Genomic DNA, 57,032 nt, shown 5'->3' on the forward strand with positions numbered 1-57,032 from the left:
ACGGCGCCGTTCGGGAGGTGTCCGTACCGCCGTTCGCGCCCCCGGTGAAACACGGCTCGCTCGCGGACCTGCCGTTCGACAACGCGGACGCCGCCCCCGCCGCGATCGTGCTCAGCCGCAGGCTCCCCGACGGCCGCTGGGCGGACATGACGGCCGCTCACTTCGCCGCGGAAGTCCTCGCGGTGGCCGAGGGGCTGATCGCCGAGGGGCTGGTGCCCGGCGACCGGATCGCCGTCATGGCCCGCACCCGGTACGAGTGGACGCTGCTCGACTTCGCCGCCTGGGCCGCAGGCCTGGTCACCGTGCCGATCTACCCGACCTCCTCCGTCTTCCAGACCCGGTGGATCCTGCACGACTCCGGCGCGGTCGCCCTGATCACCGAGACCGCCGCCCAGGCCGCCGCCCTCGGCCCCGAACTCCAGCACCTGCCCGATCTGCGCCATCTGTGGGTGATGGACAAGGAGCACGTGACCCGGCTCGCCGAGGCCGGCGTGCAGGTGCCGGACGGCGAAGTGGCCGTACGCCGGGGCATGCTGGGCCCCGACACCCTCGCCACCCTCATCTACACCTCCGGCACCACCGGCCGCCCCAAGGGCTGTGCCCTCTCGCACGGCAACTTCTTCGCCGAGGTCGACAACGCCATCGAGCTGCTCCACCCGGTCTTCAAGGACCAGGGCGAGGAGCCGTCGGTCCTCCTCTTCCTGCCGATGTCCCATGTCTTCGGCCGCATGGTGGCGATCGCCTGCGTCCGGGCCCGGGTCCGCCTCGGCCACGCGCCGAGCCTGGCCGCCGAGGACCTGCTGCCGGACCTCGCCGCCTTCAGGCCGACCTGCCTGCTGACCATTCCGTACATGCTGGAGAAGGTGTACAACTCGGCCCGCGCGAAGGCCGAGTCGGGCGGCCGGGTCGCCGCCTTCGACCGGGCCGCGGCGGTCGCCGTCCGCTACGGCGAGGCGCTGGAGTCCCGGCAGACCGGCACCGGTGGCGGCCCGAGCCGCTCCCTGAAGACGGCCCGCGCCTTCCATGACCCGCTGGTCTACCGCAAGCTCCGCGCCGCCATGGGCGGTCGCGTCCGGTACGCCATCTGCGGCGGCTCCCCGCTCGGCCGGCGCCTGGCCGCCTTCTACGCCGGAGCCGGCATCGAGATCTTCGAGGGCTACGGCCTGACGGAGACCACCGGCGCCACCACCGTCACCCCGCCCCTCAAGCCTCGCCTGGGCACGGTCGGCTGGCCGCTGCCCGGCACCCGCGTCCGGATCGCCGCCGACGGCGAGATCCTCGTCTCCGGCGACCATGTGCTGCGCGGCTACTGGGACCCACAGGCCGGCGGAGTCGTCCCCGCGACCAGGGACGGCTGGCTGGCGACCGGGGACATCGGCGAACTGGACGACGAGGGCTACCTCACCATCACGGGCCGCAAGAAGGAGCTGCTGATCACGGCGGGCGGCAAGTCCGTGGCCCCCGCCCCGCTGGAGAACTGGCTGCGCCAGCACCCGCTGATCTCCCAGGTGATGCTGGTCGGCGACGCCAGGCCGTACGTCGGGGCGCTGATCACCCTCGACCCCGACGGCATCGTCCACTGGCGCCAGATGATCGGCAAGCACCCCGTGCCGCCGGAACTGCTGGTGGGCGACCCGGAGTTGGAGGCGGTCCTGCAACGCGCGATCGACGAGGCCAACAAGCTGGTCTCCCGCCCCGAGTCCATCCGCCGCTTCACCGTGCTCCCCGTGGACTTCACCGAGGAGGCCGGCCATCTGACCCCGTCGATGAAGCTGCGCCGCGAGCAGATCACGACGGACTTCGCGAGCGAGGTGGAGGGCCTGTACGGCCCGGCCACCGGGCCCTGAGGAGCGCCCGTCACCCCATGATGGTCGGCACCCGCTCCTCGCGCGCGAAGCGGGTTGCCGCCTGGGTCGGCCGTTCCCCGGTACCGATCCTCGTACGACACCTGACTGCCAGTCAATCCTTGGGTTTGCTTCCCAAACCCAAGTGTTAGCTTGGGTGTTGTGACCTTGGACGACCTCCGCGTGTTCGTGGCCGTGTGCCGGGCCGGCAGCCTCAGTTCCGTCGCCCGGGACCTCGGTTGCACCCAGTCGGCCGTCAGCCAGCATGTGAAGCGGCTGGAGCGGGAGACGGGGGTCGCGCTGCTGGAACGGCAACCGCGGGGCGTGGTCCCCACGCAGGCCGGGCGCATTCTGGAGGCCGCCGCGGCCGAGGGGATCTCCGGGCTCGACATCGCCGTACGGCAACTGCGCGACCAGGTGGACGGCCGCGGCGGGTACGTCCGTGTCGCCACCGGTGCCACCACCGTCCGGCACTTCATGTCCGAGGCGGTGGTCGCCTTCCGCCGCCGCCATCCCGAGGTCAACCTGGAGTTCCGTACGGTCAGTTCGGGACGCGGCACCTTCGACGCGCTGGCCGACGGCACCCTGGACCTGGCCTGGATCACCGTCGGCTCTCCGGTGCGCGGCATCGAACAGCGGACGGTCGCGGAACTGCCGTGGCTGCTCGCGGTCCCCGCGGACGACCCCCTCGCCGGGCGGTCCCAGCTGGACGCGGCCGACCTGACGGGGGTCCGCCTCATCCGGCTGCCCCCGAACTCCACCTCCGCCGTCCACCTGGACGCGGCCTGCGCCGAGCTGGGCGTCCGCTTCACCTACGACACGAGCGTCGCCGACTGGGACACGGCACTGCTGCTGGCCGAGCTGGGCGTGGGCCGGGCGGTGGTCCCCGCCGTACCGGGCCTTCCGGTGCCGGGGGCGGGCGAGCTGCGACTCGTCCCGCTGCCGGGGTTGCGCCCCCTGCCCGTCGGCTGGGCCGTCCGCCGCTGGGACTCCCTCAGCCCTCCGGCCCGGGCCTTCGCGCACACGGTCGCGGAGTTCCGGGGCGGGGGCGCTGCCGCGGGCTGAGCGGGAGTTCGGCCCACACGGTCTTGCCGACGGTGCGCCGGGTCACGCCCCACCGGCTCGACAGCACGAGTACGACGACGAGTCCGCGGCCGTTCTCGTCCGCCGGCCCGCCGTCCAGGAACCGCAGATCCTTGTCTCCCCGGGCGTCACTCACCTCGATACGCAAGGTGTCCTTCCCGGGGAGGAGGCGCAGTCGCAGCTCGAAGTCCCGGCCGGGCACGCGACCGTGGGTGACGGCGTTCGCGGCCAGTTCGGCGACGAGGAGCTGCGCGGTGCAGTTCGGGTCGCTGTCGTGCGGGTATCCCCAGGTGGCGAGCTGGGTGGAGGTGAGCCGCCGGGCCAGCCGGGCGCCGAGGGGGGTGGCGCTGAGGCGTTGGACGAGTTCGCCGGCCTCAGGTGTGGGGGTGGAGATTTCCAGATTCACGTCACCGAGAGTGGTCGGTTCTCCCTACGCTGACCAGGGGAGGTCCGGCGACTGAGCGTAGTCGTACGGGTGCGGTTCGTTTGGTGTACGAGTCGTCGGAGGGTGGCGTGACAGGGGAGCAGCAGCGGAGGGCGGAAACGCCCGCTGAGGAGAACGGGGCGCTGGGCGTCTTCGTCGTCATCGGCAAGCAGTTGAAGCTGCTCAGGGAGCGGGCGGGGCTCAGTCAGCGGGAGTTCGGCGACCTGGTCGGGTACGGCCCCGACCAGATCTCGGCCATGGAGAGGGGGGTACGGACGCCGAGGCCGGAGTTCTTGCGGAAGGCGGACGAAATCCTGGGCGCTGGGGGGTTGTTGACGGCGGTCATCCCGGAGGTCGAGGAGGCGATGGCGAAGGCGCGGACGCGGCATCCGGAGTGGTACCGCAGTTACGCCGCGCTGGAGGCGGAGGCCGTCGAGCTGCACTTCTATGCAAACCAGGGCGTGCCTGGCCTGTTGCAGACCGAGGACTACGCACGAGCCGTGTTCTCCCGCCGCCGTCCCTTGCTGGACGAGGAGACCATCGAGAGGCGTGTGGCCGACCGGTTGGCTCGCCAGCAAGTCCTTGAGCAGTGGCCGCTGCCGATGTGCAGCTACGTCCTGGAAGAGGCAGTCCTGCTTCGGCCAATCGGCGGCCCGGAGGTGCACAAAGACCAGCTTCGGCAGCTGCTGCGCATCGGAAGCAGGCGTAACGTCGAGATCCAGGTAATGCCCTCCGCACCGACGGAACACCCCAACATGGACGGCCCGTTCAACCTGCTGACGCCCAAGAAGCGGGCCCAGGTCGCCTACGTAGAGGTGCAGGGGTACCCGCGACTGATCACCGAGCCGGAAGACGTCCGCAAGATCGTGGACCGCTATGGGATCATGCGCGCGATGGCACTCACCCCCACGGAATCCCTAGCCTTGATCGAGAAACTGCTGGGAGAGCGATGAACACCGAGGATCTCGCCTGGTTCAAGTCCAGCTACAGCGGCGGTGAAGGCGGGGAGTGCGTCGAACTCGCCTACGCTTGGCGCAAGTCCACCTACGGCGACGGCGAAGGCGGCGACTGCCTCGAGATGGCCGACCACCCCACCGCCATCCACATCCGCGACTCGAAACAACCCACCGCCCCCCACCTCACCGTCACCCCCGCCACCTGGACCGCTTTCCTCACGGTGGAGGGGAAGTCGGGACCCGGCCGGGACCGGAACGGTAACGCCCGCTCATAGCCTGCCTTTCCACCCTCGCCGACTCCGTCCACCCGAGCAGAGGCATGAAAGAAGACACAGACGTCCGCCGGATCTTCCTCCTGAACCCGGACCAGCGTCTCCTGAAGGAGGCCGCGCACGCCGGTGTCCAAGTGCGCTCCGCCCGGGCCGACATCCGTGACGAGCCCGCCGTACGCGCCCTCCTGGACGAGGCCGCGACGGCGGGGCTGTTCGTCAACCCCGCCCGCTCCCTCGCCCTGCTCGCGGACCAGGACGCCGTACGGCGGCTGGTCCGCGACAACCGGCTGTCGCCGGACCACGCCGAGCCCGCCGCAGGCGCCACGCGGCTGTCGGTGGAGACGCTCAGCGTGCACGGCATGCATCAGACCGTCGGGATCACGGCCCGGATGCCGTACGGGCTGCTGCACCCGGCGCCGCTGTCGGAGGACACCGCCGCCGAGGTGCGTGCGGTGGTGACCGCGCTGCTGGACCTGACCGGGTACCAGTACGGGCCCGCGCACACGAGTGTCGAGCTGACCCCGCGAGGACCGGTGATCACCGGCTGCCGGGCGGGGCTGGCCCGGGACCCGGTGCCGGAGCTGCTGAAGGTGGCCGGCGGGTTCGATCTGGCCGCAGGGGCGGTCGAGGTGCTGTCCGGGCGGCTGGTGGACGCGGTCCGGCCGGGCCGGTACGCGGCGGCGGTCGTGCTGAACCCGCCGTGGCGGCTGGAGACGGCGGAGGTGGGTGTGCTGCCGCATGTGCGGCATGTGTCGCCGCCGGACTCCCTCGCGCCGGGGCATCTCGTCGTGCACGCCGACTCGCCGGAGGTGGCGGCCCAGCGGGTGTCGTCGCTGACGGCCCTGGTCACCGGGAACGGATCGGGAACGAACCGGTAGAGCCTGTCCGCACTGTTGGTATGTCGCCGGAAGAAGGACGACGACGCCAGCGACGTCAACAGGAGGCGGAGTCAGGATGCTGAAGTTCTCGGTCCTCGGGGCACTGCAGATCCGTACCGTGTCCGGTCCTGCGGAGATCTCCGGCGACCTGCAGCGCACCCTGGTGCAGACGCTGCTGGTCAGCGAGGGACAACCGGTGTCGGGGGAGAGCCTGGTCGAGGAGATGTGGGGCGAGGCCGTACCCGACAACCAGGCGAACGCGCTGCAGGCGCACGTCAGCCGGCTGCGCCGCAGGCTGCGCGCGCTGGAGCCGGACCGGGCCGCCTCCCGGGTGACGATCCATCCCTCCGGTTACCGGCTGACCGTGGGGGAGGGGGAGCTGGACGCGGCCGAGTTCGTGCGGGCCGTACGGCAGGCCGAGGCGGCCGCTCCGGAGGATGCCGAGCGCACGGCCCGGCTGCTGGGCGAGGCGCTGGCGCTGTGGCGCGGGCCTGTGTTCGGGGGGTTCCCCGGCGGGACCCTGTGCCAGTTGGCGGGTGCCCGGTACGAGGAGTACCGGATGCGGGCGATGGAGCTGCGGTTCGACGCCGAGCTGCGGCTCGGGCGGCACGCGGCGGTGCTCGCCGAGCTGACCGAGGCGCACACCAACCACCCCTTGCGGGAGCGGTTCTGCGAGCAGTTGATGATCGCCCTGTACTGCTCGGGGCGGCAGGCGGACGCGCTCGACGTGTTCCGGCGGATGCGGCGGCATCTGGACGTGGAGCTGGGCATCCAGCCGTCTCCCGCGCTGCGCCGGGTGGAGCACGCGATCCTGCGCCACGACCCCGCCCTGGCAGGCGAGACGCGCACGACCCTCCTTCAGCTCGCGTGAAGGTGATTAGCTGTCCGCCTGGGCCGGCTGTGCGCCAGGACGGCGGAATCACCTCCTCCGCGCTGCTCGTTCGGGTACAACCTAGGGTGGTCCCGAACATCGCGGGCCGGGGGGTGCGACGGGGCGGAGGGGACAGGTTCGTGGAATCGGCGGCAACGGTTCGTCCTGTCGTACGGTTCAACATCCTCGGTTCGCTGGAAGGCTGGTGCGGCGAGCGCCGGCTGCGCCTCGGCAGTCCGACGCACGAGCGGGTGCTGGTCACCCTGCTGCTGGAGCCCGGGCGCATGGTGCCGGTGTCCCGGCTGATCGCCGCCGCCTGGGACGACGAGCCGCCGCAGACCGCCAGCCACCAGGTCCGCAAGGCCGTCGCCGCGCTGCGCACCCGCATCCCGGACGGCGCCTCGGTGATCGTCACCGACGGCGCCGGATACCGTGCGATGCTGGGCGAACACCAGCTGGACCTGCACGAGTTCGGGCAGTGGGCGCGGCAGGCCCGGCAGGCCGTGGCCGCCGGGCGGTCCGCCGAGGCGGTCGGGCATCTGCGGGCCTGCCTGGACCTGTGGCGCGGGCCGGTGCTGGCCGGTGCCGGCGGCGCGGTGATCAACGCGGCCTCGGCGGCGCTGGAAGAGCGGCACATGGCGATCGCCGAGCAGTACTTCGAGCTGCAGCTCGAACTCGGCCAGTCGGCGGAACTGATCGCGCCATTACGGGAGCTGGTGACCGCGCATCCGCTGCGGGAGACCCTGCGCGGGCGGCTGATGCTCGCCCTGTACCGGGCGGGTCGGCAGGCGGAGGCGCTGGAGGAGTTCGGCCGGATGCGCGCGCTGCTCGTGGACGAGCTGGGCATCGACCCGGGCGCCGAACTGACCCGGCTGTACGAGGCCATCCTGCGCGACAGCCCCGAGGTCGCCCCGCGGGTGCCGCAGTCCGTGGCCGAGCGGGCCGCCCATCTGGCGCCCGCCGCCTTTCTCCAGCCGTCCGAGCCCGCCCCCTGCACCCTGCCGTACGACCTGCCGGACTTCACCGGGCGGGAGCAGGAGCTGGCCCGGATCCTGGCCGTGGGCCGGGCCCCGGCGAGCGGGAGCACCCGGATCCTCGGCATCGACGGCATGGGCGGCAGTGGCAAGAGCGCGCTCGCCGTGCACGCCGCCCATCTGCTCACCGCCGACTATCCCGACGGGCAGCTCTTCGTCGATCTGCGCGGATTCAGCCCCGGTGAGAAGGCGCACGAGCCGGGGACCGTGCTGCACTCCCTGCTGCGCGCGGTCGGCGTGCCGGACGACCGGATACCGGACGACCTGGAGAGACGCACCACGCTCTGGCGAACCGTTTCCGCACAGCGGAAGATGCTGCTGCTCCTCGACAACGCCGCCGACGCCGCACAGATACGCCCGCTGCTGCCCGCCTCCGAGGACTGCCTGGCCCTGCTCACCGGCCGGGTCCGGATGCTCGACCTGGACGGCGCCGAATGGCTCTGCCTGGGCCTGCTCTCGGCCGAGGACAGCGCCACCCTGCTGACCCGGACGCTCGGCGCCGACCGCACCACGGCCGAACCCGAGGCCACCGCCCGCCTGGCACGGCTGTGCGGCGGACTGCCCCTCGCCCTGCGCATCACCACCGCCCGGCTGCGCAACCGCCCCCGCTGGACCGTGCAGTACCTGGTCGACCGGCTCGCCGACGAGACCCGCCGGCTGCGCGAACTGAGCGCGGGGGAGCGCAGCGTGGAGGCCACGCTCCGGCTGTCGTACCAGGCGATGGAGGAGGACCAGAGGGTCGCCTTCCGGCTGCTGGGCCTGCACCCCGGCAGCGCCATCGACGTCCACTCGGCCGCCGCGCTGCTCGGCACCGACGTGCACGACACCGAGGACACCCTGGAGGACCTCCTCGACGCGCATCTGCTGGAACAGCACGAGGCGGGCCTGTACGGCTTCCACGACCTGGTGCGCACCTACGCGATGAGCGTGCGGGAGGCCGAGGACGACGAGGAGGCCGCGGTCGAGCGGCTGGTGTCGTACTACATGCCGGCCGCCGACCGGGCCTGCGACCTGCTCTCCCCCGGGCGCGAACCGCTCGGCCGGCCACCGGCCGCAGACGCCCCCGAACTGCCCCCGCTGGACACCGACGCACAGGCGCTCGACTGGCTCGACCGCGAGTACGAGGCACTGCTGTCGATCGTCAACCGTGCGCGCGCCCAGGGCCTGCACCGCCCGGCGCTGCTGCTGGCCCGCAACCTCCTCTTCTACCTGGACCTGCGCGGCCACTACGAGGAGTTCCGGGTGGTCAGCCGGATCGCGGTCGACGCCGGCCGGCAGCTCGGCGACCTGTCCCTGCTCAGCCGCAGCATGGGCAACCTGGCCGTGGCCCACTGGTGGCTCGGCGACTTCCAGGACGGCATCACCACCGCGCGCGAGGCCCTGGAGCTGGCCGGGGCCGGCGATCTGCGCTCCGCGGCGTTCTGCACCGACACCCTCGGCCTGCTGTACGGGGCGGTCGGCGACTTCGAGGAGGCCCGTACCTACCTGGCCAAGGGCATCGCCCTGCACCGGGAACTGGGCGCGCCCGGACTGGAGGCGGTGGCGCTCGCCAACCTCGCCACCGTGGAGACCTGGGCGGGCCACTACGCCGACGGCGCACGGCACGCGGCCCGGGCCACCGAGCTGAACCGGAGCCTCGGCGAGCGCAACAACGAGATCACCTCGCTGACCTGGCTGGCACTGGCCCATCTGGGCGCCGGTGAGGACGAGCGGGCGCGGGCCTGCCTCGCCCAGGCCCTCGAACTGTGCGACGAGACCCGCAAGCCGGGAAACGTCGCCTTCGTCCTCGCCCACTGGGCACGGGTCTGCCAGCGCCTCGGCGAAGTCCGCTCGGCCGCCGAGCACGCCGAGCGCGCGCTCGACCTCGTCTCCACCGAGGGCACGGCCCTGCGCCAGGCCGCCGTGGTGAACGTGGTGGCCCTGGTCCACCTGCGCGCCGACGCCCCCGAACGCGCCCGGGACCTGTACCGCCAGTCCCATGAGCTGGCCTCCCGCCTGGGCTACCGCATCGAGATGGCCCGCGCCCTCCAGGGCTTGGCGGAATCGGCCAAGGCCCTGGGGGAGGAGCCGGAGGCTGAGCGCTATCAGCGGGAGGCGGAGGGGTTGTACGACGCGATGGGCGTCACGGAGGCGGGGCGGCGGCTGTAGGGCCGGTCGCCCGCCGGCGCGGGGGAGCCGCGGAGCAAGCCGCTGGGCCATGGGGAACGGCACCGGTGGGAGCGAGCCCGACCGGTGCCGTCGAGGTGGTGCGTGTGCCGGTGCTTGTACCTGGCCTGTGGGAGGCGTGGTCAGGCGATGCTCCGGGCCGGAGGGTGGTCGTCCGCCAGGGCCGGGCCGGTGTGCGCGGGGTGGCCGGACAGGTCGGAGGCGATGTGCGCCAGACCCTGCTCCACGCCGGCCGCCGGGACGGTGCAGATGGTGCCGAGCGCGAGGACCCCCGCGCCGGTGAGCGCGGCCAGAACCGTCTTCGTACGCAGTGCGATGGTGCGCATTGGTGTATCCCCCAGGAAGAGACGGACCGCAAGAGGCGGAACGGAGACGACGGATCGAAGGTGCGGAGGTGATCCGGTCGCCGGGTTGCTCCCCGACGACGCGACCGATGCTCTTCGGCGCCGATCCCCATGCCGTCCCCGCTGGTTCCCGGAGCGGGGCGGGCCACCGGTACTCCTGGTTTCAATCGCCTCTGTTTCAATCGCCTCTCAGGAGTCGGCAGGGGCGCCTGGATCACCGGAGTCTCCGGGGTCTCCGGGGCCGGGATCGCCGGGCTTCCGGGCGATCAGGAGGGCCTGGGGGACCGACTCCCCGATCCGCTCCTCCGGTTGGCGCACGGTGCTGGAGCCGAGCGCGAACCCGGCGTCCGCGAGCAGCTCGGCGATGCGCTCGGGGCGGCGCCGCTGGAAGTCCAGCGCGACGGGATGACCCATCGGCCGGTCGAGCCGAAGCGGCTCCTCGCCCACCTGGAAGGCGACCAGAAGACGTCCGCCGGGGCGCAGCACCCGGTAGAACTCGGCGAAAAGCACGGGAAGTTGATCGACCGGGGTGTGGATGCTGGAGTACCAGGAGACGACACCGGCGAGCGAGCCGTCCGCGAGGGCCAGATCCAGCATCGAGCCCTGTGCGAAACGCAGCCCGGGATTCTCGCGCCGGGCGACGGCCAGCATGGAGGAGGACAGGTCGAGCCCGAAGACATCGAGTCCGAGGGAGGCGAGGTACGAGGTGACGACGCCGGGCCCGCACCCGAGATCGGCCACGGCCCCGTCGCCGACCAGCTCGGCGAACCCGGCGAGCAACGCCCGGTCCAACGGCCGGTCCACGAGCTGGTTCCGGAAGCGCTCGGCGTAGTCCTCGGCGATGGCGTCGTAGAAAACACGGGTGGCGGCAAGAAACCCAGTGGTGTCGGTCACGCCCCGAAGCTAACGAACCGGGCGGCCGGGCGGCCTAGGCGACCCCGGCCAACCGCAGCAGCGCGGCCGCCGCAGCCGCCCCCACGACCACCACGACGAACGGCGCCCTGAACCACGCCAGTACACCCCCCACCAGCACCCCGGCCGCCCGAGCGAACCCGGCGAACCCCCCGTCCTCGGTCAACCCCCCTGTCGCCAGCAGGGCGACCAGCAACACCACCGCCCCGGCCGACGCCAGCTCCTGCACCCGCGCCGGTATCTCCACCCGCCCGTGCAGCACCGGCCCCACGAGCCGGAAGGCGTACGTCCCCACGGCCAGCGCGAGAACCACCACGACGCCGGCGTTCATACGGCGGCCGCCACGGGCTGCCTGCGATGCAGGAAGAGCCCGGCCAGAGCGAGCAGCACCGGTACCCCCGCAGGCACGGCGGGCGTGACCGCCAGCGCCACCGCGGCCCCGACCAGCGCGCACCGCCGTACCACCGCGTCCGCCCGCAGCTGAGGCAACACCAGCGCCACCAGAACCGCGGGGAACGCGGCATCGAGTCCGTACCGCGCGGTGTCCCCCAGCGCGCCCCCGGCGAGGGCGCCCGCCAGCACCCCGGTGTTCCACACGGCGAACAGCCCGAGCCCGGAGATCCAGAACGCCCTGCGCCGCCGTACCGGGCCGGACTGGGCGAGGGCGAAGGCGACCGTCTCGTCGGTGACCAGATGGGCGCCGAGGAGACGGCTCGCACGGCCGGTGCCGATGATGTCCGCGACCGCCAGGCTGAACGCGGCCGTACGGGTGTTGAGCAGCAGTCCCGTCGCCGCTGCGGCGACCGGCCCGCCCCCGGCGAGCAGTACGCCCACCGCGCTGAACTGGGCCGAGCCGGCGTACACCACAAGGGACATCAGCACCGGCACCCACACCGGGAGGCCGCCGGCCACGGAGACGGCGCCGAAGGAGACGCCGACGACGCCGCTGGCGAGCCAGACGAGCGAGCTGTCGCGCACCAGGGACATGTCATCGGAAGTTCGCTGTACCGAACGCATGTTTTCTACAATGGAACGCGGCGCATCTGTCCGTCAAGCCGAACGATCGTACCGATGGAGCGAACGACATGACCGAGCCGTCTCCCGGGACCCCCGCCCGGCTTCCGCTGGAGTGGATCGCCGCATCGCTCAAGCGCGAGCGCGCCCGCACCGGACTGTCCCTGTCCGAGCTGGCCAAACGCGCCGGAATCGCGAAGTCCACGCTGTCCCAGCTGGAGGCGGCGAGCGGTAACCCCAACGTGGAGACGCTCTGGGCGCTCGCGGTCGCGCTGGGGGTGCCGTTCAGCGCGCTGGTCGAGCCGCCCGCGCCGCAGGTCCAGGTGATCCGGGCCGGCGACGGCCCCGAGGTCGCCTCGGAGCAGGCGAACTACGTCGCCACCCTGCTGTCCGCGAGCCCTCCGGGGGCCCGGCGGGACATCTACCGCCTGCGCGCCGAGCCGGGCGCGGCCCGCATGTCGGAGCCGCACATCCCCGGCACGGTCGAGCATCTGATCGTCGGCTCCGGCCGGATGAAGGCGGGCCCCGCCGGACAGGAGGTCGAACTGGAGCCCGGCGATTACCTGACCTATCGGGGGGACGTGGCGCACTCGTACGAGGCGCTGGAACCGGGCACGACCTTCGTCCTCGTCATGCAGCACACCTAGAGAATTCGTACACAATTCATCGACGGCCGGGGAGGGGAAAGGCGGGGCGGGCGGAGGGCAAGGCAGGAGCCCCGTCGCCGGAACGGCGCGGGGCTCCTTGGGTACTGCTCTCAGGTTCTGCGATCAGGCAGTGATCAGACGGGGGTGACGTTCTCCGCCTGCGGGCCCTTCGGACCCTGCGTCACGTCGAAGCTCACCTGCTGGTTCTCCTCGAGGGAGCGGAAGCCGGTGGCGTTGATCGCGGAGTAGTGAACGAAGACGTCGGGGCCGCCGCCCTCCTGGGCGATGAAGCCAAAGCCCTTTTCGGCGTTGAACCACTTAACGGTTCCGGTAGCCATAAGCCCTCCTTGGGCTCAAAAGGGTTGCCCTGCTCCAGAACCTGCAAGTGTGAAACGGTGCTGCACAACTGCATACGTCTGAAAACGACTAGAGCCTGCGGTTACATGCTCCGCAGGCTCTGTACTGCAAGGGAAACCAAACTGCAACTTGCGGCAAGCCTAGCATCCGGGCAGCCGAAAGCAATAGGGGTCAAGATCACGTCACTCGGATGTTTGAACATCCACTCGGCCATTTGACGGCACGGCCACGGTGGGGTCGGTCCCGGCACCGTACAGCGCGGGGTCTAGTCTCGCGATGTGGACAATTCTCGCACCCGGCCGCGCGTCGGCCACATCCAGTTCCTGAACTGCCTGCCCCTGTACTGGGGGCTCGCGAGAACCGGCACTCTCCTCGACTTCGAGCTCACCAAGGACACCCCGGAGAAGCTCAGCGAGCAGATCGTGCGCGGCGATCTCGACATCGGCCCCATCACCCTGGTCGAGTTCCTGCGCAACGCCGACGACCTGGTCGCCTTCCCTGACATCGCCGTCGGCTGCGACGGCCCGGTGATGTCCTGCGTGATCGTCTCGCAGGTCCCGCTGGACCGCCTGCACGGCGCCCGGGTCGCGCTCGGCTCGACCTCCCGCACCTCGGTCCGCCTCGCCCAGCTCCTGCTCGCCGAGCGCTACGGCGTCCAGCCCGACTACTACACCTGCCCGCCCGACCTCAGCCTGATGATGCAGGAGGCCGAGGCCGCCGTCCTCATCGGCGACGCGGCACTGCGGGCGAATCTGCTCGACGGCCCCCGCTTCGGCCTCGAAGTGCACGACCTCGGCGCGCTCTGGAAGGAGTGGACCGGCCTGCCGTTCGTCTTCGCGGTCTGGGCGGCCCGCCGCGACTACGCCGACCGCGAGCCGGACATCACCCGCCAGGTCCACGAGGCCTTCCTCGCCTCCCGCAACCTCTCCCTGGAGGAGGTCGGCAAGGTCGCCGAACAGGCGGCCCGCTGGGAGGCCTTCGACGAGGCGACCCTGGCCCAGTACTTCACCACCCTCGACTTCAGCTTCGGCAGCCCCCAACTGGAGGCGGTCGCCGAGTTCGCCCGCCGCGTCGGCCCGACGACCGGCTTCCCGGCGGACGTGAAGGTGGGCCTGCTGCAGCGGTGAGGATGGCTCACTAGGCTGCTGCCCGGGAGACGTTCGGACCCGAGCCGTGAGGCAGCGGGGTTGGGGGGAGCGCGTCATGCAGCCGCTGGACATGGACGAGCCGGCCACCATCGGGCCCTACCGGCTGCTCGGCCGGCTCGGCTCCGGTGGCATGGGCCGGGTCTACCTCGGCCGCAGCGCGGGCGGCCGTACCGTCGCCGTGAAGATCGTGCACCCGCACTTCGCGCTGGACGAGGAGTTCCGCGCCCGCTTCCGGCGCGAGGTGGCGGCCGCCCGCCGGGTCGGCGGCGCCTGGACCGCACCCGTCCTGGACGCGGACCCGGACGCCCCGGTGCCCTGGGTCGCCACCGCGTACGCGGCCGGCCCGTCCCTCGCCGCGGCCGTCGCGGACACCGGCCCGCTGCCCGCGCACACCGTACGGGCCCTGGGCGCGGGCCTCGCCGAGGCGCTGACGGCCGTACACGAACTGGGGCTGGTGCACCGGGACGTGAAGCCCTCCAACGTCCTGCTGACCGTCGACGGCCCCTTGCTGATCGACTTCGGCATCGCGCGGGCCATGGACGGCACGGCGTCCCTGACGTCCACCGGTGTGTCGATCGGCTCCCCGGGCTACATGGCACCCGAGCAGATCCTCGGCAAGGGCGTGACGGGCGCCGCCGACGTCTTCTCCCTCGGCGCGGTCCTCGTCCACGCGGCCACCGGTGAACCGCCCTTCCGTGGCGACTCCTCGGCCGCGCTGCTCTACAAGGTCGTCCACGAGGAACCCGAACTCGGCTCGCTCGGCGGTGAGCTGGGCGAGGTGGCGGCGGCCTGCCTGACCAAGGACCCGGCCTCCCGGCCCACCCCCGCCGAGGTGAGCCACCGCCTCGCCCCCGAGGGCGCCGCCCGCCTGGTCACCGGCGGCTGGCTGCCGGGCCCCCTGGTGGAGCAGGTCAGCCGCAGCGCCGTACGCCTCCTGAACCTGGACACGGTGGAGACGGCACCCTCGGGCCCGGCGCCCTTCGACAGCCCGGCGGTGACGGGAACCTCGGTGCCGACGCCTGCTTCGGGTGCGGCACCGGCCTCTGCCGCCGTAGCTGTCCCTGCTCCTGCGGAGCTCGACTCGTTCACCGAAGCCGGGGCTTTCGGGCCCGCGCCGGTGATGAATTCCGGGGGTCCGGCCGCAGCGAACGGGGTTGGCGGGGTTCCCTCGGGAGCGCCGACCGGTGTCGGAGCGGTGCCGGGGCCGGCCACCGGCGTGGACGGGGCGGCCGCCGGAGCGCCGACCGTCGTGCCCGCGCCGCGGGACGCGGTGCCCCCAGGCCGGTTCTCCGTCAGCGTGGCGGCGGCCTCCGCGCCGGTCGAGGCCGGCCGTGGGCGTCGGCTGAGCTGCACGGTGGTGCTGGCCGTCGCCGGTGCGCTGGCCGCGGCGACCCTGGGCGTCGGCGTGCTGCTCCAGCCCTGGGCCCGGCAGGACGGGAGCGACAAGAGCGCGGGCAGCGGCCCCGCCCGCTCCCCGGCGCCGACCGATGCCTCCACCGGCGCCCCCGTCACAGGCTCCGGGCCCGGCGCGATCCCGGCCCGCTACCTCGGCACCTGGGAAGGACAGGCCACCGGCCTCGGCGGCAATCTGCCCGAGGGCACCTTCCGGCTCACCGTCCATCAGGCCGCCGTGGGACAGGAGTTGGGACGGCTCCGGCAGACCGACCAGATCGGCGGCGTGTGTACCGACGTCCTCACCCTGAAGAAGGTGACGAAGACCCAGGTCCTCGCGACCTCGACCGGCGCCAAGGACAACCCCGGCCACTGCGTGCCCACCCCGCACCAGGTCGAGTTGACTCCGGTCGGCGACGACCTGAGGTTCACCTCGGACAGTGCGGCCGAGGGCAACCCGGTGGCACGCCTGTCGAAGGCCGGATGAGCACGGTGCGTGCGACGGGGGTCGGGGGGACCGGATGAGCACAGGGGCGCTGGCGGCCGTCGCCGCGCTGTGGGGCGCGCTGGCGGGCGGGCTGCTGCCCCGCGCCGCCTACCGCTTCGCCGTACCGTCCGGTGAGCCCTGGCGGGACCGCTGCCCGGACGGCCACTTGCTCCGCGGCTGGCTCGGCCGGATCGCGTGCGGCGCCTGCGGGGCGGCGGCCCGCCGTACGGACCTACCCCCCGCCGCCCTCACCGCTTCCCTCGTCACCGCCCTGGCCTGCGCCGCTCTCGCCGTCGCGACCGGCACCCGGCCGGAGTTGGCGGTCTGGCTGCTGCTCGCGCCGGTCGGCGTGCTGCTGGCCGTGGTGGACTTCCGGGTGCAGCGGCTGCCCGACCCGCTGACCCTGCCCCTCGCCGCGGCCGCCCTCGCCCTGCTGGGCCTCGTCGCGCTGCTGCCCGAGCACGCCGGCCACTGGCTCACCGCGCTGTACGGCGCTCTGGCCCTCGGTGCCGGCTATTTCATGCTGTTTCTCATCAACCCGGCCGGCATGGGCTTCGGCGATGTGAAGCTGGCCGTCGGCATGGGTGCCGTACTCGGCTGGTACGGCTGGTCCACCGTGCTGCTCGGCGCCTTCGCCGGTTTTCTGTTCGGCGCGCTGTACGGCGGTGCTCTCGTCGCCGTGCGGCGGGCGGGCCGGAAGACCGCCATCCCTTTCGGGCCGTTCCTGCTGGCCGGGGCCTTCGCCGGGCTGCTGATCGGCGCGTACGCGGTCTGACGTCCGTGCGGTGAAAGCGCTGGCGTAGGCTGGTTCGGTCCGTCCACACCCCCCTTGACGAACCTGACGAAAGGGACGCCCGGTGACCGAGAAGGCCGACCTCCAGTCCGTGCTCGACCGAGCCGCAGCGGGCGGACGCATCACGCCCGAGGAGGCGCTCGACCTCTATCGAGACGCCCCCTTGCACGCGCTGGGCGCCGCCGCCGACGCCGTACGCCGCCGCAAGTACGCCGGCATCGAGCACATCGCGACGTACATCATCGAGCGGAACATCAACTACACGAACGTGTGCGTCACGGCGTGCAAGTTCTGCGCCTTCTACGCGGCCCCCAAGGACACGGAGAAGGGCTGGACCCGCGACCTCGACGACATCCTGCGCCGCTGCGCGGAGACGGTCGAGCTGGGCGGCACCCAGATCATGTTCCAGGGCGGCCACCACCCGGACTACGGCGTCGAGTACTACGAGAAGCACTTCCGGGCCATCAAGGAGGCCTTCCCGCAGTTGGTGATCCACTCGCTGGGCGCGTCCGAGGTCGAGCACATGGCCCGTATCTCCGGTGTGTCCGTCGAGGAGGCCATCACCCGGATCCACCAGGCGGGCCTCGACTCCTTCGCCGGCGCGGGCGCCGAACTGCTCCCCGAGCGCCCCCGCAAGGCCATCGCGCCCCTCAAGGAGTCCGGCGAGCGCTGGCTGGAGATCATGGAGACCGCGCACCGGCTGGGCGTGGAGTCCACCTCCACCATGCTGATGGGCACGGGTGAGACGAACGCCGAGCGCATCGAGCACCTGCGGATGATCCGGGACGTACAGGACCGTACGGGCGGCTTCCGCGCCTTCATCCCGTACACCTACCAGCCCGAGAACAACCACCTGAAGGGCCGCACCCAGGCCACCCTCTTCGAGTACCTGCGGATGATCGCGATCGCCCGCATCTTCCTCGACAACGTCCAGCACATCCAGGGCTCGTGGCTGACCACCGGCAAGGAGGTCGGCCAGCTGTCGCTGCACTACGGCGCGGACGACCTCGGCTCGATCATGCTGGAGGAGAACGTGGTCTCCTCGGCCGGCGCCAAGCACCGCTCCAACCGCCTGGAGATCATCGACCTGATCAGGAAGGCGGGGCGGGTGCCCGCGCAGCGCTCGACGACGTACGAGCACCTGGTCGTCCACGACGACCCGGCGAACGACCCCGTCGACGAGCGGGTGATGTCCCACATCTCCTCGACGGCGATCGAGGGCGGCACGGCCCACCCGGAACTGAAGCTGCTGGCGTCCAACTAGTCCAACCCGTCCCACTGTGCTGACACTTCACTTCGCCGAGCGGTCTCCCGAGGCGGCTGTTCTGGTCGACGGTGCGTCCGTCGCCGCCGTCGGCCCGTACGAGGAACTGGCCGCCGCCGCACCCCGGGCGAGGGTACGGCGCTGGCCCGGCATCCTCACCCCGGGGCTGCTGAACCCGTACGGCCCGGAGCTGCTGGAGACCACCTACCACCCCGACCCGCGCGAGGCCGACATCCTCGGCACCGAGCCCATCGGCGGGGCGCGGGCCAGGGAGATCTTCCGCGGCGATCCCGCACGCCTCGGTGCGAGCGCGCGACGCGGGGTACAGCGGATGCTGGCGCACGGCACCGTGGCGGTGGCCGGGGAGTTGCGGTCGCGGGCCGCGGTCGACGCGGTGCGCAGGGCCGGGCTCGCCGTGGGGCAGCGGCCCGACCGCCTTCCAGGGCCGCCGGCGCTGTCCCCGACCCCGCTGATCCTGCTGCCGCGGCTCGTCCCGGGCGGCCCTGCCCGCTTCGCCGTGTTCGACGTCGCGGACCGCGCCGAACTGGTCCGTCGCGGCGCCGGCACCTGCGTGGCGACCGTGATCGGCGGGCGGTTGGTGTACCGGCGTCGCTGAGCCGCGCGTGGCCGCGTGAACCCGGGCTGCAAGAATGGGCGGGTGACCCGCGCTTCCCTGAACAAGCAGCCGCACGAAGTCGCCTCGATGTTCGACGACGTGGCGGAACGGTACGACCTGACGAACGACGTCCTGTCGCTCGGGCAGGACCGGGTGTGGCGCAAGGAGGTGGCGAAGGCGGTCGACGCGCGCCCCGCGCAGAAGGTCCTCGACCTGGCCGCCGGTACGGCCACCTCCTCGCTGCCCTTCGCGCGCACGGGCGCGTACGTCGTCCCGTGCGACTTCTCGCTCGGGATGCTGCAGGTCGGCAAGAAGAAGCACACCTGGCTGCCGTTCACGGCCGGCGACGCGACGCGGCTGCCGTTCAAGGACGACACCTTCGACGCCGTGACGATCTCCTTCGGGCTGCGCAACGTCCAGGACACGGACGCGGCCCTGCGGGAGATGTACCGGGTGACCCGGCCCGGCGGACGGGTGGTGATCTGCGAGTTCTCGCACCCGACCTGGGCGCCCTTCCGGACCGTCTACACCGAGTACCTGATGCGGGCGCTGCCGCCGGTCGCGCGGGCGGTCTCCTCGAACCCGGACGCGTACGTCTACCTCGCCGAGTCCATCCGTGCCTGGCCCGACCAGCCCGCCCTCGCCGCACGGCTGCGCAAGGCGGGCTGGTCGAAGGTGGCCTGGCGCAACCTCACCGGCGGTGTGGTCGCGCTGCACCGCGGCTTCAAGGAGAGCTGAGGCCTTCTTCCGGGGCCTAGCGGTTGATCGTCTCGAAGGCGTCCCCCGGCTCACCGAGCTCGCGTTGCAGTCCGCCCCTGGGCGGCCGCGGGATGCGCGGCTCGCGCACGCCTCCGCCGCCCTCTCCCTCACCGAAGTCGAACCACACGTACACCATGGAGTCCCGGGGCACCTCGGCGCCGGGCTGCGGGTACTGGCGTACGACGTAGTCGACGACCGCGAGGTGGAAGTCCGGGCGGTCCGGCGCGTTGAGGAACAGGCCCTGTGCCTGGGCGGTTTCGCGCGCGTCCACGGCCATCAGCCCGACCAGCCGTGGCACACGCACTTCGGGTGTTTTGGGTGTTATGCGCACAGATGTCACCCCCAGCGGTACTGGAAGGGTAACTCTCGCGCGACGCGGCCGGAAGGAGCCGGTGTCTTTCTGTGACAGACGACTACTCTGTGTGCTCGACGTCCAGTCGGAAGCACAGGGCGTCTTCGTCCAGGCTGGGATGCGGATAGGTCTCCGCCGGGCGCATGCCGAGCCGCCGGGTCACCGCGATCGACCGCTTGTTGCCCGGCCGGACCATCGCCACCACCTCCTTGACCCCGGCCGCTCCCACCCGCCGCAGCGTCTCGCGCGCGGCCGCGGTGACGTACCCCTTGCCCCAGTGCGCGCGGCCCAGCCGCCAGCCGATCTCCATCTCGCCGACCGGGCCCCAGTCCGGCTGCCAGGGCTGCGCTCCCGTGAAGCCGATGACTTCTCCGGATTCGTCCAGCATGGTCCACAGGCAGAAGCCGAGTTCGGCGTCGTGCCGCCGCTGCCGCGCGGTGAGCTCCTCGTAGACCGACAGCGCGGCCGCTCTGCCGCCGTAGAACTCCATGACCTCGGGGTCGTCGAAGACCCGGTGCCAGGCGATCGCGTCCTCATGGGTGGGAACGCGCAGCCGTACCGCGGGGAGGGGTCGGTTCACAGGGCAGCCCTTCAGCCGGGTGATCAATTCTGCTGAATAGACTGCCCATGTCCAGTGCCGGTCGGCACACAGATTTCGAACTTGGGGAGATCCCGCCGTGACCGTCGAGACCGAGCCCCTCTCCGAGAACACCGCCGATGTGATCGTCGTGGGCGCGGGGCCCGCCGGCTCCACGACCGCGTACCACCTCGCCAAGGCCGGCCTCGACGTCCTGCTCCTGGAGAAGACCGAGTTCCCGCGCGAGAAGGTGTGCGGCGACGGCCTCACCCCGCGCGCGGTCAAGCAGCTCGTCGCCATGGGCATCGACATCTCCGAGGAGGCCGGCTGGCTGCGCAACAAGGGCCTGCGCATCATCGGCGGCGGCTCCCGCCTCCAGCTGGACTGGCCGGAACTCGCCTCCTACCCGAACTACGGACTCGTCCGCAAGCGCGACGACTTCGACGAGCAGCTCGCCCGCAACGCCCAGAAGGCGGGGGCGCGGCTGTACGAGCGCTGCAACGTCTCCGGCCCGGTCATCGACGACCGCACCGGCCGTATCACCGGCGTCACCGCCAAGCTGGGCGAGGAGAAGCTCGAGGTCACCTTCCACGCTCCGTTGGTGGTCGCGGCCGACGGCAACTCCACCCGCCTGTCCCTCGCGATGGGCCTGCACCGCCGCGAGGACCGCCCGATGGGCGTCGCGGTCCGGACGTACTTCGAGAGCCCTCGCCACGACGACGACTACCTGGAGTCCTGGCTGGAGCTGTGGGACCGCCGCGGCACCCAGGACCGGCTGCTGCCCGGCTACGGCTGGATCTTCGGCATGGGCGACGGCACGTCGAACGTCGGCCTCGGCGTCCTGAACACCTCCGCCTCCTTCAAGGAGCTGGACTGGCGCGAAATCCTCAAGGCCTGGTGCGCCTCCATGCCCGAGGACTGGGGCTACACCCCCGAGAACATGACCGGCCCGATCCGCGGCGCCGCCCTCCCCATGGCCTTCAACCGCCAGCCCCACTACACGCGCGGCCTGCTCCTCGTCGGTGACGCCGGCGGCCTGGTGAACCCCTTCAACGGCGAGGGCATCGCCTACGCCATGGAGTCCGGCCAGATCGCCGCCGACGTCATCGTCCAGGCCCACGCGCGGGCCACGCCCGCCCAGCGCGAGATCGCCCTGCAGCGCTACCCGCGCGTCCTCAAGGACACCTACGGCGGCTACTACACGCTCGGCCGCGCCTTCGTGAAGCTCATCGGCAACCCGAAGGTCATGCAGATCGCGGCCCAGCGCGGCCTCACCCACCCGATGCTGATGAAGTTCACCCTCAAGCTGCTGGCGAACCTCACCGACCCCACGGGCGGCGACGCCATGGACCGGATCATCAACGGCCTGAGCAAGGTGGCCCCGAAGGCGTGAGTCCCTACCGGGCCGGGCTCAGCTCCTCGGCCCTGGCGGCCCGGCGGGCGAACACCTCCTCCCGCCGGTCCGCCATCTGCCGCAGCGCGTCCCTTTTCTCCCGCTTGGAGAGCCGATCCAGGTAGATGTACCCGTTGGTGTGGTCGGTCTCGTGGATGAGGCAGCGCGCGAAGTACCCCGTGCCCTCGATGACCATCGGGTTGCCGTCCCTGTCCTGCCCGCGTACGACGGCCCGGTCCGGCCGCGGTACGGCCATCACGGCACCCGGAACCGACAGACAGCCCTCGCCCTCGTCCAGCAACCGTCGCCCGCTCGTGGGCGTTTCGAGCACCGGATTGACGATGTGCCCGACATGCCGGACTCCGTCGTCATCGGGGCAGTCGTACACGAACAGCCGCAGATCGACCCCTACCTGATTCGCGGCAAGTCCCGCCCCTTCGGCGACATACAGGGTGAGGAACATGTCGTCGACGAGTGCGGCGAGGTCGGGCCCGAACTCCGTGACGTCCCGGCACGGCTTGTGCAGGACCTCCTCGCCGACCTCGCTGATCCGGCGAACCGTGCCGCGCCCGGCCTCGGGCGCGTGGCGGGGGTAGTAGTCGGCGGGCCTTCCCTGTACGAACACGCGTGGCATGACGCGGTCTCCTTCGCTCATGGACGGACCGCCGGACGGCGGCCCGAACAGAGCTTGTCAGGACGGGGCCTCTGGCGCCCCGGGAACGACGCAAGGGCCGCTGCCCCCGAGCGGCTGCGGCCCTACGCGCGTTGGGAGACGTGCGGTGCGCTCAGAGCACCCGCACGGCGCCGGTCGGCGGGTCGTACGACAGCGGCTTCTCGACGATGCCGGTGGACGGGTTCTGCGCGCCGACGAACATACCGTCGCCGACGTACACCGCCACGTGGTACGCGCTGCCCGCGCTGCCCCAGTAGAGGATGTCGCCCGGCTGCAGGTTGCTCAGCGAGACCTGCGTGCCGGCGGTCGACTGGTCCTGGGAGACGCGCGGCAGGCTGACGCCGATCTGCTTGAAGGCGGCCTGCACCAGGCCGGAGCAGTCGTAGGCGCTCGGGCCGGAGGCGCCCAGGACGTAGGACTTGCCGATCTGCGCCTTCACGAAGGAGATGACGGACGCGGCTGAACCGGTCGCCGTGCTCGTGGAGGTGCTGCCGGTGTCCGTGGCGGCGAGCGTCGTGCGCGCCGCGCTGCGCGAGGCACGATCGGCGGCGGCCCTGCGGGCGGCCTCCTCGGCCTTCTTCTTGGCCTCGGCGGCCTTCTGCTTGGCCTCCGCGAGGTCCGCCTTGGCCTGCTTCGCGGCGTTTGCGGCGGCCGCGTCGCGCTCGGCCTGGAGCTGGTAGTTCGCGGCGGCCTGCTGGGTGGCGTCCGCGGACTTTGCGGCCTGGGCGGCCAGGTCGGCCGTCAGGGTGGGCAGTTCGAGGGTCTGCGTCACCGGCTCGGCCGCGTTCGCCGAGCCGGACGCCCCGGCGACTGCCAGGGTGCTGAGGACGCCACCGGCAACTCCGGCCCGCATCGCGAGGGTCGACGCGCTGCGGCGGGGCTTCCGGTGGCTGCGTATGTGAGCGGTGTGGGACATGGGAACAACCGGTATCAGGGGCTCCTTCATATCTTCAAGAAACGTGTGCTGCGCCACAGTTGCTCAATCGAGACCTGGAATCCCGGGCGTGTCGCTCTTTATTGACGCCGTAACGGACATTGTGGACGCCCGTGATCAAGGGCTTGATCACGGTCTTTGATCATTTCGCCCGAATTGCCCCGCGCTTACCACTTGTTGCGGTCATTGGCCAAGCCCGGTTCTCAGAGGCCTCTCATCGATGTGGTGGAGGTCACGGAACGGTCACCGGAAACGCGGCGTCCCGTGCGCGAGGAGCTCGTGAACGCGTGCACGCGCCGGATCCGCGTCCACATCGCACCCCGCACCTCACCCTGATGTGTGAACGCGCCCCTCTATCAGGCACCTGCGTCCAGCACCAATTTGCATGCAGCGGAACTCTCTTGATATTGAGACGCACCCTCCGGCCTGCGATGACGAGCGAGAATGTCACTTCTCGTGATCAACTGAACGCTTCGCGTATGAAGATCACTCATCATCCGACTTCATGATCCTTCGTCAGGTGGTGGAGATCACAAAGCTCGTGCAATACCCCGTGTCGCAGATCACAGAGTGGCGGGCATAAGATGCGTGGCAACTGGGCTTGTGACCTGCTTCACATGTTCTCGATCTTCGCCCGGGACGGCGGGGGCTCGTGAGGCCTGTGAGGCGGAAGGGAGCGCAGTGCACCAATGCAACCGCCAGCAGTCAGCGCCGACTGAGAGGAGCGAGGAGCGGTGAACGCGTATGCGCCCATCCTCGTACTGGGAGCCCTCGGGGCAGGCTTTGCGATCTTCTCCGTGGTCATGGCCACGCTGATCGGTCCGAAGCGGTACAACCGCGCCAAGCTCGAGGCCTACGAGTGCGGTATCGAGCCGACCCCCACGCCGGCCGGCGGCGGGCGCTTCCCCATCAAGTACTACCTGACGGCGATGCTCTTCATCGTCTTCGACATCGAGATCGTCTTCCTCTACCCCTGGGCCGTCACCTTCGACGCCCTGGGGATTTTCGGGCTCGTGGAGATGCTGCTCTTCGTGCTCACCGTCTTCGTCGCATACGCGTACGTATGGCGGCGCGGCGGCCTGGAATGGGACTGAGGGGCCTTAGGACATGGGACTCGAAGAAAAGCTGCCGAGCGGCTTCCTGCTGACCACCGTCGAGCAGGCCGCGGGCTGGGTGCGCAAGGCGTCCGTCTTCCCGGCCACCTTCGGCCTCGCCTGCTGCGCCATCGAGATGATGACCACCGGCGCCGGCCGGTACGACCTGGCGCGCTTCGGCATGGAGGTCTTCCGCGGCTCACCGCGCCAGGCCGACCTGATGATCGTCGCCGGCCGGGTCAGCCAGAAGATGGCGCCGGTGCTCCGGCAGGTCTACGACCAGATGCCCAACCCGAAATGGGTGATCTCCATGGGCGTCTGCGCCTCCTCGGGCGGCATGTTCAACAACTACGCGATCGTCCAGGGCGTCGACCACATCGTCCCGGTCGACATCTACCTGCCGGGCTGCCCGCCCCGCCCCGAGATGCTGATGGACGCGATCCTCAAGCTCCACCAGAAGATCCAGTCCACCAAGCTCGGCGTCAACGCCGAGGAGGCCGCCCGCGAGGCGGAGGAAGCGGCGCTCAAGGCCCTGCCCACGATCGAGATGAAGGGGCTGCTGCGGTGAGCGACGCGAACGGCAACGGCACGGGCGGCGTCAACGGGTCCGCGAACGGGGTGAACCCCGAGAAGGACCTCTCCGCCTCCAACCTCCCCGGCCAGCGCGGCCAGGGTGGCGAGGAGATCCGCGTCCAGCGCGGCATGTTCGGCGCCAACAACGGCGGCGACACCTCCGGCTACGGCGGCCTGGTCCGCTCGGTCCGACTCCCGGGACCGGCGAGTCGCCCCTACGGCGGCTGGTTCGACGAGGTCGCCGACGAGCTGGAGGGCGCCCTGGAGGAACAGGGACTCCTCCCGGACAACGCCATCGAGAAGACGGTCGTCGACCGCGGCGAGCTCACCTTCCACGTCGAACGCGAGCACCTGCTCCGCGTCGCCCGCACCCTGCGCGACGACCCGGCCCTGCGCTTCGAACTGTGCACCGGAGTCAGCGGCGTCCACTACCCGCAGGACAAGGGCCGCGAGCTGCACGCCGTCTACCACCTGCGCTCGATCACCCACAACCGGCTGATCCGCCTCGAAGTCAGCGCCCCCGACGCCGACCCGCGCATCCCGTCCCTCGTCTCCGTCTATCCGACGAACGACTGGCACGAGCGCGAGACCTACGACTTCTTCGGCATCGTCTTCGACGGTCACCCGGCCCTGACGCGGATCATGATGCCGGACGACTGGCAGGGCCACCCGCAGCGCAAGGACTACCCCCTCGGCGGCATCCCCGTCGAGTACAAGGGCGCCCAGATCCCGGCTCCGGACCAGCGGAGGTCGTACTCGTGAGCACTTCCCAGGCTTCCCCTCGCGAGACCACCGAGGGCACCGTATACACGGTCACCGGTGGCGACTGGGACGAGGTCGTCCAGTCCGCGACCCGCGCCGACGACGAACGCATCGTCGTCAACATGGGTCCCCAGCACCCCTCCACCCACGGAGTGCTCCGCCTGATCCTGGAGATCGAGGGCGAGACGGTCACCGAGGCCCGCTGCGGCATCGGCTATCTGCACACCGGCATCGAGAAGAACCTCGAGTACCGCACGTGGACGCAGGGCACCACCTTCGTCACGCGCATGGACTACCTGACGTCCTTCTTCAACGAGACCGCCTACTGCCTCGCCGTCGAGAAACTCCTCGGCATCGAGGACGACATCACCGAGCGCGCCAAGATCATCCGGGTGCTCCTTATGGAGCTGAACCGGATGTCCTCCCACCTGGTGTGCATCGCCACCGGCGGCATGGAGCTCGGCGCCACCACGATCATGATCTACGGCTTCCGTGATCGTGAAATGATTCTCGACCTCTACGAGCTCATCACGGGCCTTCGGATGAACCACGCGTACATCCGCCCCGGCGGACTCGCCCAGGACCTGCCCCCCGGCGCGGTGGACCAGATCCGCGAGTTCGTGAAGAAGATGAAGAAGAACCTCCCGGAGTACGACAAGCTCGCCACCGGGAACCCCATCTTCAAGGCCCGCATGCAGGACATCGGCTACCTCGACCTGGCCGGCTGCATGGCCCTCGGCGCCACCGGCCCGATCCTGCGCTCCACCGGCCTGCCGCACGACCTGCGCAAGGCGCAGCCGTACTGCGACTACGAGACGTACGACTTCGAGATCCCGACGGCCGACAGCTGCGACGCCTACGGCCGCTTCCTGGTCCGCCTGGAGGAGATGCGCCAGTCGCTCAGGATCGTCGAGCAGTGCCTGGACCGGCTCCAGCCCGGCCCGGTCATGGTCGCCGACAAGAAGATCGCCTGGCCCGCCCAGCTCGCCCTCGGACCGGACGGACTCGGCAACTCCCTCGACCACATCAAGAAGATCATGGGCACCTCCATGGAGGCCCTGATCCACCACTTCAAGCTCGTCACCGAGGGCTTCCGCGTCCCGCCGGGACAGGCGTACGCGGCCGTCGAGTCCCCCAAGGGCGAACTCGGCGTGCACGCCGTCTCCGACGGCGGCACCCGCCCCTACCGGGTCCACTTCCGCGATCCGTCCTTCACCAACCTGCAGGCCATGGCGGCGATGTGCGAAGGCGGCCAGGTCGCCGACGTCATCGTCGCCGTCGCGTCCATCGACCCCGTGATGGGAGGCGTCGACCGGTGACCACCTCTTCTTCGGAGCGGGGCGTCAGCCTGGGCATGCCCGAACTGCCCGCGCCCGCCTACCCGGACGACGTCCGGGCCCGGCTGGAGGCGGACGCGCGCGAGGTCATCGCGCGCTACCCGGACTCCCGGTCCGCCCTGCTCCCCCTGCTCCACCTCGTGCAGTCGGAGGAGGGCCATGTCACGCGCACCGGAATGCAGTTCTGCGCGGACATGCTGAACCTGACGACGGCCGAGGTCACCGCCGTCGCCACCTTCTACACCATGTACCGGCGCAAGCCCTCCGGTGACTACCAGGTGGGCGTCTGCACCAACACGCTGTGCGCGGTGATGGGCGGGGACGCGATCTTCGAGACCCTCCAGGAGCACCTGGGCGTCGGCAACGGCGAGACCACCGACGACGGCAAGGTCACCCTGGAGCACATCGAGTGCAACGCGGCCTGCGACTTCGCGCCGGTCGTGATGGTCAACTGGGAGTTCTTCGACAACCAGACGCCGGGCAGCGCCAAGCGCCTGGTCGACGATCTGCGCGCGGGACGGCCCGTACAGCCCACGCGCGGGGCGCGGCTGTGCACGTTCAAGGAGACCGCGCGGATCCTCGCCGGCTTCCCCGACGAGCGGCCCGGGGCCGTCGAGGAGGGCGGCGGTGCGGGACCCGCGTCGCTGGTGGGCCTTCGCCTGGCAAGGGGAGAGGCCGCACCCGCGCGCGTGGTCCATCCGCGCGGAGGTCCGCATGAGGAACCGCAGGACAGGGTGCACGAGCCGTCACCGGCCGAACACCTCAGTTCCCATGACACGCCGCTGGAGACATCGGCCTCCGACTCCGCGCACCCCGCAGGGCCTACCGCCGAGGAGGGGGAGTGATGACCGTGGTACCCGAGGTCAAGGACACGAGCCCCGAGAAGCTGCTCGCACCCGTGCTGTCGGCCTTCTGGGACGAGGACCGGTCCTGGACTCTGGACGTCTACCGGAGGCACGAGGGGTACGAGGGGCTCCGCAAGGCGCTCGCCATGTCACCGGACGACCTGATCGCCTACGTCAAGGACTCCGGTCTGCGCGGCCGCGGCGGCGCGGGGTTCCCGACCGGAATGAAGTGGCAGTTCATTCCGCAGGGTGATGGAAAACCGCACTATCTAGTTGTCAACGCCGACGAATCGGAGCCCGGGACCTGCAAGGACATCCCGCTCCTCTTCGCGAACCCGCATAGCCTCATCGAGGGCATTGTGATCGCGTGTTATGCCATCAGGTCGTCGCATGCCTTCATCTATCTGCGTGGTGAAGTCGTCCCCGTTCTGCGGCGGTTGCACGAGGCCGTGCGCGAGGCCTACGCGGCGGGCTACCTCGGCGAGAACATCCTGGGCAGCGGGCTGGACCTGAAGCTCACCGTGCACGCGGGCGCCGGCGCGTACATCTGCGGTGAGGAGACCGCACTGCTGGACTCGCTCGAAGGCCGCCGTGGTCAACCGCGGCTCCGTCCCCCCTTCCCTGCGGTGGAAGGCCTCTACGCCTGTCCGACTGTTGTGAACAACGTCGAGTCGATCGCGTCGGTTCCCGCGATCCTGAAAAACGGCAAAGACTGGTTCAGGTCGATGGGCAGCGAGAAGTCCCCGGGCTTCACGCTCTACTCGCTCAGCGGCCATGTCGCGAGCCCCGGCCAGTACGAGGCTCCGCTCGGCGTCACGCTGCGCCAGCTCCTCGACATGAGCGGCGGCATGCGGCCGGGCCACCGCCTGAAGTTCTGGACGCCGGGCGGCTCCTCGACGCCGATGTTCACCGACGAGCACCTCGACGTCCCCCTCGACTACGAGGGCGTCGGCGCCGCGGGCTCGATGCTGGGCACCAAGGCGCTGCAGTGCTTCGACGAGACGACCTGCGTGGTGCGGGCGGTGACCCGCTGGACCGAGTTCTACGCCCACGAGTCCTGCGGCAAGTGCACGCCCTGCCGCGAAGGGACGTACTGGCTGGTGCAGTTGCTGCGGGACATCGAGGCCGGCAAGGGCGTCATGGCCGACCTCGACAAACTCAACGACATCGCCGACAACATCAACGGCAAGTCCTTCTGCGCCCTCGGTGATGGCGCCGCGTCCCCGATCTTCTCCTCGCTGAAGTACTTCCGCGAGGAGTACGAGCAGCACATCACGGGCCGGGGCTGCCCCTTCGACCCGGCCAAGTCGACGGCCTGGGCGGACCGCCCGGAGGTGAACGCATGACCGTACAGCAGGCCAGTAGCGGCTCCGCCGCGGGCCGGCGCCCCACGGGTGGGGGAGAGGCGGCGGTCCCGCCGCAAGACCTCGTCACGCTGACGATCGACGGCATCGAGATCAGCGTGCCCAAGGGCACCCTGGTCATCCGGGCCGCCGAGCAGCTCGGCATCGAGATCCCCCGGTTCTGCGACCACCCCCTGCTCGACCCCGCCGGCGCCTGCCGTCAGTGCATCGTCGAGGTCGAGGGCCAGCGCAAGCCGATGGCGTCCTGCACCATCACCTGCACCGACGGCATGGTGGTGAGGACCCAGCTGACCTCGCCGGTCGCCGAGAAGGCCCAGCACGGTGTGATGGAGCTGCTGCTCATCAACCACCCGCTGGACTGCCCGGTCTGCGACAAGGGTGGCGAGTGCCCGCTGCAGAACCAGGCCATGTCGCACGGCAACGCCGAGTCCCGCTTCGAAGGCAAGAAGCGCACCTACGAAAAGCCCGTACCGATCTCCACGCAGGTGCTGCTCGACCGCGAGCGGTGCGTGCTTTGCGCCCGCTGCACCCGCTTCTCCAACCAGATCGCGGGCGACCCGATGATCGAGCTGATCGAGCGGGGCGCGCTGCAGCAGGTCGGCACCGGCGAGGGTGCCCCCTTCGAGTCGTACTTCTCCGGCAACACCATCCAGATCTGCCCGGTCGGCGCGCTCACCTCGGCGGCCTACCGTTTCCGCTCCCGCCCCTTCGACCTCGTTTCCTCGCCGTCGGTGTGCGAGCACTGCTCCGGCGGCTGCGCCATCCGCACCGACCACCGGCGCGGCAAGGTCATGCGGCGGCTCGCCGAGAACGACCCCGAGGTCAACGAGGAGTGGATCTGCGACAAGGGACGCTTCGCGTTCCGGTACGCGCAGGCGAAGGACCGCCTCGACACCCCGCTCGTCCGCAACGCCGACGGCGTTCTGGAGCCCGCGTCCTGGCCGGAAGCCCTGGAGGCGGCCGCGCGGGGCCTGACCGCCGCACGCTCCCGGGCCGGCGTCCTCATCGGCGGCCGGCTGACCGTCGAGGACGCCTACGCGTACAGCAAGTTCGCGCGCGTGGCGCTCGACACGAACGACATCGACTTCCGCGCGCGCGTGCACAGCGGCGAGGAGGCCGACTTCCTGGCCGCCCGGGTGGCAGGCCGCGGCCGTGACCTCGACGGTACGGGCGTCACGTACACCTCCCTGGAGCAGGCGCCCGCGGTCCTGCTGGCCGGCTTCGAGTCGGAGGAGGAGGCCCCCGGCGTCTTCCTGCGGCTGCGCAAGGCTTGGCGGAGGCGCAAGCAGAAGGTGTTCGCGCTGGCCACACACGCCACCCGGGGCCTTGAGAAGGCGGGCGGCACCCTGCTGCCGGCCGCGCCCGGCACCGAGACCGAGTGGCTGGACGCCCTCGCGAGCGGCGTCGGCCTGGAGGAGCCCGGCACCCGCGCCGCCGAGGCCCTGCGCACCGAGGGTGCGGTCATCGTCGTCGGTGAGCGGCTCGCCTCGGTCGCCGGCGGCCTGACCGCCGCCGTACGCGCCGCCGCCGCGACCGGCGCCCAGCTGGTGTGGATCCCGCGCCGGGCCGGTGAGCGCGGGGCCGTCGAGGCGGGCGCGCTGCCGTCGCTGCTGCCGGGCGGCCGCCCCGCGACCGACCCACGCGCGCGTGAGGAGGTCGCCGCCGTCTGGGGGCTCGCCGAACTCCCGCTGCGCTACGGCCGCGACACGCACCACATCGTCGAGGCCGCCGCCACCGGCGAACTGTCGGCGCTCGTCGTCGCCGGGGTGGAGGTCGCCGACCTGCCCGACCCGGCACGCGCGCGCGAGGCACTCGACAGCGTCGGCTTCCTGGTGTCGTTGGAGCTGCGGCCCAGCGAGGTCACCGGGCACGCCGACGTCGTCCTGCCGGTCGCCGCGGTCGCCGAGAAGGCGGGCACCTTCCTCAACTGGGAAGGCAGGGTGCGCTTCTTCGACGCCGCTCTCAAGCCCGACCAGATGACCCGCCGCCTGGCACCGACCGACGCGCGCGTGCTGCAGATGCTGGCCGACGCCATGGACGTCCACCTGGGCCTGCCGGATCTGCGCACCACACGTGCGGAGATCGACCGGCTCGGCCCCTGGGACGGCCCGCGCGCCTCGGACCCACAGGAGTCCGCGGGCGCGCTGCCCCGCCCGGCCGCCGGCGAGGCCGTACTCGCCGGGCACCGGCTGCTGCTCGACCAGGGCGTCCTCCAGGAGGGCGACGAGGCGCTCGCCGGAACACGGCACGCCGCCCACGCGCGCGTGTCGGCGGCGACGGCGGCCGAGGTGGACGTCAAGGAAGGCGACGTCCTCGCGGTCACCGGCCCCTGCGGCACCGTCGAACTGCCGCTGCGGATCACCGAGATGCCCGACCGGGTGGTCTGGCTTCCGCTGAACTCCGTCGGCACGGGCGTCGCCTCCGACACCGGGGCACGGCCCGGCTCACTCGTCCGCATCGGCCCGGCGGCATCCGCCGAACCGGACCCCAAGGAGGTGGAGGCATGAGCCCGTACCTCGCAGCTGAAGACCTCTCGATGTTCGGCCGCGACCCGTGGTGGCTGGTCGTCATCAAGGCCGTGTTCTGCTTCGCCTTCCTGATGGTGACCGTACTGTTCTCCATCGTCTGGGAGCGCAAGGTCGTCGCCTGGATGCAGCTGCGCATCGGCCCGAACCGGCACGGCCCCTGGGGCATGCTCCAGTCGCTCGCCGACGGTGTGAAGCTGATGCTCAAGGAAGACATCATCGTCAAGCGCGCCGACAAGGTGGTCTACGTCCTGGCGCCGATCGTCGCGGCCATCCCGGCTTTCATGGCGATCGCGGTGATTCCCTTCGGCCCCGCCGACAACGAGATCTCGATCTTCGGCACGCGCACCGCCATGCAGCTCACCGACCTGCCGATCGCGATGCTTTACATCCTCGCGATCGCCTCCGTCGGCATCTACGGCATCGTGCTGGCGGGTTGGAGTTCCGGATCCACTTATCCGCTCCTGGGCGGCCTGCGCTCCTGCGCGCAGATGATCTCCTACGAGATCGCCATGGGCGCCGCGTTCGCTTCCGTGTTCCTGTACTCGGGGTCGATGTCGACGTCCACGATCGTGGCCCAGCAGCACGACCGCTGGTACATCCTGCTGCTGCCGGTCTCGTTCATCCTCTACATCGTCACGATGGTCGGCGAGACCAACCGCGCCCCCTTCGACATGCCGGAGTCCGAGGGCGACCTGGTCGGCGGCTTCAACACCGAGTACTCGTCCATCAAGTTCGCGATGTTCATGCTCGCCGAATACGTGAACATGGTGACGGTCTCGGCCGTGTCGACCACGCTGTTCCTCGGCGGCTGGCGCGCCCCCTGGCCGATCAGCTCGATCTGGCAGGGCGCGAACCACGGCTGGTGGCCGCTGCTCTGGTTCGTGATCAAGGTCCAGCTGCTGCTGTTCTTCTTCATCTGGCTGCGCGGCACGCTCCCTCGTGTCCGCTACGACCAGCTGATGAAGCTCGGTTGGAAGGTCCTCATCCCCGTCTCCGTGACCTGGCTGATGCTGGTGGCGACCGTACGGGCCCTGCGCAACGAGCACTACGACTTCGCCGACATCGCCCTCTACGTGGGTGGCGGAGTCCTCGCCCTGCTGCTCATCTCCTTCGTCGCCGACGTGTTCCGGGAGAAGGCCAAGGCTGCCGAGCAGCCCGCCACGGAGCAGGCCGGATTCGACGCGCTGGCGGGCGGTTTCCCCGTACCACCGCTGCCCGGACAGGAGTTGCCGCCGGTGCCGAGGCGCCGCCCGCGCCACGAGCGGGAGCTGATTGTCAGTGGCGGGTCGGACACTGTCAGTGACGGATCTTCGGATGGAAAGGAGGCGTCCGATGGCTGAGGAGCCCAAGGAGACCAAGCCCGGTTTCCAGAACCCCGTGGCCGGCTTCGGCGTGACCTTCAAGGCCATGTTCAAGAAGCGGCTGACCGAGCAGTACCCGGAGCAGAAGAAGACCACGGCTCCGCGGTTCCACGGACGGCACCAGCTCAACCGCCATCCGGACGGCCTGGAGAAGTGCGTCGGCTGCGAGCTGTGCGCCTGGGCCTGCCCCGCCGACGCCATCTATGTGGAGGGCGCCGACAACACCGACGAGGAACGCTACTCGCCGGGCGAGCGGTACGGCCGCGTCTACCAGATCAACTACGCCCGCTGCATCCTGTGCGGCCTGTGCATCGAGGCGTGCCCCACGCGCGCGCTGACGATGACCAACGAGTTCGAACTGGCCGACTCCAGCCGCGCCAACCTCATCTACACCAAGGAACAGCTCCTTGCCGGCCTTGAGGAGGGCATGGTCGACACGCCGCACGCGATCTTCCCGGGGACTGACGAACAGGACTACTACCGGGGCCTGGTGACGCAGGCCGCGCCGGGCACGGTCCGCCAGGTCGCCGTCTCCAACGGCGAGCGGCCGGAAGACCAGGAGGTGGACGCATGAGCCAGCAGCTCGCCGCCTACACCACCTCCACCGGTGAGGCCTTCCAGTTCTGGGTCCTCGGCACCGTCGCGGTGATCGGCGCCCTGTGCACCGTCTTCATGAAGAAGGCCGTGCACAGTGCGCTCAGCCTCGCCGGAACCATGATCGTCCTGGCGGTGTTCTACCTCGCCAACGGCGCCTACTTCCTGGGCATCGTGCAGATCGTCGTCTACACCGGCGCGATCATGATGCTGTTCCTGTTCGTGGTGATGCTCGTCGGCGTCACGGCCGCGGACTCGCTGAAGGAGACCATCAAGGGCCAGCGCTGGCTGGCCCTTCTGTGCGGGGCCGGCTTCGGCATCCTGCTGCTCGCCGGCATCGGGAACGCCTCCCTGAAGGATTTCGCCGGCACCGGCCAGGCGAACGCGAACGGCAATGTGGAGGGCCTCGCCTCCCTCATCTTCACCAAGTACGTCTTCGCCTTCGAAATCACCGGCGCCCTGCTCATCACCGCCGCCGTCGGCGCCATGGTGCTCACCCACCGCGAGCGCACCGAGCGCGCCAAGACCCAGCGCGAGCTGTCCGAACAGCGCGTCCGCGAGGGCACGTACGTCCCGCCGCTGCCCGCCCCCGGTGTCTACGCCCGGCACAACGCCGTCGACATCGCGGGCCTGCTCCCCGACGGCACCCCGTCCGAGCTGACCGTCAGCAAGACGCTGCGCGAGCGCGGACAGATCCGTGACGTGTCGGCGGAGGCACTCAACGACCTGCGGGCGCTGGAGCAGCGCGCGCAGGAACGCCTGGAGCGCACGTCGATCGAACCGGCGACGTTCAAGCGGCCCGAGGAGGCGTCGAAGTGAATCCGGTCAATTACCTGTACCTCGCCGCCCTGTTGTTCACGATCGGGGCGACCGGCGTACTGATCCGACGCAACGCCATCGTGGTCTTCATGTGCATCGAGCTGATGCTGAACGCCTGCAACCTCGCGTTCGTCACCTTCTCCCGGATGCACGGCAACCTCGACGGCCAGATCATCGCCTTCTTCACGATGGTCGTCGCCGCCGCGGAGGTCGTGGTGGGCCTCGCGATCATCGTGTCGCTGTTCCGCACCCGCCACTCGGCCTCGGTCGACGACGCCAGCCTGATGAAGCTGTAAGGGGTCGGAAGAATCGTGGAGAACCTGATCGCGCTGCTCATCGCGGCGCCCCTGCTCGGAGCGGCCGTCCTCCTGGTCGGCGGCCGGCGGCTGGACGCCGTCGGCCACTGGATCGGCACGCTGCTCTCGTCCGTCTCCTTCGTCATCGGTGTCGTCCTCTTCGCCGACCTGCTCGGCAAGAGCGCCGACCACCGCACGCTGACCCAGAACCTGTGGACGTGGATCTCGGTCGGCAGCTTCCACGCGGACGTCACCTTCCGCCTGGACCAGCTGTCGATGACGTTCGTCCTGCTCATCACGGGCGTCGGCTCGCTGATCCACCTGTACTCGGTCGGGTACATGGAGCACGACGAGCGGCGCCGCCGCTTCTTCGGCTACCTGAACCTCTTCCTCGCGGCGATGCTGCTGCTCGTCCTTGCCGACAACTACCTGCTCCTGTACGTCGGCTGGGAAGGCGTCGGCCTCGCCTCGTACCTGCTGATCGGCTTCTGGCAGCACAAGCCGAGCGCCGCGACAGCCGCGAAGAAGGCCTTCCTGGTCAACCGCGTCGGCGACATGGGCCTGTCGATCGCGATCATGCTGATGTTCAGCACGTTCGGCACCTTCGCCTTCGGCCCGGTCCTCAGCCACACCGGCGACACCTCCGAGGGCAAGCTCACCGCGATCGGCCTGATGCTGCTCCTCGCCGCTTGCGGCAAGTCCGCCCAGGTGCCGCTGCAGTCCTGGCTCGGCGACGCCATGGAGGGCCCGACCCCGGTCTCGGCCCTGATCCACGCGGCGACGATGGTGACCGCGGGCGTGTACCTCATCGTCCGTTCCGCCGCCATCTTCAACGCGGCGCCCGACGCCCAGCTCGCCGTCACCGTGGTCGGTGCGGTCACCCTCCTCTTCGGTGCGATCGTCGGTTGCGCGAAGGACGACATCAAGAAGGCGCTGGCCGGCTCGACCATGTCGCAGATCGGCTACATGGTGCTGGCGGCGGGCCTCGGCCCCATCGGCTATGTCTTCGCGATCATGCACCTGGTGACGCACGGCTTCTTCAAGGCCGGGCTGTTCCTCGGCGCGGGTTCCGTCATGCACGGCATGAACGACGAGGTCGACATGCGCAAGTACGGCGGCTTGCGTAAGTACATGCCGGTCACCTTCATCACCTTCGGCCTCGGCTACCTCGCCATCATCGGTTTCCCGGGCCTGTCCGGATTCTTCTCCAAGGACAAGATCATCGAGGCGGCCTTCGCCAAGGGCGGCACCGAGGGCTGGATCCTCGGCGGCGCGGCCCTGCTGGGCGCGGCCATCACCGCCTTCTACATGACGCGCGTGATGCTGATGACGTTCTTCGGAGAAGAACGCTGGCGGCACGCCCCGTCCCCGACCGAACCGAGCGTGGAGCCCGCCGCCGAGACACGCGGCGAGCACGCCGAGCCGCACCCCCACGAGTCGCCCAAGGTCATGACGATCCCCATGATCGTGCTGGCCGTGGGATCGGCGGCCGGCGGTTTCTTCTTCAACCTCGGCGACCGCTTCCTGCACTGGCTGGAGCCGGTCACCGGGCACAGCGAGGGCCACTCCCCGGTCAGCGCGGCGACGGTCACCGGCGCCACCATGGTCTGCCTGGTCGTCGGCGTCGGCATCGCCTGGGCCCAGTACGGCCGCAGGCCCGTCCCGGCCGTCGCCCCGCGCGGCTCGCTGCTCACCCGCGCGGCCCGCCGTGACCTGCTCCAGGACGACTTCAACCATGTGGTCCTGGTGCGCGGCGGCGAGCACCTGACGCGCTCCCTGGTCTACGTCGACCACACCCTGGTCGACGGCGTCGTCAACGGCACGGCGGCCGGTTTCGGTGGCCTGTCGGGACGGCTCCGCCGGATCCAGAACGGCTTCGCCCGCTCCTACGCGGTCTCGATGTTCGGCGGTGCGGCACTCCTGGTCGCCGCGACCCTGCTGATGAGGGCGGTCTGATACCGATGTCCTTTCCTCTGCTGACAGCGACGGCGGCACTCCCGGCGGTAGGGGCCGTCGCCACGGCCGCCGTACCGGCCGCGCGGCGCACCGCCGCGAAGTGGCTGGCGCTGCTCGTCTCGCTCGCCACACTCGCCCTGGCCGTCACCGTCCTGGTCCGTTTCGACCCGGGCGGCGCCCGCTACCAGCTCACCGAGTCGCACGCCTGGATCAAGAACTTCGGGGTGCGGTACGAGCTGGGTGTCGACGGCATCGCGGTCGCGCTGATCGCGCTGACCGCCGTACTGATCCCGTTCATCGTCCTCGCCGGCTGGCACGACGCGGACCCGCTGGAGATGGGCAGCCGCCGCTGGCGCCCCACCCAGGGCTTCTTCGCGCTGATCCTGGCCGTCGAGGCGATGGTGCTCATCTCGTTCGAGTCCACCGACGTCTTCCTGTTCTACATCTTCTTCGAAGCCATGCTCATCCCGATGTACTTCCTCATCGGCGGCTTCGGAGACCGCGCCCACGCGCAGGGCGAGAAGGCGGCCTCGACGCAACGGTCGTACGCGGCCGTGAAGTTCCTCCTCTACAACCTGGTCGGCGGCCTGATCATGCTGGCCGCGGTGATCGGTCTCTACGTAGTGGCTGGAAACTTCAGCCTCCAGGAGATCGCGCATGCCCGCGCGAACGGCTCGCTGCACATGGCGACGAGCACCGAACGCTGGCTGTTCCTGGGCTTCTTCTTCGCGTTCGCGGTAAAGGCGCCGCTGTGGCCGCTGCACACCTGGCTGCCCAACGCCATGCAGGAGTCCACCGCCCCGGTCGCCGTCCTCATCACCGCGGTCGTCGACAAGGTCGGCACCTTCGCGATGCTCCGCTTCTGCCTCCAGCTGTTCCCCCAGGCCAGCAAGTGGGCGACACCCGTCATCCTCGTCCTGGCCCTGATCAGCATCATCTACGGCGCACTGCTCGCCGTCGGCCAGCGGGACATCAAGCGCCTGGTCGCCTACGCGTCGATCTCGCACTTCGGCTTCATCATCATGGGCATCTTCGCCATGACCAGCCAAGGTCAGTCCGGCGCGACGCTCTACATGGTCAACCACGGCATCTCCACGGCCGCGCTGATGCTGGTCGCCGGCTTCCTGATCTCCCGGCGCGGCTCGCGGCTCATCGCGGACTACGGAGGCGTTCAGAAGGTCGCCCCGGTGCTCGCCGGCACCTTCCTGATCGGCGGCCTCGCCACCCTCTCGCTGCCCGGACTCGCGCCGTTCGTGAGCGAGTTCCTGGTCCTGGTCGGCACGTTCACGCGCTATCCGGCGATCGGCATCATTGCCACCTTCGGCATCGTCCTCGCCGCGCTCTACACCCTCGTCCTGTACCAGCGGACGATGACGGGCCCGGTGAAGCCCGAGGTATCGGCGATGCCCGACCTACGCGCGCGTGAACTCGTCGTCGTCGCCCCGCTGATCGTGCTGCTGATCTTCCTGGGCGTCTACCCGAAGCCCGTCACGGACATCGTCAACCCGGCGGTCAAGCAGACCATGTCCGACGTACACAAGACCGACCCCAAGCCCTCGGTGGAGGCGGCCAAGTGAGCGCAACAGCCGTCCACAGCCTGTGGACAACCGCGGCCGACCCGATCGCGAAGATCCCGGCACCGAAGATCGAATACGGACAATTGTCGCCGACACTGATCGTCGTCGGTGCGGCGCTGGTCGGGGTGCTGATCGAGGCGTTCGTCCCGCGCAAGTCCCGCTACTACGCCCAGGTGTTCGTGTCCGTCGTCGCGCTGTGCGCCGCGTTCGCCGCGGTGGTCGCGCTGGCGGCCGACGGCTACGGCACCACCAAGGCGCACATCGCGGCCATGGGGGCGATCGCGGTCGACGGCCCGTCCCTGTTCCTGCAGGGCACGATTCTGCTGGCCGGCCTCGTGGGCCTGTTCACGTTCGCCGAGCGGCGACTGGACCCGGCCGCGCACGGCAACCGCGTCGACTCCTTCGCCGCGCAGGCCGCTTCCGTGCCGGGCAGCGACAGTGAGAAAGCGGCGGTGAAGGCGGGATTCACCACCACGGAGGCCTTCCCGCTCCTCCTCTTCGCGATCGCCGGCATGCTGGTGTTCCCCTCGGCCAACGACCTGCTGACCCTGTTCGTGGCCCTGGAGGTCTTCTCCCTGCCGCTGTACCTGCTGTGCGCGCTGGCCCGCCGCAAGCGGCTGATGTCGCAGGAAGCCGCCGTCAAGTACTTCCTGCTCGGCGCGTTCGCCTCCGCGTTCACGCTGTTCGGCATCGCCCTGCTGTACGGCTACGCGGGCTCGGTGTCGTACGCGCGTATCGCCCAGGTCGTCGACGGCACGGTCACCAACGTCGACCCGGCGCTCGCCAACACCATGGGCAACGACGCACTGCTGCTGCTCGGCAGCGCCCTGATCGTGATGGGCCTGCTGTTCAAGGTGGGCGCGGTGCCGTTCCACATGTGGACGCCGGACGTCTACCAGGGCGCGCCGACCCCGGTGACCGGCTTCATGGCCGCCGCGACGAAGGTCGCCGCGTTCGGCGCGCTGCTGCGCCTGCTGTATGTCGTCCTGCCCGGCATGCGCTGGGACTGGCGGCCGGTCATGTGGGCGGTGGCGATCATCACCATGCTCGGCGGCGCGATCATCGCGATCACGCAGACCGACATCAAGCGACTCCTGGCGTACTCGTCCATCGCGCACGCCGGATTCATCCTCGCGGGTGTCATCGCCACGTCGAAGGACGGCGTCTCGTCCGTCCTCTTCTACCTGGCCGGCTACTCGTTCGTGACGATCGGCGCGTTCGCGGTGGTCACGCTGGTGCGCGACGCGGGCGGCGAGGCGACCCACCTGTCCAAGTGGGCGGGTCTCGGCCGCCGCTCCCCGCTGGTGGCGGCGGTCTTCGCCGTGTTCCTGCTGGCCTTCGCCGGTATCCCGCTGACCTCGGGCTTCGCCGGGAAGTTCGCCGTGTTCAAGGCGGCGGCGGACGGCGGCGCGGCCCCGCTGGTCGTGGTCGGTGTGATCTCCTCGGCGATCGCCGCGTTCTTCTACATCCGCGTGATCGTCCTGATGTTCTTCAGCGAGCCGAGGCCGGAGGGCCCGACCGTGGCCGTCCCGTCCCCGCTGACCATGGCGGCGATCGCCGTCGGCGTCGCGGTGACGCTGGTCCTCGGCGTGGCGCCGCAGTACTTCCTGGACCTGGCCAGCCAGGCCGGGGTGTTCGTGCGCTGACCCCAGGTACACGGCGGCCCGGCACCTCACGAGGTGCCGGGCCGCCGTGCTGTCGGCGACAAAGAAGGGCGCTTGTCGCCTCACGTCAGCGTCCGATTACACGGAAGAACGGACCGAGCCTGTGGATAACTCCGAGGCTGTCGGTTCCGCCCCCTATCGTGGAGGCAGTGGTCGAGGACGACACACAGGGGACCGACGGGGGACAGGACGATGCGTGCGACGGGCGGGATCAGCGAGATGCCACAGGTGACCGAGGGGCCGGGCGCGGCCGACAGCGAGGCGCTGGCCACGCTGCACCGGGTCTTCGGGTACGAGGCCTTCCGGGGCGAGCAGGCAGCGATCATCGAGCATGTGGTGGCGGGCGGCGATGCCGTCGTCCTCATGCCCACCGGCGGCGGAAAATCGCTGTGCTACCAGATCCCGGCCCTGGTCAGACCCGGTACGGGCGTGGTGATCTCGCCGCTGATCGCGCTCATGCAGGACCAGGTGGACGCCCTGCGCGCCCTCGGTGTGCGCGCCGGCTTCATCAACTCCACGCAGGACTTCGACGAGCGACGCATGGTCGAGGCCGAGTTCCTCGCCGGAGAGATGGACCTGCTGTACCTGGCGCCGGAGCGGCTGCGCCTGGAGGGCACGCTCGACCTGCTCTCGCGCGGCAAGATCTCCGTCTTCGCGATCGACGAGGCGCACTGTGTGTCCCAGTGGGGCCACGACTTCCGCCCCGACTACCTCACCCTGTCCCTCCTCGGCGAGCGCTGGCCGGACGTCCCACGGATCGCCCTCACCGCCACGGCCACCCGCGCCACCCACCAGGAGATCACCCAGCGGCTGAACCTGCCGACGGCCCGCCACTTCGTGGCCAGCTTCGACCGGCCCAACATCCAGTACCGGATCGTGCCCAAGGCCGACCCCAGGAAGCAGCTGCTCGCCTTCCTCCGCGAGGAGCACGCGGGCGACGCCGGCATCGTCTACTGCCTGTCACGCAACTCGGTGGAGCGGACGGCGGAGTTCCTGACCGCCAACGGCGTCGAGGCGGTGCCGTACCACGCAGGCCTGGACGCGGGCATGCGCGCCGCCCACCAAGCCCGGTTCCTGCGCGAGGACGGCCTGGTCGTGGTGGCGACCATCGCCTTCGGCATGGGCATCGACAAGCCGGACGTACGGTTCGTCGCCCATCTGGACCTGCCCAAGTCGGTCGAGGGCTACTACCAGGAGACCGGCCGCGCGGGCCGCGACGGACTGCCGTCCACGGCCTGGATGGCGTACGGCCTGAACGACGTCATACAGCAGCGCAAGCTGATCCAGTCCGGCGAGGGCGACGAGGCGTTCCGCCGCCGGGCCACCGCCCACCTGGACTCCATGCTCGCGCTCTGCGAGACGGCCCAGTGCCGCCGCGGCCAGCTGCTCGCCTACTTCGGCCAGGACCCCGACGCGGCGGGCTGCGGCAACTGCGACACCTGCCTCACCCCGCCGGAGACCTGGGACGGCACGACCGCCGCACAGAAGGTGCTGTCGACGGTGGTACGGCTGCAGCGGGAGCGCGGCCAGAAGTTCGGTGCCGTGCAGATCGTCGACATCCTGCTCGGCAAGCGCACCGGCAAGGTGATCCAGTTCGACCACGACCAGCTGTCCGTCTTCGGCATCGGACAGGACCTCACCGAGGCCGAGTGGCGGGGCGTCATCCGGCAGCTGCTGGCACAGGGGCTGCTCGCGGTCGAGGGGGAGTACGGCACTCTGGTGCTCACCGAGGCGAGCGGCTCCGTGCTGCGGAGGGAGCGGGAGGTGCCGCTGCGCAAGGAGCCGAAGAAGTCCGCCGCCTCCCGGTCCCGGTCGGTCGGCGCCTCCGGCGGCGACCGCAAGGCCAGGGCCGCCGCGGCCGAACTGCCCCACGAACTCCTCCCCGCCTTCGAGGCGCTGCGTGCCTGGCGCGCCGAACAGGCCCGCGAGCAGGGCGTGCCCGCGTACGTCATCTTCCACGACGCCACCCTGCGGGAGATCGTCACCCGCAGGCCCGGTTCGGTGCGGGAGCTCGGCACGGTGAGCGGCGTCGGCGAGAAGAAGCTGGCCACGTACGGGGACGGCGTGCTGGCCGTGTTGGCCGCCCTGGACGACCCGGCCCCGACCGCAGACGACGCGCAGCACGCCGACTGGCCGGAACCGGCAGAGGAGCCGGAGCCGGACGACTGGATATAGCGCGTCGGTCCTGGGCGACACGCGTGAGCGTCGCCGTCACAGCGCCCGGGCCGCGTACGCCCTGACGTCCGCGTCCGTGTCGGCCGTGGCCATGGCCAGGGCCGCGCGGGCCTCCTCCTCGGCGCGGTGCCGGGGTCAGGGCCAGCACCACCGCCTTGCGGACGTCGGCGTTGGGGTCCGCCAGCGCCTTGGCCAGAGCGGGGACGGCTGTCTCGGCGGACGCGGCCGACAGCGCGGTGGCCGCGCCGGAGCGGACCTGCCAGGCCGGGTCGGACAGCGCGGCCACGACACGGTCGGCGAGCGGCCCCGGGCAGCCGGTGCCCGCCAGCGCGGCGAACGCGGCGCCGCGTACCAGCGGGTCGCCGTCCTCGGTGAGCCGGTCCAGGGCGGTGGCCGGCAGCTCGCGGTCGGCTGCGGTCAGGGATGCCGAGCCGACCGTGGCCAGGGCCTTGGCCACGGTGACCCGGACCTCCCGGGAGGGATCGTCCGCGGCAGCCACCAGCGGCCCGACCGCGTCGACGGACACGAGGGCCCGTACGGCCTGCGGTCGCCGCGGAAGCGGATGAACTCCAGGTCGACGGGACGGCCGTCGGCGAGGTGGGTGAGGCGCTCCAGCATCAGTACGGCGGCGCCGCGCGGGGCTTGGAGTACGGCGGCGGAGTGGGTGTCCGCGTTCACCGCCTCCAGGGTGATCTCGGCGTGGCCGAGGCGCTGGCCGGCGATGGCTTCCAGGAGGCGGAAGACATCGGTGTTCTCCAGGTCGGCGCCGAGCAGGGCGGTGCCGAGGTCGAGCGGGATGTAGGTGAGGTCGAGGGAGAGAGGCAGGCCGTTGAGACGGCGCAGACGCTCGATGTAGAGGACATCGGCGCCGGCGGGGACGTGGAGGCGGTCGGCCACCGGGGCGGGTGCGGGTGCGGGGCCCACGGTGCGGACCTCGTTGGTGACGCGGCCGTGTTCACGGAGGGTTTCCGCGAGGCCCATGAGACGGTCGAGCCCGTGCGGGTACTTCCGGGCGACGACCACGGTGCCGACGCCCGGCAGCCGTTCCACCAGCCCCTCGGCTCTGAGGAGGTCCAGGGCCTGGCGGACGGTGTTGCGGGAGGCCCGGTAGTCGGTGGCGAGGGTCGACTCGTGGGGGAGGGGGCCGTTCTGGAAGGCGCCGGTGAGGATCTGGTGGCGCAGCAGGTCGGCGAGCTGCGGGGCCCGGTCCGCACGCAGCCGTCGACGCGTGCGGTGGGCGGCGACGGTGGTCGCGGCTCCCTGACCGGCGTGGTCGCGGAGGCGGTCGGTGGGTGGCTGGCTGGAACCATATCTACTCGGTAGGGAATGGCGTGTTGCGGCAGTGTTGCGCCAGGTGAGGGCGCCTCGGATACGGCTCTGAGCTGCTGGTTTTCCTCCCCGGGCGGGAAGATCTGCCACCCGGTCGGCCGGTCAGGGCAGTGCCGTAAGCCCTGGGGCGAATGTGATCAGGAGCGGCAGCAGCGGTACGAGGGCCGCGATCGTCGTCGTCAGGGCCCGGTGCCGGCGCAGCAGCCGCGGCGGCGGTTCCAGCAGGCGGTCCACGCGTTCGCCGAGGAGGCGGCGGCTGGAGTCGCAGGACAGGACGCCCCGGTGCTGGTTCAGCTCGATCAGCGCCAGGGCCGTGGTGAGGTGGCCGCAGCGCCGGGACGCCGTGTCGTCGGCGGCCAGTTCCACCAGGCGGTGCGTCTGGTCGCAGAAGTGGGCGAACAGCGGCACGCGCGGGAAGCCCGTGGCGAGCGCGGTGGACAGGTGCAACAGCCAGTCGTGGTGGGCACGCGCGTGCCCGCGTTCGTGGGTGAGGACGGCGTCCAGCTGGTGGTCGGTGAGCCGGTGGAGCGCACCGGTGGTGACGACCAGCTGCGGCGGGTGTCCCGGCATCCACCAGGCGTCCGGGTACTCGTCCTCCAGCACCAGCATCGGGCCGCGTGCCGCCGGGAGTCCGGCCGGCAGGTCGGGGGCGCGCTCTCGCAGCTGCGCGCGGGTCTGGCCACGGCTGCGGCGGGCCTCGACGAGCTCCCGCGCCAGCATCGCCGTTGTCCAGGCGGCCCCGCAGGCCAGCAGCACGGTGAGGGTGGCGGCCCACACTGGTGCCGAGGACAGGTCGTAGGCGGCGGTGACGGAGGGCGGCGCCGGGGCGAACACGCGATCGCGAACGGTGTGGAAGACGGCCGCCGCGCCCAGGACCAGTGCGGCCAGGCAGCACAGCAGGACGGTGGCGACCAGGCATTGCCACACCCACAACGCGACCACGGGTTCCCGTTCGGTCCAGGCGGCACGGGTCAGCGCGCGCGGCGCCGGCAAAGCGGCCGTCAGGGCGACGACGCTCAGCAGGAGCAGGCAGACGGTCATGCCGGGGCTCCGGTTCCTGGTCGGAGAGTTGTGCGGGTGTCGGGTGGTGCGGTGCGATGCGCCGAGGGCGCCTCGCGTGGTGCGTGTCCGCTCAGTATGACGGTGCGGGGCGGCGAGAGTCAGGTCTCGGCGTGGATCGGTCGGGCCGTTGCGGCCGCCCGCTCTCCCCGGCGTCCGGCTTGCCCGGTTTCCGGGGCGGAGGCCTTATGGCTCCGGGTCCCGGAAGGCCTGCCGCACCGCCTCCAGTACGGCGTCCGTTCGGAACCCCAGGGCCGCTGCCCAGGCCACGGAGTCCCTGTTCTCCCTCGGTGGGTTCGGGCGCCTCACGGTGGCGGGCGACCGGTGGCAGCGAGGCGGCGTGCCGCGAGCCCGGTGGTGCGGGGGGTTTTCCGGGTCGGCGCGGTCAGCGCGTCCCTGCCGGGACGCCAGTGACCGCGCACAGGCCGAACGCCGGGATGGTGTCCTGCTACGAGCTGCCGGTCAGCCTGACACGACCCGCCCGCTGACCTCCCCGAGCCCGACTCGGCGCCCGTCCGCGCCGGGGGCCCAGGCCGACAGGGTCACCACATCCCCGTCCTCCAGGAAGGTCCGCTTGCCGTCCGGGAGTTCGAGGGGGTCGCGGCCGTTCCAGGTCAGCTCCAGCAGCGAGCCGCGCTGAGCCTCTTCGGGGCCGCTGACCGTGCCCGAGCCGTACAGGTCGCCGGTGCGCAGCGAGGCGCCGTTCACCGTCATGTGGGCGAGCTGCTGGGCGGCGGTCCAGTACATGGTCGAAAAGGGCGGCTCGGAGACCACGTGGCCGTTGATCGCGACGGAGATCCGCAGGTCGTAGCCGCCGGGCTCGATACCGGGTGCCGAGTCGTCCAGGTAGGGCAGCAGCGGGTGCGTGCGCTCCGGAGGCGCCACGCGCGCGTGCTCCAGCGCCTCCAGCGGGGTGATCCATGCCGACACCGAGGTCGCGAAGGACTTCCCGAGGAAGGGGCCGAGGGGGACGTACTCCCAGGCCTGGATGTCCCGCGCGGACCAGTCGTTCAGCAGGCACAGCCCGAAGACGTGGTCGCGGAAGTCCCCGAGCGCGACCGGCCTGCCCAGCTCGGACGGCACGCCCACGACGAAGCCGACCTCGGCCTCGATGTCCAGCCGGATCGACGGGCCGAAGACGGGCGCCGGGTCGGCCGGGGCCTTGCGCTGCCCGGACGGCCGTACGACGTCCGTGCCGGAGACGACGACCGTGCCGGAGCGGCCGTGATAACCGATCGGCAGATGCTTCCAGTTGGGCGTGAGGGAGTCCTCGGCGTCCGGACGGAAGATCCGGCCGACGTTACGGGCATGGTTCTCCGAGGAGTAGAAGTCGACGTAGTCCGCCACCTCGAAGGGCAGGTGCAGGGTCACCTCGGACAGGGGGTGGAACAGCGGCTCGACGGCCTCGCGGTGCGCGGGGTCCGTGACCCAGGACGTGACGGCGCGTCGTACCTCCGACCAGGCCGGGCGGCCGGCGGCCAGCAGCGCGTTGAGGGTGGGCCGGGCGAGCAGCGCGTGGTGCGGCGAGCCGAGGGCGGCGGCCGCGGCGCCCGCGTCGAGGACCTGGTCCCCGAGCCGGACACCGACCCTCCGTTCCGTGCTGCCGGAGGGCGAGAACACGCCATAGGGAAGGTTGTGCGGGCCGAAGGGGTCGCCCTCGGGGACGTCGAAGGGGGGCATGGGGTGCTGCCTCACTCTCATCCGGGCCGTGCATGGCGCTCGTTCCATGTGGTCGCGCCACACGTTACGGCCGCGATGCGTGTCTTGGGCAGAGCCCTCTGCAGCACCCGCCACGGTGTCCGAAAGATGTGTGTCACAGGGTCTTCGATAGGTTGCTCGCACCCTGTCTAAAGAGTTCGCAATGTCCGAATAGGCCTTGTCGGAGGCGGCAATTCCGGCTTAGCGTCCTTTGGGACACGGACGGGGTGGGTCCGTTCCATTGGGGGGACACGTGGGGGGACCCGTGGCCGGAGACACCGTCGGCGTGCCGTTCGAGGCGGACCGGGACGTACCAGGACTGATCGTCAAGTTCGGCGACTATCCGCTGCACCACGGCGGCGTCGGCGCGATCCGCAGCCTGGGCCGGCTCGGCGTGCCCATGTACGCCATCACCGAGGACGCGTACACGCCCGCGGCCTCCTCCCGTTATCTGAAGAAGGCCTTCGTGTGGCCGACGACCGGTGCGGAGGATCAGGGCCACCTGGTCGAGGGCCTGCTGCGGATCGGCCGCCGGATCGGCCGCCCCGCCGTCCTCGTCCCGACCGACGAGGAGGCCGCCGTACTGATCGCCGAGCACCAGGACGATCTGGCCGGTTGCTTTCTCTTCCCGCGCGTGGACCCCTCGCTGCCGCGCCGGCTCGCCAGCAAGCAGGGTCTGCACGAACTGTGTGTGGAGCACGGCATCGCGAGCCCCGCGTCGGCGTTCCCGGAGTCGTACGAGGACATCGTCGCCTTCGCCGACACGGCCCGCTTCCCGGTGGTGGCCAAGAACCGTGAGGCGTTCGTCCGGCGCAAGCAGCCCGCAGTCAACGGCACCACGCGGATCGCCACCCGCGAGGGCTTGCTCGCGCTCGCCCGCGACTGGGGCGAGCGGCCGGGGGTGATCCTCCAGGAGTACCTGCCGCGCGAGGAGGCCGAGGACTGGATCGTGCACGCCTGCTTCGACCAGGACGCGAGCCCCGTCGCCCTGTTCACCGGGGTCAAGGTCCGCTCATGGCCGCCGCACGCCGGCATGACGGCGAACGCGTACGTCGTCGACAACCCGGAACTCACCGACCTCGCCGCACGTTTCATCAAACAGATCGGCTACAGCGGCATCATCGACCTCGACCTGCGCTTCGACCGGCGCGACGGACAGTACAAGCTCCTCGACTTCAACCCGCGCATGGGCGCCCAGTTCCGGCTCTTCGAGAATGAGTCGGGTGTGGACGTCGTACGCGCGATGCACCTGAATCTGACCGGCCGCCCCGTTCCGGAGGGGGAACAGCGCGCCGGCCACCGCTACATCGTGGAGAACATCGACCTCCCCGCCCTTCTCGCCTACCGTCGCAGCGGCTACACGACGCCGCACGCGCCGGCGAAGGCGAGCGGGACGGAGCTGGCCTGGCTCGCGGGTGACGACCCGCTGCCGTTCCTCACGATGCTCGCCCGCTTCGTGCGCCCGGGCGCGAAGCACCTCTATCAGCTGTGGCGGACCAACCGCCGCGGCAGCAGCACCTCCACGAAGTAGGCAAAGCCACACAGAGAGTGGCGCACCATGTCCTGGGGAGGGACTTCGTGACTCGACCGGTTGCAATCATCGGGGCCGGGCCGTTCGGCCTGTCCACCGCCGCCCATCTGCGGGCGCGCGGTATCCCCGTCCGCGTCTTCGGCGACCCCATGGTCAGCTGGCGCGACCACATGCCCGAGGGCATGCTCCTGAAGTCGACGCCCGCCGCCTCGAATTTCGACTGCCCACAGCCCGGCCACACCCTCGGCGACTACTGCGACGCGGCCGGCATCCGCCGCCTGGTGGGCGACGAGGACATCATCCCGGTGGGGACGTTCATCGGCTACGGCGAGTGGTTCCAGCACAAGCTCGTCCCCGACCTGGAGCGGGTGCGGGTCGTCTCCGTGGACCGCGACAAGAGCGGCGGCTTCGAGCTGAAGCTGGACTCGGGGGAGATGTTCACCGCGCGCGCGGTCGTCGTCGCCACCGGCCTGTCGGGCCTGGCGCACCTGCCGGCGGAGCTCGCCGGAGCCGCGGCCGACGGTCCGGCGCCCACCGGCCCGGTCTCGCACAGCTCCCAGCACCACGACCTGAGCCGCTTCGCCGGCAAGGAGCTCATCGTGGTCGGTGCGGGCCAGTCCGCGCTGGAGACGGCGGCGCTCGCCGCCGAGGCGGGGGCACGCGTGCGTGTCGTCGCGCGCGGTCGCGGCCGGGTCGCCTTCGGCGCGCCGCCCTGGAAGCAGTCGAAGCTGCGCCCCGAGTCCCCGTTCGGACGCGCCTGGTCGCTGTGGGCGTTCAGCTACTACCCGCACCCCTACCGCTACCTGCCCGAGGCCACCCGCCACTTCCTGGTCCGCCGGGTCCTCGGTCCGCTCGGCGCCTGGTGGCTGCGCGAGCGCTTCGAGAGCGCGGTGCAGGTGCAGGACGTGGAGCGGGTCGTGATCGCCGAGGCACCGGACAGCAGCCCCGTGCTCACCGTCCGCACCCACGGCGGGCACACCGAGCGGCTCACCGCCGACCATGTCATCGCCGCCACCGGCTACCGGGTCGACATCGCGGCGATGGACTTCCTCGGGCACGAACTGCGCACCCGGCTCGCGGTAAGCCGCGGCACGCCGAAGCTCGGACCCGGCTTCGTCTCGTCCGTTCCTGGCCTGTACTTCACCGGTCTGCCGGCGGCGTCGTCGTACGGACCGGTGATGCGCTTCGTCTGCGGCACGGAGTTCGCCTCACCGCGCCTGACGAAACACCTGGCGGCGGCCCACGGCTGAGACCTCCTGCAGGCCCTGTCGCCCTTCTCAACGAGGAGCCGACGGGCACTACTTGGGGTGGACCAGTACGTAAGTGCGCAGGGCGACAAGGTGAGTCGGTGGGGCTCGGTATCCGTATTCTCTGATCATGGCAGCCTCCCCCACATATTCACTGATCGCCACCGACTTGGACGGAACACTGCTGCGCGGCGACGACACCGTCTCCGACCGGTCGCTCGCCGCGCTCGCGCGGGGGGCGCGGGCCGGTGCCCGGCACCTGGTGGTGACGGGCCGCCCGGCCCCGCGGGTGCGGCCGCTGCTGGCGCACCTCGGCTGCACGGGGCTCGCGGTGTGCGGACAGGGCGCACAGGTGTACGACGCCGGGACCGGCCGCCTGCTGTGGTCGGTCCGGCTGGACCGGGAGCTGGCCGAGACGGCGCTCGGCAAGATCGAGGCCGAGGTGGGGCAGGTGTACGCCGCCGTCGACCAGGACGGGGTCGACGGGCTCACGCTCATCGAGCCCGGGTACCGGATGCCGCACCCGACCCTGCCCGCGGTGCGGGTCGGCCGGCGCGACGACCTGTGGTGCGCGCCGATCAGCAAGGTGCTGCTGCGCCACGCATTCCTGTCGGACGACGAGTTGGCGGAAGCGGCGCGCGCGGTGGTGGGCTCGCTGGCCACGGTCACCATGTCGGGGCCGGGGACCGTGGAGCTCCAGCCGCCCGGGGTGACCAAGGCGACCGGTCTCGCGCTGGCTGCCGAGCGGCTCGGGGTCGCGGCGGAGGAGGCGCTGGCGTTCGGCGACATGCCCAACGACATCCCGATGTTCGACTGGGCGGGACATGGGGTCGCCATGGCCAACGCGCATGGCGAACTGAAGGCGGTGGCCGACGAGATCACCCTGTCGAACGAGGACGACGGCATCGCCGCCGTCCTCGAAAGGCTGTTCCCGACCGACTGACCGGCACATCAGTACGCGGCCGTCCTCGGTCCGTACGCAGCCGTCCCCGGCCCGTAGTCGGCGTCCTGGTGCACGACCGTCTCGGGAAGAAGCGACGGCCGCCCGGTGCGCCCCTCCGTCAGGTGTGGGCGCACCGGGCGGCCGATGCCGTGCCGGCCGGCGGGACCGGTCAGTACGCGCTGGACACGTTGTCGATGGACCCGTACCGGGCGGCGGCGTAGTTGCAGGCCGCGGTGATGTTGGCGACCGGGTCGTACGGATTGAGGGCGGTGCCTGCCACGTGGTACGCGTTGAAGGTCGGGTCGATCACCTGGAGCAGCCCCTTGGACGGGATGCCCTTGGCGGCGTTGGAGTCCCAGAGGTTGATGGCGTACGGGTTACCGGAGGACTCCCGCATGATGTTGCGGTAGATGCCGTTGTAGGTGCCCGGGATCCCCTTCTGGGCCATGATCGCGAGGGAGTGGCGGATCCAGCCGTCGAGGTTGTTCGGGTACCCGGCGAGGGTGGTGGAGGCCGGCTTGGTGGTCGTCGTGCCGGTGGCCGCGGAGGCGCCGGCGGCGCCGATGAGCGGCAGGGCGAGGACGGCGGCTCCGGTGCCGACGACGGCGAGGGTGCGGGCGAGACGGTTGGTGCGGGGGCGGCGGTGCCGAGCGGCAGAAGGCATGGGAAGTCCTCTCCGTCGCCTACGAGGTGAGCTGTCGGGTTCGGGCGGGGAGGTGCCCGGCCGCGCCTTCGTGAGAAGGCACGGCTTCACCCCTAGCCGTCCCGGTGCGGCGTGTGCCGACCGGTCAGGCGACTTACCTGGGTCCCCCGCTCCTGCCGTACGAATGAGTTCGTCGATGGGTCACACGGGCGGCGGCAGGATTCGGCGTCCGCCCGACGGCCCGGAACGTATGCGAGAGCACATGTCCGAAACAAGTACCTGATGCGCACGATGCACTATTTGACCTTGGTCTGTGTCATATGGGGTACTTGATCCTTTGCGGCTGCCAACGCTCAACTCGCGGACGGTGCAAGGGGGGAAGGGGGTTCGGCGGGCGTTCGGCGCCAGAGGTCGCCGTGACCCAATTCACTAAATAACAAAGTATTTCAAATCGGACAAGATGGATTCGAGTGGATCGGTGGAAGCCCGCGGCGGACGCCGTGACGGAGTCCATGGCGGAACCCGTGACGGAACCCCCGGTGTGGCGCCCGTCGTTGTCCGGGGTGTAGGCATTACTCCGCTCGCCCCTCGGTTCGCGACAAAGTGTGTGGGTTCCTGTTAAGTCGACAAATGTCCACTCTTATTACTTGATCAAAAACATACCGGTCGTGATCTGGTACCGCCCAGGCTGGACCGGTGGGCGCTATCGGTGATCGAACAGGGACCGGATACGCTGACTTGAGTGATGGCAGCGACCTATCGACAAACCGTGTAATCGCCAGCAGACACCAGCAGACAGGAGACCCCTCGTGACCGTCGTCGGGCCGTTCGGGCTGAGCGTGCGGGACCAGGCTCTGGAAGCCGATGTCCAGGCCGGATTGGCGGCTGTCGAGGAAGGCTTGCTCGAGGCCACCAAGAGCGAGGTCCCGTTCATCACGGAGGCCGCGCAGCACCTCGTACGAGCCGGCGGGAAGCGGTTCCGGCCGCTGCTCGTGATGCTCGCGGCCCAGTTCGGCGATCCCTACGCGCCGGGCATCGTGCCCTCGGCCGTGGTCGTGGAGCTGACCCACCTGGCCACGCTGTACCACGACGACGTCATGGACGAGGCAGCCGTGCGGCGCGGCGTGGACAGCGCCAACACCCGCTGGGGCAACTCCGTCGCGGTCCTCACCGGCGACTTCCTCTTCGCCCGCGCCTCCCAGATCCTCGCCGACCTCGGCCCCGAGGCGGTCCGGGTGCAGGCCCTCGCCTTCGAGCGGCTGGTCACGGGCCAGATCCTGGAGACCGCCGGTCCCTCCGACGGCCGTGACCCGGTCGAGCACTACCTGGACGTGCTCGGCGGAAAGACGGGCTCGCTGGTGGCGGTCTCGTGCCGGTTCGGCGCGATGATGTCCGGTGCCGACGAGACGGTCGTGGACGTGCTCACCCAGTACGGCGAGCGGCTCGGGGTCGCCTTCCAGCTCGCCGACGACGTCCTGGACATCGCCTCCGACTCGCAAGAGTCCGGCAAGACCCCGGGCACCGACCTGCGCGAGGGCATCGCGACCCTGCCCGTGCTCCGGCTGCGCGAGCGGGCGGCCCGGCTCGGCCTGGCCGAGGACATCGCCCTGTGCGAGCTGCTGGACTCCGATCTCAGCGACGACGCCCGACACGCCGAGGCGCTGGTCGCGCTGCGGGCCCACCCCGCGCTGGAGCAGGCCCGCCGGGACACCGTGCGGTACGCGGAGGAGGCGCGGGCCGCGCTGGCGCCGCTGCGCGAGTGCGACGCCAAGGCCGCGCTGATGGAGCTGTGCGACGCGGTGGTCCACCGCGCCGGCTGACCGGACGCCTGTCACACACCGCACCACAGCTCCGGCCACGCCCCGGGCGCGATTGCGGGTCCTCCGTCGCGCCGGGATTCCGGCCGTGCGCCTCGCAGCGTTCAGGCCGTGCGCCCGGGGCACGCTTCCGGCTGTCCGTCACTCCGCGTTTCCGGCCGTGCGACTCGCCGCGTTCAGCCCGCGAGCCCCGGGATGTCTCCAGCCGTGCCCCTCGCCGCGCTCAGGCCGTTCCACGGGCCGCTGGGTCGGCGCCCTCGGCATGCCTCCGGCCGCCCGTCGCGCAACTCCTCCAGCTCTGCGATCCGTACGCCCATGAGTCCGTACGCCCATGAGTCCGTACGCCCCCCGCGCTCCCGTACGGCCCCCCCGTTCCGGTGAGACCCCTACGGGTCGGGGGAGTTCCTGCTCCCGCGTGTCATACCCCAGTCGTATGCGGAGTTGGCCCCGAGGTCTGACGCTTCTTCATGGCCGATTTGGTGAGATGGAAACCACGGAAATCACCACCCCTCACCGATTCGGGTGAGAATGGCGGCTCTGATGGACCAGCGTGAGAACAGCCGCCGCCGACGACGGAGGTAAGGCACACATGGCACCGTACGAATCCGACGACGCAGTGGACGCCGCTCGGGACGAGGAGCGGCACGCCCGACGCCGCAGGACGGCCCGTTACGCGGTCCCGGTCGCCGTGGTGGGGGTCGCCGCGGCCACGATCGGTCTGGTCCCGGCGCTCGCCGCTTCCGGTGACCCCGACCTGCCCAGGATCACCGCACAGCAGCTCATCGAGAAGATCGCCAAGTCGGACGTGCAGCAGCTGTCCGGCACCGTGCGCATCGACACCGACCTCGGCCTGCCCGACCTCGGTGGCCTGGCGAACAACCTGGCCCCCGGCGCCGGCAAGGGCTCCGGCGACGGCTCCTCCGCCGACCCGCAGTCCCAGTTCACCTCGCTGGTCTCCGGCACGCACACGTTGCGCGTCGCCGCCGACGGGCCCGAGAAGCAGAAGCTGTCGCTGCTGGAGAGCGGCTCCGAGTACAGCCTCATCCACAACGGCAAGAACGTATGGGGCTACAACAGCAGGACCAACGAGGTGTACCACGGGACCTCGGCCGACTCCGGCAAGGACCGCAAGGCCGAGACCCCGGCCACGCCGAAGGACTTCGCCGACCAGGCGCTGAAGTCGGTGGACGGCACCACGTCCGTCACGGTCGACGGCACCGAGCGGGTCGCCGGCCGCGACGCCTACAAGCTGCTGATCAAGCCCAGGCAGTCCGGCACCACGGTGGGCGCCATCAGCATCGCCGTCGACGCGAAGACGGGCATGCCGCTGAAGTTCACGCTGACGCCGAAGAGCGGCGGCGCCGCCGTCCTCGACGTGGGCTTCACCCAGGTCACCTTCGGCCGGCCGGCCGGCTCCACCTTCGCCTTCACCCCGCCCAAGGGCGCCAAGGTGACGGAGGAGAAGCAGGACTCCGCGGCTCGCAAGCACGCGCCCCAGCCCGGCGAGGACTTCGCCAAGGGTATGAACGGCGCCGATGTCCTCGGCAAGGGCTGGACGTCCATCGCCACCTTCGACAGCGGCGCCAAGGGCGGCCTGCCGACCGGCTCCCGGGGCGGTGACCTCGGCGGCTTCCTCGGCTCGCTCGGCGACAAGGTCTCCGGCAAGTTCGGCAAGGGCACGGTCTTCTCCACCCGCCTGGTCAACGCCCTGATCACCGACGACGGCAAGGTCTACGCCGGCGCGGTGACCAAGGACGCCCTGGTGAAGGCGGCGAACGCGGGAAAGTGACCCCGTCCGGGAACTACGGACCGTGACCGTACGTTCACTCTCAAGGGAGGCGCGGATCGAGGGGGAGCCGATGGACGGACCGTCCGCCATGGAGCGGGAGGCGGGGGAGGCGCGGAAGCGTGCCCCCGGGCGGGCGGAGGCCGCGGGGAAGCCTGCTCCGGGGCCGACGGAGGCGAGCGTCATCGCCACCCGCGGCCTCACCAAGCGCTACCGCGGCGGACAGCTCGCCGTCGACGGCCTCGACCTGACCGTCCCGGCGGGCAGTGTCTTCGGCTTCCTCGGTCCGAACGGCTCGGGCAAGACCACCACCATCCGCATGCTGATGGGCCTGATCGAGCCCACGGCGGGCACGGCACACGTGCTGGGCCGCCCGATGCCCCGGGCGGCCCGGTCCATCCTCCCGCAGGTCGGCGCGCTCATCGAGGGCCCCGCGCTGTACGGCTTCCTCTCCGGCCGGGACAACCTGCTTCGCTACGACGCCGCCGACCCGACCGCCGACCCGCGCACCCGGCACGCCCGCGTCGCCGCCGCCCTGGACCGGGTCGGCCTCGCGGCCGCCGCGGGCAAGAAGGCGAAGGCGTACTCGCTGGGCATGAGACAGCGCCTGGGTCTGGCCGCCGCGCTGCTCCAGCCGCGCCGGCTGCTCGTCCTGGACGAGCCCACCAACGGTCTCGACCCGCAGGGCATGCGCGAGATCCGCGCCCTGATCCGGGAGCTGGCTGCCGACGGCACGACCGTCTTCCTCTCCTCCCACCTCCTCGACGAGATCGAGCAGGTCTGCACCCACGCGGCGGTCATGGCGCGGGGCCGGCTCATCACCCAGGGCGCGGTGGCCGACCTGGCGGCCGGGGCGCGCGGCCGGCTGGTGGTGACCACCCCGGATCCGGCCGAGGCGGCCCGGGTGCTGAAGGAGCAGGGGGTCGGGGACGTCACCGCCGACGGCGACCGGGTCACCGGCGAGCCACCCGGGCGGGACCTCGCCGAGGTGAACGCGGCCCTGGTCGCGGCGGGGGTCCGGGTCCGGGGGTTCACGGTCGAACGGGCCTCGCTGGAGGACGCGTTCGTGGCACTGACGGGGGAGGGCTTCGATGTCGCGGGCTGACACGGCCTCGGTGAGCGGTACGGGTCCCAGGTCCGGGACGGCCCCCGCATCCGCGGTGCGTCGGCCGAGCCCGCTGTGGACGTTCGGGCTGCTGCGCAGCGAACTCGTCACGACCCTCCGCCGCTGGCGCACGCTCGCCCTGCTCGGGGTGCTGGCCGCCGTGCCGGTGCTGGTCGGGATCGCGGTGAAGATCCAGACGCGGGGCGGCAGGACGGTGGACCACAGCGGCCAGGGCCCGGCGTTCATGACGCAGATCACCAACAACGGCCTCTTCCTGGTGTTCACGGCACTGGCCGCGACCCTGCCGTTCTTCCTGCCGATGGTGGTCGGGGTCGTCGCGGGCGACGCGATAGCCGGCGAGGCGGGGGCGGGCACCCTGCGCTATCTGCTCGTCGCCCCGGCCGGCCGCACCCGGCTGCTGCTCACCAAGTACACGACGGTGATGGCCTTCTGTCTGCTGGCCACGCTGGTCGTCGCCGGCTCGGCGCTGATCGTGGGCGCGCTGCTCTTCCCGCTGGGCGACCTGACGACCATATCCGGCACGCAGATCAGTTATGCCGAGGGCCTCGGCCGGGCCCTGCTGATCGCCCTGGTGGTCGCCGCCTCACTGGTCGGCGTGGCGGCGCTCGGTCTGTTCGTGTCGACCCTCACGAACAGCGGCATCGCGGCGATGGCGACCACCGTCGGCCTGGTCATCACGGTCCAGATCCTCGACCAGATACCCCAGTTGCACGCGCTGCGGCCGTACCTCTTCTCGCACTACTGGCTGTCCTTCGCCGACCTGGTGCGCGACCCCGTCTACTGGGACGACCTGGTGAAGAACCTCGGCCTGCAGGTGCTGTACGCGGCGGTGTTCGGCTCGGCGGCCTGGGCGCGGTTCACGACGAAGGACATCAGTGCCTGATCCCTCTGGGCCGTCTCAGGCGATGTCGTACGGGAAACGTGCGAAGGGGGCGTCCTGGGCGAAGAAGGTCTTGGCGCGTGCCAGCGCGTCGGTGTCCTTCAGTACGTCACCCGGAGCGCTGCCGTTGCCCAGCAGGACGCCGCCGAAGCGCATCCCCATGTAGGCGGCCGAGTTGTTGAGCGTGCCGGTGTAGGGCTCGGCGACCGACTGCTCGGCGTGGGCGAGCGCGGCGATGCCCCAGAGGGTGCGCCCGGCCAGGGTCGCCTTGAAGTCGACGTCCGGGGTGCGCAGCCAGGCCGACCAGTAGTCGAGGTAGCGCTTGGTGAGGCCGGACACCGAGTACCAGTACAGCGGCGAGGCGATCACGATGTCCGTGGCCGCCAGGGTGGCGTCCAGCAGCAGCCCGGTCGCGCTGTCCGACGGCGGCCGTACGTGGTCGCTGTCGTGCCGCAGGTCCACGAAGTCGGGCAGCGGGTGCTCGGCCAGGCGGATCCAGCGCTGTTCGGTGTCAGCGGGCAACTGCTCGGCCGCCGCGCGGGCCAGCAGTTCGGTGTTGCCCTCGGCGCGGGCGCTGCCCAGGACGAAGAGAAAACGACGGCTCATGGGATCCCCCGGGGTGTGCGGTCGTACAACGGATAGAGGCGTGTGCATTTTATGCACAAGCAAGTGCGCGCCAGGGTGCGGCTGGTGCGAGGCTGTGACGCTGCGGTGACGCGGAAAGCGAAGCGAGCCGACACACTGGTCGGCAGGACGCGTACGACCGGATCGCGACGCCGGGGGAGTGAGGGAAAGCCGATGTCTCGAGTCAGCTTCGAGAAGAAGCAGGCGCAGCAGC

At 70.8% G+C, this 57,032-nt stretch carries 53 protein-coding genes, 1 pseudogene and 1 riboswitch (2 of these 55 running past the window's edge); of the genes and pseudogenes, 38 read left to right on the forward strand and 16 right to left on the reverse strand.

Going from position 1 to position 57,032, the window contains the following annotated elements; all coding sequences use genetic code 11:
- Both ACFYOH_RS00290 and ACFYOH_RS00295 read left to right on the forward strand, forming a co-directional pair.
- On the forward strand, positions 1-1,847 hold the 3' portion of the coding sequence (locus ACFYOH_RS00290) for an AMP-dependent synthetase/ligase (RefSeq protein ID WP_388619337.1). 106 nt of this gene lie to the left of the window's left edge; the window shows 1,847 of its 1,953 coding nt (coding positions 107-1,953); the start codon falls outside the window, past its left edge; the stop codon is at positions 1,845-1,847.
- 159 nt (positions 1,848-2,006) lie between these two features.
- A complete protein-coding gene (locus ACFYOH_RS00295; RefSeq protein ID WP_388619340.1) occupies positions 2,007-2,909 on the forward strand; it encodes a LysR family transcriptional regulator in 903 nt (300 codons plus the stop codon).
- Here the strand turns inward: ACFYOH_RS00295 and ACFYOH_RS00300 are convergent.
- Positions 2,839-3,333 (reverse strand): ATP-binding protein, encoded by a 495-nt coding sequence (locus ACFYOH_RS00300; protein ID WP_388619341.1) that lies wholly within the window; start codon positions 3,331-3,333, stop codon positions 2,839-2,841. The genes ACFYOH_RS00295 and ACFYOH_RS00300 overlap by 71 nt on opposite strands.
- Before the next feature lie 80 nt (positions 3,334-3,413).
- Between ACFYOH_RS00300 and ACFYOH_RS00305 the strand changes: the two genes are divergently transcribed.
- The 5 genes from ACFYOH_RS00305 (at position 3,414) to ACFYOH_RS00325 (ending at position 9,510) form a co-directional block, all read left to right on the forward strand.
- On the forward strand, positions 3,414-4,304 hold the full coding sequence (locus ACFYOH_RS00305) for a helix-turn-helix domain-containing protein (RefSeq protein WP_388619343.1): 891 nt from the start codon (positions 3,414-3,416) through the stop codon (positions 4,302-4,304).
- A complete protein-coding gene (locus tag ACFYOH_RS00310) occupies positions 4,301-4,582 on the forward strand; it encodes a DUF397 domain-containing protein (RefSeq protein WP_388619346.1) in 282 nt (93 codons plus the stop codon). Before ACFYOH_RS00305 ends, ACFYOH_RS00310 begins: the two co-directional genes overlap by 4 nt.
- 44 nt (positions 4,583-4,626) lie before the next feature.
- On the forward strand, positions 4,627-5,457 hold the full coding sequence (locus ACFYOH_RS00315; protein WP_388619349.1) for a hypothetical protein: 831 nt from the start codon (positions 4,627-4,629) through the stop codon (positions 5,455-5,457).
- A gap of 76 nt (positions 5,458-5,533) precedes the next feature.
- The gene (locus ACFYOH_RS00320) at positions 5,534-6,328 is read left to right on the forward strand and encodes a BTAD domain-containing putative transcriptional regulator (protein ID WP_388619352.1); all 795 of its coding nucleotides are present in this window, start codon (positions 5,534-5,536) and stop codon (positions 6,326-6,328) included.
- 140 nt (positions 6,329-6,468) lie between these two features.
- Complete coding sequence (locus ACFYOH_RS00325; RefSeq protein WP_388619355.1) at positions 6,469-9,510, forward strand: BTAD domain-containing putative transcriptional regulator; 3,042 nt, start codon at positions 6,469-6,471, stop codon at positions 9,508-9,510.
- A 140-nt stretch (positions 9,511-9,650) separates the two neighbouring features.
- On the opposite strand, the gene ACFYOH_RS00330 is transcribed toward ACFYOH_RS00325, so the two are convergent.
- From ACFYOH_RS00330 to ACFYOH_RS00345, 4 genes are all read right to left on the reverse strand, one after another.
- The gene (locus ACFYOH_RS00330) at positions 9,651-9,854 is read right to left on the reverse strand and encodes a hypothetical protein (protein ID WP_388619357.1); all 204 of its coding nucleotides are present in this window, start codon (positions 9,852-9,854) and stop codon (positions 9,651-9,653) included.
- A gap of 207 nt (positions 9,855-10,061) precedes the next feature.
- A complete protein-coding gene (locus tag ACFYOH_RS00335; RefSeq protein ID WP_388619360.1) occupies positions 10,062-10,766 on the reverse strand; it encodes a class I SAM-dependent methyltransferase in 705 nt (234 codons plus the stop codon).
- A 34-nt stretch (positions 10,767-10,800) separates the two neighbouring features.
- On the reverse strand, positions 10,801-11,115 hold the full coding sequence (locus ACFYOH_RS00340) for an AzlD domain-containing protein (protein ID WP_388619362.1): 315 nt from the start codon (positions 11,113-11,115) through the stop codon (positions 10,801-10,803).
- Positions 11,112-11,801, reverse strand: coding sequence for an AzlC family ABC transporter permease (locus ACFYOH_RS00345; RefSeq protein WP_388619365.1), 690 nt, complete (start codon positions 11,799-11,801; stop codon positions 11,112-11,114). Before ACFYOH_RS00345 ends, ACFYOH_RS00340 begins: the two co-directional genes overlap by 4 nt.
- A gap of 68 nt (positions 11,802-11,869) precedes the next feature.
- Between ACFYOH_RS00345 and ACFYOH_RS00350 the strand changes: the two genes are divergently transcribed.
- The gene (locus ACFYOH_RS00350; RefSeq protein ID WP_388619368.1) at positions 11,870-12,445 is read left to right on the forward strand and encodes a helix-turn-helix domain-containing protein; all 576 of its coding nucleotides are present in this window, start codon (positions 11,870-11,872) and stop codon (positions 12,443-12,445) included.
- A gap of 134 nt (positions 12,446-12,579) precedes the next feature.
- Here the strand turns inward: ACFYOH_RS00350 and ACFYOH_RS00355 are convergent, their stop codons facing one another.
- Complete coding sequence (locus ACFYOH_RS00355) at positions 12,580-12,783, reverse strand: cold-shock protein (protein ID WP_004984723.1); 204 nt, start codon at positions 12,781-12,783, stop codon at positions 12,580-12,582.
- 297 nt (positions 12,784-13,080) lie between these two features.
- Here ACFYOH_RS00355 and ACFYOH_RS00360 point away from each other — a divergent pair, with 297 nt between their 5' ends.
- From ACFYOH_RS00360 to ACFYOH_RS00385, 6 genes are all read left to right on the forward strand, one after another.
- Positions 13,081-13,929, forward strand: coding sequence for a menaquinone biosynthetic enzyme MqnA/MqnD family protein (locus tag ACFYOH_RS00360; RefSeq protein ID WP_388619370.1), 849 nt, complete (start codon positions 13,081-13,083; stop codon positions 13,927-13,929).
- Positions 13,930-14,005: 76 nt separating this feature from the next.
- Entirely contained in the window at positions 14,006-15,829 is a 1,824-nt protein-coding gene (locus ACFYOH_RS00365; RefSeq protein WP_388619373.1) for a protein kinase, read from the forward strand.
- 34 nt (positions 15,830-15,863) lie between these two features.
- Complete coding sequence (locus tag ACFYOH_RS00370; RefSeq protein ID WP_388619375.1) at positions 15,864-16,604, forward strand: prepilin peptidase; 741 nt, start codon at positions 15,864-15,866, stop codon at positions 16,602-16,604.
- Between the two features lie 82 nt (positions 16,605-16,686).
- Positions 16,687-17,886 (forward strand): cyclic dehypoxanthinyl futalosine synthase, encoded by a 1,200-nt coding sequence (gene mqnC / locus ACFYOH_RS00375; RefSeq protein ID WP_388619377.1) that lies wholly within the window; start codon positions 16,687-16,689, stop codon positions 17,884-17,886.
- A 16-nt stretch (positions 17,887-17,902) separates the two neighbouring features.
- Positions 17,903-18,502, forward strand: coding sequence for a hypothetical protein (locus ACFYOH_RS00380; protein ID WP_388619378.1), 600 nt, complete (start codon positions 17,903-17,905; stop codon positions 18,500-18,502).
- Between the two features lie 42 nt (positions 18,503-18,544).
- Positions 18,545-19,240, forward strand: a complete 696-nt coding sequence (locus tag ACFYOH_RS00385; RefSeq protein ID WP_388619381.1) for a demethylmenaquinone methyltransferase — start codon at positions 18,545-18,547, stop codon at positions 19,238-19,240.
- A gap of 16 nt (positions 19,241-19,256) precedes the next feature.
- On the opposite strand, the gene ACFYOH_RS00390 is transcribed toward ACFYOH_RS00385, so the two are convergent.
- Together ACFYOH_RS00390 and ACFYOH_RS00395 are read right to left on the reverse strand one after the other, a co-directional pair.
- Entirely contained in the window at positions 19,257-19,565 is a 309-nt protein-coding gene (locus ACFYOH_RS00390) for a PASTA domain-containing protein (RefSeq protein WP_388619384.1), read from the reverse strand.
- A 109-nt stretch (positions 19,566-19,674) separates the two neighbouring features.
- Positions 19,675-20,193 carry a GNAT family N-acetyltransferase gene (locus tag ACFYOH_RS00395; RefSeq protein ID WP_388619386.1) on the reverse strand — a complete coding sequence of 173 codons (519 nt, stop codon included), beginning with the start codon at positions 20,191-20,193 and terminating at the stop codon, positions 19,675-19,677.
- Positions 20,194-20,290: 97 nt separating this feature from the next.
- Between ACFYOH_RS00395 and ACFYOH_RS00400 the strand changes: the two genes are divergently transcribed.
- A complete protein-coding gene (locus ACFYOH_RS00400; protein WP_388619389.1) occupies positions 20,291-21,583 on the forward strand; it encodes a geranylgeranyl reductase family protein in 1,293 nt (430 codons plus the stop codon).
- Between the two features lie 4 nt (positions 21,584-21,587).
- Here ACFYOH_RS00400 and def read toward each other — a convergent pair whose 3' ends face one another.
- The gene (gene def / locus ACFYOH_RS00405) at positions 21,588-22,217 is read right to left on the reverse strand and encodes a peptide deformylase (protein WP_388619392.1); all 630 of its coding nucleotides are present in this window, start codon (positions 22,215-22,217) and stop codon (positions 21,588-21,590) included.
- 151 nt (positions 22,218-22,368) lie between these two features.
- Positions 22,369-23,172 carry a C40 family peptidase gene (locus tag ACFYOH_RS00410; protein WP_388619394.1) on the reverse strand — a complete coding sequence of 268 codons (804 nt, stop codon included), beginning with the start codon at positions 23,170-23,172 and terminating at the stop codon, positions 22,369-22,371.
- Positions 23,173-23,924: 752 nt separating this feature from the next.
- Here ACFYOH_RS00410 and ACFYOH_RS00415 point away from each other — a divergent pair.
- The 15 genes from ACFYOH_RS00415 to recQ all read left to right on the forward strand — a co-directional run bounded on the left by ACFYOH_RS00415 (position 23,925) and on the right by recQ (position 42,135).
- Entirely contained in the window at positions 23,925-24,284 is a 360-nt protein-coding gene (locus ACFYOH_RS00415) for an NADH-quinone oxidoreductase subunit A (protein ID WP_003992243.1), read from the forward strand.
- Positions 24,285-24,297: 13 nt separating this feature from the next.
- Positions 24,298-24,852: an NADH-quinone oxidoreductase subunit B family protein gene (locus ACFYOH_RS00420; RefSeq protein WP_009190037.1), complete on the forward strand. Its 555-nt coding sequence runs from the start codon at positions 24,298-24,300 to the stop codon at positions 24,850-24,852.
- Positions 24,849-25,619: an NADH-quinone oxidoreductase subunit C gene (locus ACFYOH_RS00425; protein ID WP_388619397.1), complete on the forward strand. Its 771-nt coding sequence runs from the start codon at positions 24,849-24,851 to the stop codon at positions 25,617-25,619. Before ACFYOH_RS00420 ends, ACFYOH_RS00425 begins: the two co-directional genes overlap by 4 nt.
- The gene (locus tag ACFYOH_RS00430) at positions 25,616-26,938 is read left to right on the forward strand and encodes an NADH-quinone oxidoreductase subunit D (RefSeq protein WP_388619400.1); all 1,323 of its coding nucleotides are present in this window, start codon (positions 25,616-25,618) and stop codon (positions 26,936-26,938) included. The genes ACFYOH_RS00425 and ACFYOH_RS00430 overlap by 4 nt, the downstream gene beginning before the upstream one ends.
- Positions 26,935-27,801 carry an NADH-quinone oxidoreductase subunit NuoE gene (gene nuoE, locus ACFYOH_RS00435; RefSeq protein WP_388619403.1) on the forward strand — a complete coding sequence of 289 codons (867 nt, stop codon included), beginning with the start codon at positions 26,935-26,937 and terminating at the stop codon, positions 27,799-27,801. Before ACFYOH_RS00430 ends, nuoE begins: the two co-directional genes overlap by 4 nt.
- Entirely contained in the window at positions 27,801-29,147 is a 1,347-nt protein-coding gene (gene nuoF, locus ACFYOH_RS00440; protein ID WP_388619406.1) for an NADH-quinone oxidoreductase subunit NuoF, read from the forward strand. The genes nuoE and nuoF overlap by 1 nt, the downstream gene beginning before the upstream one ends.
- Positions 29,144-31,672, forward strand: a complete 2,529-nt coding sequence (locus tag ACFYOH_RS00445; protein WP_388619409.1) for an NADH-quinone oxidoreductase subunit G — start codon at positions 29,144-29,146, stop codon at positions 31,670-31,672. Before nuoF ends, ACFYOH_RS00445 begins: the two co-directional genes overlap by 4 nt.
- A complete protein-coding gene (gene nuoH / locus ACFYOH_RS00450) occupies positions 31,669-33,033 on the forward strand; it encodes an NADH-quinone oxidoreductase subunit NuoH (protein ID WP_388619412.1) in 1,365 nt (454 codons plus the stop codon). Before ACFYOH_RS00445 ends, nuoH begins: the two co-directional genes overlap by 4 nt.
- Positions 33,026-33,628: an NADH-quinone oxidoreductase subunit NuoI gene (gene nuoI / locus ACFYOH_RS00455; RefSeq protein WP_388619415.1), complete on the forward strand. Its 603-nt coding sequence runs from the start codon at positions 33,026-33,028 to the stop codon at positions 33,626-33,628. The genes nuoH and nuoI overlap by 8 nt, the downstream gene beginning before the upstream one ends.
- Positions 33,625-34,467 (forward strand): NADH-quinone oxidoreductase subunit J, encoded by an 843-nt coding sequence (locus ACFYOH_RS00460; protein ID WP_388619418.1) that lies wholly within the window; start codon positions 33,625-33,627, stop codon positions 34,465-34,467. Before nuoI ends, ACFYOH_RS00460 begins: the two co-directional genes overlap by 4 nt.
- Positions 34,464-34,763 carry an NADH-quinone oxidoreductase subunit NuoK gene (gene nuoK / locus ACFYOH_RS00465; protein ID WP_023547474.1) on the forward strand — a complete coding sequence of 100 codons (300 nt, stop codon included), beginning with the start codon at positions 34,464-34,466 and terminating at the stop codon, positions 34,761-34,763. The genes ACFYOH_RS00460 and nuoK overlap by 4 nt, the downstream gene beginning before the upstream one ends.
- A gap of 15 nt (positions 34,764-34,778) precedes the next feature.
- The gene (gene nuoL / locus ACFYOH_RS00470) at positions 34,779-36,719 is read left to right on the forward strand and encodes an NADH-quinone oxidoreductase subunit L (RefSeq protein WP_388619419.1); all 1,941 of its coding nucleotides are present in this window, start codon (positions 34,779-34,781) and stop codon (positions 36,717-36,719) included.
- A 5-nt stretch (positions 36,720-36,724) separates the two neighbouring features.
- Entirely contained in the window at positions 36,725-38,296 is a 1,572-nt protein-coding gene (locus ACFYOH_RS00475; protein WP_388619422.1) for an NADH-quinone oxidoreductase subunit M, read from the forward strand.
- Positions 38,293-39,942: an NADH-quinone oxidoreductase subunit NuoN gene (nuoN, locus tag ACFYOH_RS00480; RefSeq protein WP_388619425.1), complete on the forward strand. Its 1,650-nt coding sequence runs from the start codon at positions 38,293-38,295 to the stop codon at positions 39,940-39,942. The genes ACFYOH_RS00475 and nuoN overlap by 4 nt, the downstream gene beginning before the upstream one ends.
- 210 nt (positions 39,943-40,152) lie before the next feature.
- Positions 40,153-42,135, forward strand: coding sequence for a DNA helicase RecQ (gene recQ / locus ACFYOH_RS00485; protein ID WP_388619428.1), 1,983 nt, complete (start codon positions 40,153-40,155; stop codon positions 42,133-42,135).
- Between the two features lie 196 nt (positions 42,136-42,331).
- On the opposite strand, the pseudogene ACFYOH_RS00490 reads toward recQ, so the two are convergent.
- The 4 genes and pseudogenes from ACFYOH_RS00490 to fahA form a co-directional block, all read right to left on the reverse strand.
- Positions 42,332-42,661 (reverse strand): annotated as a pseudogene (locus tag ACFYOH_RS00490) (HEAT repeat domain-containing protein); the annotation flags it as partial.
- Positions 42,553-43,554, reverse strand: coding sequence for a GntR family transcriptional regulator (locus ACFYOH_RS00495; RefSeq protein ID WP_388619431.1), 1,002 nt, complete (start codon positions 43,552-43,554; stop codon positions 42,553-42,555). The gene ACFYOH_RS00495 and the pseudogene ACFYOH_RS00490, both read right to left, overlap by 109 nt.
- Positions 43,555-43,566: 12 nt before the next feature.
- On the reverse strand, positions 43,567-44,505 hold the full coding sequence (locus ACFYOH_RS00500) for a M56 family metallopeptidase (RefSeq protein WP_388619434.1): 939 nt from the start codon (positions 44,503-44,505) through the stop codon (positions 43,567-43,569).
- 480 nt (positions 44,506-44,985) lie between these two features.
- Positions 44,986-46,203, reverse strand: coding sequence for a fumarylacetoacetase (gene fahA, locus ACFYOH_RS00505; protein WP_388619437.1), 1,218 nt, complete (start codon positions 46,201-46,203; stop codon positions 44,986-44,988).
- 304 nt (positions 46,204-46,507) lie between these two features.
- On the opposite strand from fahA, the gene ACFYOH_RS00510 reads away from it, so the two are divergent.
- From ACFYOH_RS00510 to ACFYOH_RS00520, 3 genes are all read left to right on the forward strand, one after another.
- Positions 46,508-47,752, forward strand: a complete 1,245-nt coding sequence (locus tag ACFYOH_RS00510; RefSeq protein ID WP_388621014.1) for an ATP-grasp domain-containing protein — start codon at positions 46,508-46,510, stop codon at positions 47,750-47,752.
- Positions 47,753-47,799: 47 nt separating this feature from the next.
- Positions 47,800-49,002 carry an NAD(P)-binding domain-containing protein gene (locus ACFYOH_RS00515; RefSeq protein WP_388619439.1) on the forward strand — a complete coding sequence of 401 codons (1,203 nt, stop codon included), beginning with the start codon at positions 47,800-47,802 and terminating at the stop codon, positions 49,000-49,002.
- A gap of 127 nt (positions 49,003-49,129) precedes the next feature.
- The gene (locus ACFYOH_RS00520; RefSeq protein ID WP_388619442.1) at positions 49,130-49,942 is read left to right on the forward strand and encodes an HAD family hydrolase; all 813 of its coding nucleotides are present in this window, start codon (positions 49,130-49,132) and stop codon (positions 49,940-49,942) included.
- Between the two features lie 169 nt (positions 49,943-50,111).
- On the opposite strand, the gene ACFYOH_RS00525 is transcribed toward ACFYOH_RS00520, so the two are convergent.
- Positions 50,112-50,606, reverse strand: a complete 495-nt coding sequence (locus ACFYOH_RS00525; protein ID WP_388619444.1) for a transglycosylase SLT domain-containing protein — start codon at positions 50,604-50,606, stop codon at positions 50,112-50,114.
- Positions 50,607-50,609: 3 nt separating this feature from the next.
- A riboswitch (cyclic di-AMP (ydaO/yuaA leader) is annotated at positions 50,610-50,791 on the reverse strand.
- Positions 50,792-51,394: 603 nt separating this feature from the next.
- Between ACFYOH_RS00525 and ACFYOH_RS00530 the strand changes: the two genes are divergently transcribed.
- From ACFYOH_RS00530 to ACFYOH_RS00545, 4 genes are all read left to right on the forward strand, one after another.
- Positions 51,395-52,405: a polyprenyl synthetase family protein gene (locus ACFYOH_RS00530; RefSeq protein WP_388619446.1), complete on the forward strand. Its 1,011-nt coding sequence runs from the start codon at positions 51,395-51,397 to the stop codon at positions 52,403-52,405.
- Between the two features lie 586 nt (positions 52,406-52,991).
- Positions 52,992-54,191, forward strand: coding sequence for an outer membrane lipoprotein carrier protein LolA (locus ACFYOH_RS00535; RefSeq protein WP_388619449.1), 1,200 nt, complete (start codon positions 52,992-52,994; stop codon positions 54,189-54,191).
- 70 nt (positions 54,192-54,261) lie between these two features.
- Positions 54,262-55,293, forward strand: coding sequence for an ATP-binding cassette domain-containing protein (locus tag ACFYOH_RS00540; RefSeq protein ID WP_388619452.1), 1,032 nt, complete (start codon positions 54,262-54,264; stop codon positions 55,291-55,293).
- Positions 55,280-56,197: an ABC transporter permease gene (locus ACFYOH_RS00545; protein ID WP_388619454.1), complete on the forward strand. Its 918-nt coding sequence runs from the start codon at positions 55,280-55,282 to the stop codon at positions 56,195-56,197. Before ACFYOH_RS00540 ends, ACFYOH_RS00545 begins: the two co-directional genes overlap by 14 nt.
- A gap of 15 nt (positions 56,198-56,212) precedes the next feature.
- On the opposite strand, the gene ACFYOH_RS00550 is transcribed toward ACFYOH_RS00545, so the two are convergent.
- The gene (locus ACFYOH_RS00550; protein ID WP_388619457.1) at positions 56,213-56,800 is read right to left on the reverse strand and encodes a flavodoxin family protein; all 588 of its coding nucleotides are present in this window, start codon (positions 56,798-56,800) and stop codon (positions 56,213-56,215) included.
- A 192-nt stretch (positions 56,801-56,992) separates the two neighbouring features.
- Between ACFYOH_RS00550 and ACFYOH_RS00555 the strand changes: the two genes are divergently transcribed.
- A protein-coding gene (locus tag ACFYOH_RS00555; RefSeq protein ID WP_388619459.1) for a hypothetical protein crosses the window boundary here: on the forward strand, positions 56,993-57,032 show its 5' end (the start). 1,088 nt of this gene lie beyond the right edge of the window; the window shows 40 of its 1,128 coding nt (coding positions 1-40); it begins with the start codon at positions 56,993-56,995; the stop codon falls past the right edge of the window.

The organism is Streptomyces sp. NPDC007856, assembly GCF_042868225.1.
GTDB lineage: Bacteria > Actinomycetota > Actinomycetes > Streptomycetales > Streptomycetaceae > Streptomyces.

Excerpts from the sequence above, each read along its gene's own strand:
- nuoI (WP_388619415.1), top strand. The coding sequence starts at position 33,026 with ATGGCTGAGGAGCCCAAGGAGACCAAGCCCGGTTTCCAGAACCCCGTG.
- ACFYOH_RS00350 (WP_388619368.1), top strand. The coding sequence starts at position 11,870 with ATGACCGAGCCGTCTCCCGGGACCCCCGCCCGGCTTCCGCTGGAGTGG.
- ACFYOH_RS00315 (WP_388619349.1), top strand. The coding sequence starts at position 4,627 with ATGAAAGAAGACACAGACGTCCGCCGGATCTTCCTCCTGAACCCGGAC.
- ACFYOH_RS00525 (WP_388619444.1), bottom strand. The coding sequence starts at position 50,606 with ATGCCTTCTGCCGCTCGGCACCGCCGCCCCCGCACCAACCGTCTCGCC.
- ACFYOH_RS00445 (WP_388619409.1), top strand. The coding sequence starts at position 29,144 with ATGACCGTACAGCAGGCCAGTAGCGGCTCCGCCGCGGGCCGGCGCCCC.
- recQ (WP_388619428.1), top strand. The coding sequence starts at position 40,153 with ATGCGTGCGACGGGCGGGATCAGCGAGATGCCACAGGTGACCGAGGGG.
- ACFYOH_RS00520 (WP_388619442.1), top strand. The coding sequence starts at position 49,130 with ATGGCAGCCTCCCCCACATATTCACTGATCGCCACCGACTTGGACGGA.
- ACFYOH_RS00330 (WP_388619357.1), bottom strand. The coding sequence starts at position 9,854 with ATGCGCACCATCGCACTGCGTACGAAGACGGTTCTGGCCGCGCTCACC.
- fahA (WP_388619437.1), bottom strand. The coding sequence starts at position 46,203 with ATGCCCCCCTTCGACGTCCCCGAGGGCGACCCCTTCGGCCCGCACAAC.
- ACFYOH_RS00545 (WP_388619454.1), top strand. The coding sequence starts at position 55,280 with ATGTCGCGGGCTGACACGGCCTCGGTGAGCGGTACGGGTCCCAGGTCC.
- ACFYOH_RS00475 (WP_388619422.1), top strand. The coding sequence starts at position 36,725 with ATGTCCTTTCCTCTGCTGACAGCGACGGCGGCACTCCCGGCGGTAGGG.
- ACFYOH_RS00345 (WP_388619365.1), bottom strand. The coding sequence starts at position 11,801 with ATGCGTTCGGTACAGCGAACTTCCGATGACATGTCCCTGGTGCGCGAC.
- ACFYOH_RS00370 (WP_388619375.1), top strand. The coding sequence starts at position 15,864 with ATGAGCACAGGGGCGCTGGCGGCCGTCGCCGCGCTGTGGGGCGCGCTG.
- nuoF (WP_388619406.1), top strand. The coding sequence starts at position 27,801 with ATGACCGTGGTACCCGAGGTCAAGGACACGAGCCCCGAGAAGCTGCTC.
- ACFYOH_RS00320 (WP_388619352.1), top strand. The coding sequence starts at position 5,534 with ATGCTGAAGTTCTCGGTCCTCGGGGCACTGCAGATCCGTACCGTGTCC.
- ACFYOH_RS00500 (WP_388619434.1), bottom strand. The coding sequence starts at position 44,505 with ATGACCGTCTGCCTGCTCCTGCTGAGCGTCGTCGCCCTGACGGCCGCT.
- ACFYOH_RS00535 (WP_388619449.1), top strand. The coding sequence starts at position 52,992 with ATGGCACCGTACGAATCCGACGACGCAGTGGACGCCGCTCGGGACGAG.
- ACFYOH_RS00365 (WP_388619373.1), top strand. The coding sequence starts at position 14,006 with ATGCAGCCGCTGGACATGGACGAGCCGGCCACCATCGGGCCCTACCGG.
- def (WP_388619392.1), bottom strand. The coding sequence starts at position 22,217 with ATGCCACGCGTGTTCGTACAGGGAAGGCCCGCCGACTACTACCCCCGC.
- ACFYOH_RS00420 (WP_009190037.1), top strand. The coding sequence starts at position 24,298 with ATGGGACTCGAAGAAAAGCTGCCGAGCGGCTTCCTGCTGACCACCGTC.
- ACFYOH_RS00550 (WP_388619457.1), bottom strand. The coding sequence starts at position 56,800 with ATGAGCCGTCGTTTTCTCTTCGTCCTGGGCAGCGCCCGCGCCGAGGGC.
- ACFYOH_RS00540 (WP_388619452.1), top strand. The coding sequence starts at position 54,262 with ATGGACGGACCGTCCGCCATGGAGCGGGAGGCGGGGGAGGCGCGGAAG.
- ACFYOH_RS00340 (WP_388619362.1), bottom strand. The coding sequence starts at position 11,115 with ATGAACGCCGGCGTCGTGGTGGTTCTCGCGCTGGCCGTGGGGACGTAC.
- ACFYOH_RS00355 (WP_004984723.1), bottom strand. The coding sequence starts at position 12,783 with ATGGCTACCGGAACCGTTAAGTGGTTCAACGCCGAAAAGGGCTTTGGC.
- ACFYOH_RS00310 (WP_388619346.1), top strand. The coding sequence starts at position 4,301 with ATGAACACCGAGGATCTCGCCTGGTTCAAGTCCAGCTACAGCGGCGGT.
- ACFYOH_RS00410 (WP_388619394.1), bottom strand. The coding sequence starts at position 23,172 with ATGTCCCACACCGCTCACATACGCAGCCACCGGAAGCCCCGCCGCAGC.
- nuoH (WP_388619412.1), top strand. The coding sequence starts at position 31,669 with ATGAGCCCGTACCTCGCAGCTGAAGACCTCTCGATGTTCGGCCGCGAC.
- ACFYOH_RS00460 (WP_388619418.1), top strand. The coding sequence starts at position 33,625 with ATGAGCCAGCAGCTCGCCGCCTACACCACCTCCACCGGTGAGGCCTTC.